The sequence below is a fragment of the Mesorhizobium sp. M0217 genome (assembly GCF_040321955.1).
GTDB lineage: Bacteria > Pseudomonadota > Alphaproteobacteria > Rhizobiales > Rhizobiaceae > Mesorhizobium.
Genome location: NZ_JAMYSN010000020.1, coordinates 1 through 57,671, shown reverse-complemented (window position 1 = coordinate 57,671; position 57,671 = coordinate 1). Strand labels below are relative to the sequence as shown.

Here is a 57,671-nt window from a genome sequence, read left to right as displayed (position 1 = left end):
CGACATCGACAATGCCGTCGAGTGCCTTCGCCTTGGTTGCGTCGAAGCTCTCGATCTCGGCGCCGAACTTCGGCGGATGGATCATAACGGCCGTCTGGAGTCCCTCCATCATGAGGTCGATCGTGTAGGTCTGCGCGCCGTTGGTCTTGCCGGCGGAATCGTAGCGCTTGAGGCTGTCCGATCCGACCTGGGCCCACTTGTCGCGCGGCTTTAGCGGCACGTCGTCGGGAACCGGCATTCCCGCTGCGGCTTCAGCCAGGTCACCGTAGCGCGCCTGCATCCCTGAGGCGTGCGACACGACCCCGGAAGCGACTTTGATCTCGCCGGCTGGCACATCCCACCGCTGCGCCGCGGCCGCCACCAGCAAGGCCCGTGCGGCAGCACCCGCCTTGCGGTAGCGTTCCCACGACGAACTCATCGACGTGGAGCCACCGGTTGCCTGTGCGGCCCCGCCCCAGGCGAGATTGCCGTAGAGCGCGGTATTGCCATATCCGCCGACCACGTCCACCTGCGCCCAGTCGCCGTCGAGCTCTTCCATAACCAGGGTGGCGATGCCGAAATAGGAGCCTTGTCCCATCTCGAACTGCGAGGAGTAGATGATGACTCGGTTCTCCTTTGTGATCTCGACATAGGTCTGGAAGGGGTTCGCCTGAACCTTTGCAGTAGTCGTTTGTGCGATGTCGGACGCCGCCAGCACTAGCCGGTAGCCTACGGCGAGGCCAGCGGTGGTGACGCCCGCGCCGACGAGGAACCGGCGGCGCGTGGGCCGCACGGAGTTATGCTTCGAGAGAAACTGCGACATGCCTCAAGTCTCCAGCCGGTTGGCGGTCTCGTGGATGGCCGCGCGGATGCGATGATAGGTGGCGCAGCGGCAGAGATTGCCGCTCATCGCCGAATCAATATCATCGTCCGACGGCTTAGGCGTTTCTGTAAGCAGGGCCACGGCCGACATGATCTGGCCAGACTGGCAATAGCCGCATTGAGGTACGTCGAACTCGGCCCACACGGCCTGGACCGTTTCGCCTATCTTGCCCGACACACCCTCAATGGTGGTGATCGAGGCTCCTTCGATGTCGCCGACTGCGGTCTGGCACGAGCGCGTCGGCATGCCGTTAACGTGAACCGTGCAAGCGCCGCACTGGGCAAGCCCGCAACCGAATTTCGTTCCCGTGAGTCCGATGACGTCACGGACCGCCCAGAGCAGCGGCATCTCTGGATCGACGTCGAGTGTTCGCGCCTCGCCATTGAGGGTAAAAGCGACCATTGCTTGCTCTCCTTGTCCTGAGCTGGCTATCTCGTTGAGCCTCCGCCCGCCTGGCAACCGAGCTCTTGTTGCTGGGCCTAGCGACCACACCGTAGGAACGCGCAGCTCAAGCAACAAGCCGCTAGTTTGGCGAGTTACGAGATCGTGAAGTGGGTCGTGTCGAAAGGCTGGAGGCAACTGAATGTCATTTTTTGGGCGGACAGGCCGCTTAGGCTGGGTTACACGAGACTGGACATTCGGGTCGTCGCGAACATCGACCGCTGGTCGGCCGCGTCCGGCAGGGCCCTGATTGGCTACACGAAATGAAATGGGACGACTATCGATGGGGGCCTACCTCGACCCGCAACCTCCACGACGGGACCCTCAGGTTTCCGACTATCGTCCCGGGCGGTGGCCGAGCTCGGCGCCTCGGACGCTATAATAGACGGTGAGGCGTTCGTCGTTGACCAGAAGGCTTGTCGCGCATTCCCAGTCTTCAGCGGGCTCTTGGCCGCGGCGGGAGACGTCAGGACCATGCTTGCCGGCTTCGACCTGCTCAAGATCGACGGCGCGGGTCTTCGCGATCGGCCACTCGTTGATCGGCGCAAAGCGCTAGTTAACCTGCTGAAACGCCGCCAAACGGCATCGTTCTGAGCGACGAGATCAGCGGCGGCAGCGACATTCTCGCGCAAGTCTGCCAGTTCGGCCTCGAGGGCACCGTCTCCAAGCTTCGTGTCAGTCCATATCGATCCGGCCGGCGCTAAGAATGGGTGAGACAAAATGCGTGCTGAGTGGTGAGTTCATCGTCATCGGCTGCGAACCCGGCAACAGTTACGGCGGTCGGGAAGCGTGCTCTGGCGAATGTCGAGGACGGAAGTATGGTGTTCGCCGGCGGCATTGGCACTGGCTTCAATGCGCGCACCGGGCCGGAAAGTAAAGCGCCGGCTCGATGCCATCCCAATGGATAAACCACCCATTCCTAGTTTGAAGGCGAACGGTGCGGCATGGGCGGAGTGCCCTGCGCAGTCTGTACCTCCGCAGTCGATTGTTGAGTTCGAAGGGGGGTGTTATTGGCGTCGATACCGCTCAAGCCATGGCTATCAGCACGCCGAGTGCGTTGTTTTCGATCAGTTCTCGAAATGAGCGGGTAAATACCTTTCACTTGCCGAACGGGGTTTGCTGTTCACCGGCTGGCATCCGATGGCAAACCTTTCAACGCGGCGGCGATCTGGCGCTTCGCTGCTGGGGGCAGAGGCAGGATGGGACGCGGGGGTTCGGCACTGCAAACGTCGAGCAATTCAGCGAGTGCATAGACGACGCGAAGGCTCGAGAACTCCTTGAAGAGGCTCCAGATCGGGACCAGCGCGGCATTGATCCGTCGCGCTTCGGCCGCATCGCCCTGTTGCGCCGCTGTGACGATCGTCATGCAGACCTCGGGCAGGATCCCCGCGAGGACGCTGTACCATGTGTCGGCGCCGGCGATCATGGCCTCGGCGGCGTTCCAGTCGCCGCTGTAACCAATCGAGAACCCTTCCGGCAGTGTGCGCCTCTGGGCGGTCAGGTGGTTCTTGATCGCATGGCTTTTGTCTGTCGGATTCTTGATGGCGACAATCCCAGCCACCTTTGCCAGGCGGCTGACAAGGGGTGGACTGAAATGGAAATGCGTCGTTCCTGGATTGTCGTAGACGACGATCGGCAGGCCACTTTCGCGCGCCACAGTGGAGAAATGATCGAACACCTCGTCATCAGTAAGCGGGGTGTAGGATGCGGCGGCAAGCAAACCCGCAGCTGCTCCAAGGGCCTTGGCGTCTTGCGCGAGCCCCACGGCTTCATCGGTGCGCAGCGCGCCCACACCCACCACGACCGGCATTTGCCCCGCCGTTTGGTCCAAGGTCTCGGAGAGCGCCCGCCGCCGTTGCTCGCGCGACAGATAGATGTATGTGCCGGTGCTGCCGAGAAGACCGATGGAATCGACCTGAGCAATGCCAAGCCGAGCAATCAGCCTGCGCAGGGCAACGCTATCGACGCGGCCGTCACGATTGGTCGGGGTGATGGGGAACGCGGAAAGACCGCTCAGGAATGCCATGGCAAGGCTCCAGATCTATGTGTGAGCGCAGAGGTGACCGCACGCCAGGTCATTACAAGACGTCCAAAGCCCGCCGCAGATCGGCGATCAGGTCATCAGCGTCTTCAAGCCCCACCGAGAGACGCATGAGATCCTCGCCGACTCCATCGGCCAAATGGGCATCCTTGCGGATCGGCTGCCGAGCACGGATGAGGCTTGCTGGATGATAGATGAGGCTGTCGGCATCGCCGAGGCTGACGGCGCGAATGATCAGGTTGAGCCGGTCCATCATCCGGCGCGCTCCTTCGTATCCAGCGTGGAGGCCAAAGGCCAACATGCCCGATCCGTTGGACATCTGTTTTCGCGCCGTCACCTGATCAGGGTGCGAGTCCAGGAACGGATAACTCACAAATGCCACCGCCGGGTGCGCTTCCAGCGCCCGAGCCACCGCAAGGGCCGTGGCGCTGTGCCGTTCCATACGCAGCGTCAGCGTCTTGAGACCGCGCAGGATCAGGAAAGCTGACATCGGCGAGAGCGCTGCGCCGGTGATGTAGCGCAGGCCCGTTTCATGCAGCGTACGGAGCGTTTGGGCGTCGCCGAGAAGCGCCCCGCCAAGGGCATCGCCATGACCATTGATGTACTTGGTCAGCGAATGGAGCACGATGTCCGCCCCGTGCTCAAGCGGTCGCTGGAGCGCGGGCGAGGCGAAGGTGCTGTCGACTGCAACCCTTACACCGCGCGCGTGAGCGCGCTCGGCAATTGCCGCTATGTCGAGGATGCGGCTCAGCGGATTCACCGGCGTCTCGAAGAAAACCAGCCGCGTCCGCTCGGTGATCGCAGCATCGAGATTTTGGGGATTTGACAGATCGACCGCGACGACCTTGATGCCGAAGCGGGGGACCGCCTGTTCGACCATGGCAAGCGTGTTCGCATAAAGCGTCTTGTGGACGATGAGTTCATCGCCCTGGGACAGGAGCGACAGGATCAGAGTGCCGAAGGCCGCCATCCCTGAGGCAACAACCAGCCCCGCCTCGGCTCCTTCCAGAATCGCGAGCCGCTGCTCGAGGATCTCGGTCGTGGGATTGTATTCGCGCGCATAGAGCCGTCCACCAAGGGCGGCGGCGGCATCGTTTGCTGCCACGCTTTCGAACCCATAGGTTGACGTCAGGAACACTGGCGGCTGGACGGCATTGGAAAAGCCGGCCGGATCGTAGCCATGATGGATCGCCCGGGTGGCAAATCCGGGGCTGGTGCGGTTGAGCGACCCCGTGGGAGTATCGGTTTCGGATTGAAGGGAGCTGGTCATTCGGCCTCTGCGATCTTTCTTGGGGTTCCGAAAGATTGACGGCAACCTGGCCAATGTGAAATATCCAGTTGGCGATGAAAGAGATGGTCCAGTCTTCAAGTGCCGGGTCTGCAGCGCGCTCGCATGCGATGGGTGCACGCCAGATCTACGAAGCCCTTCGCGAGCAAATCCTCGGCGGCGTCTACGAAACCGGCAGTCAGTTGCCATCCTCCCGGGCCCTGGCAAATGACCTCGGCGTTTCGCGAACCACGGTGACGGTCGCCTATGAGCAACTGGCTGCGGAGGGTTTCATCGAAGCCCGTCAAGGCGCGCGACCTCGCGTTGCGTCTTCGTTGATCGGCCATGAGACGGGCCGCACTCACGCGAAACGGGTCGGCCCAATCCACCTGTCCGCATATGGCGAGCGGCTGCGCGCGACGTCACCCTGGCCAGATTATCTGCCGACTGGGCTGAAGGTCGAGTTCCGCTATGGGGACCTGGCACCGTCGGATTTCCCTTCATTGGTCTGGAAACGCGCGATGAACGAGGCGATGGGGCAGCGCCCGCTGCGTCTTGCCTATGACGATCCTCGCGGCTCGCGCCGGCTTCGCCAGGCGCTTCAGGGCTATCTCTGGCGCGCCCGGACCCTGAGCTGCGACCTCGACCAGATCATAGTTGTGAACGGTTCGCAGCAGGGCCTTGATCTGTGCGCGCGCCTGCTTCTCGATCCCGCCGACCGTTTCGTCATCGAGGATCCGTGCTACAGGATGGCGCGTCAGGTCTTTGCCAGTACGGGTGCCTCACCCATCCCGGTCATCGTCGACGAAGACGGGATGAGGACCGAGTTGCTAGCGGGGATCGGAGCACGACTGGCTTATGTGACGCCATCGCATCAGTTTCCGCTGGGCGGCGTCATGCCGATCGCGCGCCGCCATCAGCTTCTGAAATGGGCGCGGCACAACAACGCCTATGTGATCGAGGACGACTACGACAGCGAATATCGCTACGACATCAATCCGGTCCCTCCGCTGCACAGTCTCGAGGACCACGGGGCTGTCATCTACCTCGGCACGATCTCCAAAACGCTCTCGCCGATGCTGCGCATCGGCTACCTCGTCGTCCCGCCCGAATTGCAGGAGGTCTTCGCAACCGCCAAACAATTCGCAGACCGGCATTCGCCGGTCGCTGAACAGGAAGCGCTGGCATCGTTGATCGAGAGCGGCGGCTACGAAAGCCATGTGCGCCGTGTGCGCAGGCTGAACGGCGAGCGTCGGGAAACGTTGTTGGGTGCCTTGCAGCACAGCTTCGGGGATCGCATCACTGTCCAGGGAGCAGATGCGGGACTGCACGTCGCGGTTTGGTTCAATGACCTGCCACGATCGCGGGAAACGGCCTTGGTCGAATCCGCCCGCGACGCTGGCCTGGGGCTACACCTGATCTCGCCGCTCTACGAACGGCCATCGGACGAAGGCCGCACCGATCGCGTCGGACTTGTCATGGGCTATGCCGCCTTGAGCATTCGGCAGATCGGGAAGGGCGTTGAGGTCCTGCGAGAGGTTGTCAAGCAGGTGCAAGACGCGATGCCGGCGCGGAACAACTGAGCCGGGGCGACGCCGAAAGCTGGCGCTGAAAACGGTCCGAGGGCCCCCCGTATTTCTTTCCAAACAGCCAACTGGACCGGGAAAATGCCATGCAACTGGCGCTGTTGATCGGGCCAGTTTTGCAGCAGGTTTCCACGGACGAATTTCCGAGAGCGATGATGACCTGGCGAGGAAAGCTGCTTCACGTCCATATCGCGCCTGCCGCCTCCTATGAAATGGAGGAGCTGGCGCAGGCGCAGCTTATTGCCGGCCAAGGCGTTGTCGGAGACCGCTACTACCTGGGGACGGGGACCTATTCCGCGCGTCCTGACGTTCGCGAAGTGACGCTGATCGAAGCTGAAGTCTTGGACGCCATCGCCCAGGGCGAACCCAGAATTCCGGGCTTCAAGGCCAAGCTCGCACCCGAAGATCACCGGCGCAATCTGACGACACGAGGCGTTCCGCTTAGCCATCTTGTCGGCAAACGCTTCCGGGTCGGGGAAACGATTCTCAGGGCCGCCCGGATGAATGTGCCGTGCAAGTATATCGAGGAGTTGCTCGGGCTTCCGGGTCTCTACGAGGGGCTTCTGAACCGCTCCGGCCTGAACTGCACAATCGAGGTCGGGGGCGTGATCCGCCCCGGTGATCTGATCTTGCCCATCGACGAGTGAAACGCCATGGCCTCGCCGCGCATCATCATGAAGCTGACCGTGACCGCCGCCCGCAAGGAGCCGGGCGACGTGCTGGTCATCGACCTGAAACACCCACGCAAACCTGTGCTGCCGGCGTTCGAAGCGGGTTCTCACGTCGACGTCCATCTGCCTGAAGGGAAGGTGCGTCAGTATTCACTTTGCGGCGACCCGACCGAGCTTGGCCGCTACACCATCGCGGTGAAGCGCGAGAATGACGGCCGTGGCGGCTCGGCGTGGATCCACGAAACCATTGCCGTCGGCTCCACACTGCCTGTCTCCGCGCCACGCAACCATTTTGCGCTCAAGCCAGGCGAGGGGCCGACTTTGCTGCTGGCAGGGGGAATCGGGATCACCCCGATTCTGGCCATGGCGCGCGCGCTCACCCGGCAGGCCAAGCCCTTTGAGTTGCACTATTTCACCCGCAGCCGGGCGCTCACGCCACTCTTGGCGGCGATCGGGCGCGATCTTCCCGGCGGCAATGTGCGGATCCATTTCGACGACGAGCCTCAGACCCGGCAGGACATCGCCGCGCTGCTGGCGAACCGTTCGGCCGAGGCTCAGGTTTACTATTGCGGGCCGCCTGGCTTCATGGCGGTTGTGGGGCGCGCGGCCGAACACTGGCCCGAGGGTACTGTTCATTTCGAAACTTTCCAGCCTCCCGAGTTTGATGGCGCGCCACCGGAACCATTCGTCATAGAACTGGGTGAGGGCAGGATGGTCGAGGTTTCGGCGCAGACCACGGCGCTCGCGGCCCTGCGCGGGGCCGGTGTGCCGTTGATGGCCTCGTGTGAGAATGGGGTGTGCGGGACCTGCGAATGCGCAATGCTGGCGGGACAGCCGATCCATCGGGATGCCGTCCTGTCCAAGGAGGCACGCGGCCACCGCTTCATCCCCTGCGTGTCGCGCGCGACAGGTTTGTTGAAACTCGATCTTTGACCATTTGGGCGGGGGTCCTGTGAGACCGGCAGCTGATTTGCGGGAAACTGAATGACGAGGAAACTGGAATATCTGAACGAGATCGAGCGCTGCGTCTCCTGGCTCGCAGCCTGGACGATCCACCACGCCAACCACGTCCGCGAGGGCGATGAGATCAAGGTCGGGGGGCATCAGGCCTCGTCCGCGTCGCTGAGCACCATCATGACCGCGCTCTACGGTTCGGTCCTACGCCCGCAGGATCGGGTGGCGGTCAAACCCCATGCGGCGCCGATCTTCCATGCACTTCAGTATCTGGCGGGCAACCAGACTCACGAAAAGCTCATGAACTTCCGCGGCTACAAGGGCGCGCAGAGCTATCCTTCGCGGACGAAGGATGTCGACGATGTCGACTTCTCGACCGGGTCGGTGGGTCTCGGCGTTGCTCAGACGCTGTTCTCGTCACTGGTGCAGGACTACGTCTCGGGTCACGGCTGGATGAAGGAGCGTTCCGAGGGCCGAATGGTCAGCCTGATCGGCGACGCCGAGATGGATGAGGGCAACATCTACGAGGCCCTGATCGAAGGCTGGAAGCACGGGCTCAGGAACTGCTGGTGGGTGGTCGACTACAATCGCCAGTCGCTCGACGCCGTGATCCGGGAGGGCCTCTGGCAGCGGTTCGAGCAGATTTTTCGCAACTTCGGCTGGGACGTGATGGTCCTGCGCCACGGCGCTCTGCAAGAGGCTGCCTTTGCCGAGCCGGGGGGCGAGAAGCTGCTCGAGTGGATAGAGCGCTGTCCGAACCAGCTCTATTCGGCGCTGACCTTCCAAGGGGGTGCTGCCTGGCGCAAGCGGCTGCTCGACGAGATCGGAGACCAAGGGCGGGTAACCACTCTGATAGAACGCCGCTCCGACGACGAGTTGCAGGCGTTGATGACGAACCTTGGCGGGCATGACATGCCGAGCCTCCTCGAAGCCTTCGAGGCGGCGTCCAGGCATGACCGTCCCGTCTGCTTCATCTGTTACACCATCAAGGGCTACGGTCTGCCGCTTGCCGGACACAAGGACAACCACGCGGGGCAGATGACGCCCACGCAGATGGAAGACTACCGCCTGCAGATGGGCGTAAAGCGGGGTGAGGAGTGGGACAAATGGGCGGCCGCCAACTTGCCGGAAGCGGAACTTGACGCCTTCTTCGCAAGGGCGCCGTTCTTCAGTGAGGGCCGTAGGAGGCTGTCTGCGCCGTCGGTGCCGGTGCCCGAAACCCTTCCGTCACCGGGGCAGCCCGGCAAACCGCTCTCGACCCAGATGGGCTTCGGCCAGATCCTGAACGACATCGCACGAGAGCGCAGTCTGCTTGCCGACCGCATTGTCACCACCTCGCCCGATGTGACGGTCTCGACCAATCTCGGTGGCTGGGTTAACCGGCGCGGCCTTTTCGCCCGGGAGACCATGGCGGACACCTTCAAGGCCGAACGCATTCCGTCGACCTTTACCTGGGAATTTGGGCCGAAGGGGCAGCACCTCGAGCTCGGGATCGCCGAGTCGAACCTGATGATCATGCTCGGGGCGCTCGGTCTCTCGCACTCGATTAATGGCGTGCGCCTACTGCCGATCGGGACAGTCTATGATCCCTTCATCTACCGATCGGCCGACCAGCTAAACTACGCCTGCTATCAGGATGCGCGCTTCATGCTGGTCGCAACGCCCTCGGGCGTGACGCTGGCGCCCGAGGGCGGGGCACACCAGTCGATCGGAACCCCATTGATCGGCATGGCGCAGGATGGGCTTTGCGCCTTCGAACCGGCCTTCGTCGACGAACTGTCCGTGATCATGCGCTTTGCCTTCGATTACATGCAACGTAATGGCGAGGGGGATCCGGATGAGATGACGTGGCTGCGTGATCAGACCGGAGGATCGGTCTATCTTCGCCTGTCAACCCGGCCGCTCGAGCAGCCGCTGCGCGACATGAAACCGGCGCTCGCGCGGGACATCGTCAACGGCGCCTATTGGCTGCGTCCGCCTGGGCCCAACGCGAGTGTCGTCATTGCTTACCAAGGCGTTGTCGCGCCGGAGGCGATTGCCGCGACGGGTCTTCTGGCGGAGGACCGGCGCGATGTCGGGCTGCTCGCGATCACCTCCGCGGACCGGCTTAATGCGGGCTGGCAGGCGGCGGAACGAGCCCGGCAGCGTGGCGCGATTGGCGCCCTGAGTCATATCGAGCGGCTGCTCGCGCCGCTATCGCGTGACTGCGGCATCGTCACCGTGATCGACGGCCACCCGGCGACGCTCGCGTGGCTCGGTGGGGTTAACGGGCATCGCGTGAAGGCGCTCGGGGTCGAGCATTTCGGCCAGACGGGGACTATTGCGGACCTCTACCGTCACCACGGCCTGGACACCAACGCCATCGTACATGCGGCACAGGCGGTGAGTGCGGGACCGGCTGTTCGCTACCGGAAGGCGCTGCCTTGACCATGAGCTACCGGACGCTTCGGGCCGGTACGGATCGGCTCACGTCCACCGCCCGGCCATTTCCACGGGCGTTCCGGTTCGCTTCAAAGCGGACAGCTGCCAGGGACACTGTGGACGTTCTGATCGCGCTAGAGTAGCTCGTGCGACCCCCAGGGTCACCTGGAATACGCAGGGAGGCGGCTTTTATTTAGCCTTGCGTCCAATTACGAATTCGATCCAATCCAGTCCGGAGCAAAAGCTCCGCGTCCTCCCGATTTTCGGCTTCGACGTAGCACCGCATTTCCGGGGCATTTCCGGATGGACGCAAATGCAAGACACGCTTATCCGCGAGAGTGATACGAAGCCCGTCAACATCGCTAACCTTGCTTACCACTCCAATCGACCCGACGAAGGCGGCGATGTTAGTTTCCGCTGTACGAAGGTATGTCATGAGGCGAGTGCTGCTTTCGACGGAAAAATTTTCCAAGCGATCCGCAACCGCCGCTGGCAATTGAAAGGAACTGCCAATCTCCGACAGTGGCTGCCCACTTGTATTAACAAGGGAAAGTGCCGCAAGGATGGGGAGAAAACTGTCGCGTGTAGGTAGCGCTGGCAGTTTAGTTCCGTTCGGGTCAAAGTCCGTGCCGGTCAACAAACCACCGTTTGCTTCGAAACCAACCACGCGCTCGTGACCCGACGCAACCAAATCGAGCATGGCAGCAATAACAAATGGCGATCCAACCTTGGTACGCACGACTTTAAAAGAACCTGCGGTCTCGATACCAGAGTTTGATGTGACCGGCGTGACGACTGCCTTCGCTTGCAGGAAGTTCGCCGTAATCAGGCCTAACAAATCACCGCGAAGGGGGTCTCCGTGGTCGTCAGCTACCAGTGGGCGGTCACCATCGCCATCTGCCGAGACGACCGCATCAAGCCGATGCTCTTTGGCCCAGAGCTTGAACTGTTGAGCAGTCTCGTCCGAGACCGCTTCAGTGTCGACAGGAATGAAACCTTCCGAACGTCCCAGGGTTACGACCGTCGCACAGTGATATGAGAGAATGTCAACCAAGAGATCGCGCGCGACTGTGCTGTGCTGATATACGCCCACCGTTAAGCCCTTTAGAGCATTAATCTCCATAAGCTTTCGATTGCGCGCCATGAAAAAGGCCTTGCATTCGGCCTCCCGGTGCTGCCGGCGTGCAACAGCACCTTCAAGGACGTATCCGCGCTTCTCCAACTGCAAGGCGATGCGCGTTATCTCCCGCTCATCACCCTTGTCGATCTCACCGTCGGGTCGATAGAATTTTATTCCATTACGGTCGGCCGGAATGTGCGAGCCTGTGATCATCAAACAACCACTCTTACGCGCCTGAGCATACAGTGCCAGGGCAGGGGTGGGGACGGCGCCGCAATCGACTACGATGAAGCCGAGCGCAGACAGTGCCGCCGCACAGACGGCGGCGATGGCCGGACTCGAGGCGCGAAAGTCGCGCCCTATGAGTATCTCGTCGCCAATTCTGGCCAGGCCGGATTCCAGCAGGAATGTCGCGAATGCCGTTGCATATAGGGCAGAGGCGGCTCCTGCCAATTCTGTCGCCAGGCCCCGTAATCCACTTGTTCCGAATTTCATACCAAATCCGACGTTGCTAACCGGGTTTTGAGGGTAACATGCTCAAACTTTGGCTCGTCCGGAATGCCCATCTACAGATCCCTCGGACGAGAACAAGAAGTACATTCGGTTACCGTAGACGCGCTCGGTTATCGAGGGTTACCCTTGTGAGGATTGACGCAGTCGGCGTCGGCGTGGGCAGCGCACCGTGACCTTCACGGCGACGAGTTGGAGCGGATGGGGTCCGGGCCCGGCAGGGCTCCTCGCGGCTGGCTCACATGAGCGCTATCGCCATCGAGTGATTGTCTCAGTCTACATTAGCTCTGGGTCCCGAAAGCGCGTACAGCAAATCCTCTTATCTATCGCCGTTCGGTGTAGCTCCCGTTCAGAAATGCATGATAGACACTCTCGATGCCTTCCATGAGAGTGATCTTTGCTGCCCATCCCAAAGTGCGCAGCTTCTCGACGCTCATCAGCTTTCGCGGTGTACCGTCAGGTCTAGAGTGATCATGCGCGATCTCCCCAGTAAATCCGACTACACGGCAGATCATTCTGGTCAGCTCTAGGATCGTGATGTCCTGTCCGCAGCCGAGATTGACGTGATCATGGTCAGAGTAGTTCTTCAGAAGGAAGACTAATGCGTCGGCGCAGTCGTCGACGTGCATGAATTCCCGACGTGGTGTGCCCGTGCCCCAGATGGTGATTCGCTTATCACTTATGAGCTTAGCTTCATGCGCTTTCCGGATCAGCGCTGGGATGACGTGGCTTGACTGCAAGTCATAATTGTCGCCTGGCCCGTAGAGATTCGTCGGCATAGCGGAGATGTAGTCGCGGCCATATTGCTGGCGATAGGCTTGAGCCATTTTGATGCCGGTGATCTTGGCGACGGCGTAGCATTCGTTGGTGCGCTCTAGTGGCCCGGTCAAAAGCGCGCTTTCAGGAATGGGCTGTGGTGCCATCTTCGGATAGATGCAAGACGAGCCGAGGAAGAGGACGCGGTCGACATTGTTTTCGTGGGCTGCCGCGAAGATATTGGCCTCGATCATCAGATTGTCGTAAAGAAAGTCGACCGGATAGGTGGCGTTCGCGAGAATACCACCTACCTTTGCCGCCGCCATAATGATAGCGTCCGGTTTCATCACTGCCACGAAGTTTTCAACCTCGGTCTGTCGCTTGAGATCTAGCTCTCCGCGAGGGGCGGCCACAACTTTGCAGTCTTCAGACGCGAGTCGGCGTACAACAGCGCTGCCCACCATACCTTTGTGGCCAGCGACCCACACGGTTTTTCCGTTCAGATCATACATTACGCTTCCTTCATGACTACAGATGTCTGCATGACCTTCAGGTCTTCGCGGACCATTTCCGCAGCAAGGTCGCGCACGGATATCTCATGCACCCAGCCGAGCTTCTCCTTCGCCTTGGTAGCGTCACCCAGGAGAAGATCGACTTCCGTGGGGCGGAAGTAGCGTGGGTCCACTTGGACTAGGCATCTGCCGCTCGCTAGATCATAGCCCTTTTCGTCGACACCCTTGCCCCGCCATTCGATCTCGACGCCGACATCTTCGAAAGCCCACTCGACGAATTGGCGGACAGGAGTCGTTTTGCCCGTAGCCAGCACGTAATCATCCGGTTGATCCTGCTGCATCATCATCCACATACCTCGCACGTACTCACGCGCATGGCCCCAATCGCGTTGAGCATCGAGATTGCCGAGATAAAGCTTGTCCTGCTTGCCCAGGTAAATAGCAGCGGCAGCGCGGGTGATCTTGCGCGTCACAAAAGTTTCGCCACGGAGGGGGCTTTCGTGATTAAAAAGAATGCCGTTGGAAGCGTGCATACCATAGCCCTCACGATAATTGACGACCATCCAGTAGGCGTAGAGCTTGGCGGCGGCGTAAGGGCTGCGCGGATAAAAGGGCGTCGTTTCGTTCTGCGGTACGGACTGCACGAGGCCGTATAGCTCTGACGTCGAGGCTTGATAGAAGCGGGTCTTGTCCGTCAGACCGAGGAGGCGAATCGCCTCAAGAAGTCGCAATGTACCGATACCGTCCGCGTTTGCTGTGTACTCAGGTGTTTCGAACGACACCTGGACATGGCTCTGAGCAGCCAAGTTGTAAATTTCGTCTGGCTGAGATTCCTGAACCACGCGGATGAGGTTAGTCGAATCAGTGAGATCACCGTAATGCAAGATTAAGCGCGGATCGGATTCGTGCGGGTCTTGGTAGAGGTCTTCGATACGACCGGTGTTGAAGGAAGAGGAACGTCGCTTAATCCCATGAACGATGTAGTCTTTTTTGAGAAGAAGACGGGCAAGATAGGCACCATCCTGTCCAGTTATGCCCGTAATAAGAGCAACTTTCCTGCTATCACCCATTCTATTCCTGCTCAATTAAAGTTTAAAGTTTCGGCTCCGGCTCGCCACGCCGACACAATGTGCGGCCCGCCCCGTGCCCCATGGAGCACTTCGACAGATGCGGCGCGAAGATCGTCATTGACTGTCCGCCAGCCGAGCACACCTGCTCTGCTTAGAGTCACGAGCAAAAATAGAGTCGCGCCGCTAACCTGACGGATTCGTACATGCGGTCTGAGTGCCGCTCAGCTCACGCCCTGAGCGACATGTACTCCCAGCACCTTGCAGCTGATTTGCTCTTCTATCAGCGAGTGAGGACGCCTTTCTTTCTTGCTTCAGCGTCTTCTAATGGGAATTGTTTGGATCCGTGAAATCGATTGTTTGGATAAAGTGCATCCACAGAATGGATGGTCTGAGCGAGCAGCGGGGGCGCATCGCCGGCCCGGAGTCGTAGCGCGAGCTTCCGTTCGGGGCGAGGACAAAGTTCGTGGCCGCGAGCGTCACCACAGCATCCGGCACAGGTCGTGCAGAACTTTGGGAGCCGACTGCGGATTCTGTCGATCAGCTGGTTCCAGGCGCGTCGAGCCGTCGACCTCATCTCGCCCGGTACCGGTTGCTGTATGCAGCCTTGCACCCTTGGCGTACGGCGTCGACGGAATGATTTGCTTCGGCAGGCAGTGTCGTAGCGTTTCCGGCTGTTTCGGCTCTATTGACCGGGCCCGCGTCAGCCGAGCCCCTTCATCATGGCATCCAACACATGGATGGCCGGCATCCACTCAATAGATTTTACATATGCGGCGGAGGCCCAGTAGAGAAGGCTGAACCGGAAGCGAGGGCAACCCTAAGCGAGGGCATCGGCTTCAAGCTTTGCGAGCGTCACGGGATTAGTGGGCAGTGCTCTGAGTGAGCTCTTCTGCCCTATGGCCCGGCCTCTGCCAAGGGCCCGGCGTCAGGGTCTACTATGTCGACTAAGGATTCCAAACCGGATGCAACCTCCTCTCCGAAACGAGATTTCCGAAAATGCATGTTAGTGGATTGGAAAAGCGCCGGTTCGTCGTCTCTCGGAGGCGTACGGGGTTCGGTGATTGTCTGTGGTCATTGGCGGCCGCTTGGCGCTACGCGCAGCGGTCGGGACGAACTCTAGTCATCGACTGGCGGGGGGCCTGCTACCTCGACCAACCCTTCACAAATGCGTTTCCGGTGTTCTTCCAGCCGATCAATGACATCGCTGGCGTGCCGGCTATTTCCGACGACCGGATCAACGACGTTTCCTTCCCTGGTCCATTCTTCCCGGAGTGGTGGAACAGGCCGGCGATCGAGTGCCTTTACCGGCCAGATGAGCAGATTTTCCAAGAGCGCGATGAGTTGGGCGAGCTCTTTCAGGCCGAACACGATGTCGAAGCGAACACAGTAGTGTGTGACGCTTGTCTGATGTGGCGGTGCGATGAGGATGCAGAGCGGCAGGTGTTCCAGAGTGTCCAGCCTCGGCCAGAAATTCAAGCCCGCATAGATGCCATTTATCAGGAATGTTTTGAGGGGCACAGCATCATCGGGATTCATGTTCGGCACGGTAACGGTGAAGACATCATGGAGCATGCGCCCTACTGGGCCGATCCGGAGCTCGCCGTTCGGCAAGTGTGCGCTGCAATTGACAAGGCTAAGGCGTTACCGCACCCCAGGCCTGTGCGGCTGTTCTTATGCACGGACAGCGCGCGGATACTGGATCTTCTGTCGGCCAGGTTTCCCGATCTGCTCACTGTCCCGAAGCACTTCGGATCCAATCAAGGTGGCCCCTTACACACTGCAGCACTCGGGATTGACGGCGGAATTTCCGCCCTCGTTGAGATGTATCTTCTCGGGCGCTGCGATACCGTAATTCGGTTTCCCCCGACGAGCGCCTTTACACGATATGCACGCCTTTTCGCACCACGGGTAATTGAATTCGATCTGAAAGAGCCAAGTCGTTTGACTTTGATAGAAGGCAGCCAAGTCTCTGATCTCAGTTAAGACCCGCCACCTGCGCAATTCGGCAGACGCAACCAACAGGCATAGTTGAATGCGCATTTCTCACCGACGCCAGTGGAGGCGTCGTACATTACCGATAGCGTCGTCATCTGACGCCGCCTGCAACGCGCCAGAACTTCGCTGTTACGCGGGGGCCGCAGACAAGCCAGAGCGACGGCGATCGTGACGCTGACGCTCGAAAGAACGCGGGCGATCACTCCAGAGACGAAATTGAGGTTGGTTATGAAAGTCATTCCCGTGATCATCAGCGGCGGAGCCGGATCGCGGCTATGGCCCGCCTCAAGGCAATCGCACCCCAAACCTTTCCTCAAAGTGGCGGATGGATATTCTCTCATTCAGCACACTGTGCTGCGCGCCGCTTCGATAGAAGGTGTCGTGGAACTCGTCGCTGTTACATCCGGGGACCACCTCTTCCTGGCCAAGGACGAATTTGACGAACTGGATTCCGTGGTCCTGCCACGCACCTTTCTGCTCGAGCCCGAAGCTCGGGATACGGCCGCCGCCGTGGCTGCAGCCGCGATCCATGCGAGGGCAACGCAAGGCCCTGACGCGATCCTGTGCGTCTTCCCGGCCGATCACCTGATTAGCAACCTGCCTGCGTTTTTAGACGTGATGGGCCTGGCCATGGAACATGCGAAGCTCGGGCGGATCGCCACATTGGGCATCACCCCAACCAGACCGGACACCGCATTCGGCTACATCGAAGCAGATGGTGAGAACGTCGTCCGTTTCGTTGAAAAACCGGATCTGGAGACAGCCAAAGCCTATGTCGCGTCTCAACGCTTCTTCTGGAACGCCGGCATCTTCTGCTTCAGTGCGCAAACCATGCTCGACGAGATGGCTTTGCATTGTCCCGAGGTGCTCCAGGCCGTCGCCGACAGCTATGAGAACGGCCGCGCCAGTCAATGCCAAGGCTTTGCCAAAATCGAACTCGCGCCTGAGCATTTCGGTTCCGCGCCGCGAATCTCGCTCGACCACGCTGTCATGGAGAAGACTAACAGACTTGCCGTGATTCCCTGCGACATGGATTGGAACGACATCGGATCTTGGAACGCAATGGCCGATTTGATCGCCCCCGACGAAAGCGGGAACAGGATACGCGGCGATGTGCACATGGTCGACACGACCGGCACCTATGTGAGCTCAGACAAGCGCGTCATCGGCACGGTGGGCGTAAGCGATCTGGTGATCGTGGATTCCCCGGACGCTTTGCTTGTCACATCCCGCGACCGCGTTCAGGACGTTAAGAAGCTCTTCGAGGGCCTCAAGGCTTCGGGACATGAAGCTCATCTGGTCCATAGCACGGTACACCGGCCCTGGGGTACCTATACGGTTCTGGAGGAAGGCGAGCGCTTCAAGATCAAACGCATCGAGGTGAAGCCCGGTCGCCAGTTGAGCCTGCAGATGCACTATCATCGTTCGGAGCACTGGGTCGTGGTCAGCGGCTCCGCCAAAATCGTCAATGGCGAGCAGGAGTTGTTCCTGGGGACAAACGAATCTACTTACATCCCCTGCGGCCATAAGCATCGGCTCGAAAACCCAGGCAGAATTGACCTGGTTATCATTGAAGTGCAGAGCGGCGATTATCTCGCCGAGGATGATATCGTTCGCTTCGACGACGAATATGGTCGAACGTAGATAACAGTACAAAAAACGTTAAACGGCGAGCCGTCGCTCAAGGATCTCTGTCGTGGGTTCTGGGCCTGACATTGACAAGCAGCGGGCCGAGCGTGTCATAGTATCCGCCCCGCACTCTCATCAGGCACTCGATCGTGGTCGAAAACATCGGTGAGCGCTTGACAGCGCGCCGTCCGCGGTAACGAAGACTTCAGATCTTTTTGGGCGGACCCGTTGCTCAGCTGTTCAACGGCACAGCCGTATTTCAGCCTGTAGGCGGAAATGAAATCCTCATCGCTGCAGATGCAGCGGCCGCTGGAATCTTTGGCTTTCGGATCATGGAGGTGAGAACCAAGGGGGCGCAGTAGATACACGCGAGTGCTGGTTGTCGGACTATCGGAAAACCCGCACTATGCTTGACCAGGTCTGCGGCAAGCATGATCCCGGCAAGCACTGATTGAAAGGCCATCGCAACCACGGTTCGAACGAGACGACTTCCATCGCTAAGCTGGAACACCAGACCGCCGCAGATAGCCTGCTGATAAAAGGAACGGAGGGGCTGGCCAACAAACGCGGCGAGCGGCTCACCCTCGTCGAGCGACACAGCCGATTCACGATGCTTGTAAAGGTGGCGAGGAGGGACTCGGCCACCGTCGTGGCGGCCCTCGCCCAAACGATCGGCACATTGCCCGAAGAGTTGCGGCGCTCGCTAACGTGGGACCAGGGTAAGGAGATGGCTCGGCACAAGAGCTTCACCGTTGCAACCGATCTACAGGTCTACTTCTGCGATCCGCGAAGTCCTTGGCAGCGCGGCAGCAACGAAAATACCAACGGTCTGCTCAGGCAGTACTTCCCGAGAGACACCAACTCTCCCATGTCTCGCAGGCCCAACTCAACGCCGTCGCCCTGCGGCTCAATCAGCGACCCCCGAAAACCCTGGACTTCGAAACGCCGGCCTATAGGCTACAGAAGGTGTTGCGATGACCGGTTGAACCCACCGCCCCACTCTGGTCGTTCAGCCATAAGCCGCAGGGCGCCAGAAGCGGACTCTATCAACGGCAAGGAGCCCGCAGAATCTGCGCAACTGTTCCTCTCAGAGACATCTCGGAACTTTCGGTTGATTGCGAAGCAAAATTGACCCCTGGCACCGAAGGTGGCGCATGCTTTCTGGGAGATGGCGAATGCGATGTACGTAGCGGGTGTCCGCCAGAAGTCGACAACGTATCTCAGAGGATTAGAGGCAAGCGCGGTTCGAAGACTACCTGCCCTTCTGAACTCGGTCTTTGCCGAGCGCCTTGGTCCACATGTCATGACTACAACATGTCCATCTTTAGGCGGTTTCGGACCTCGGTCGTGCATGCTAGAGGCTGTGATGATTTGGGGGAATCATGGCGGCACCTGCGCACATCGGCTGGCTAAAGAAGACGGCGACCAATGTTGCCACGACCGAAGGCGTCGAGGTCGAGGTCTGGGATCTGGAACACCAGCCAGACGACGCAGTGCTATCGTCGTGGGCCAAGCATTTCAGGCAGCACTACTGCAAGGACGAAGAGTTACCGGACTTTATCGAGGGCACGGGGCACACGCCAGCCACCTATCTCGCGACAGTGAAGTTTCCAGACCCAGTCCATCCTCCTGGACCGGGTACACGCTCGGGTGACTTCGGCGAAATCCTGCTTGCCGACTTCGCGGAGTACATCTTGGGTTATTGGTGCCCCCGGGAGGGTAGATACGAGAACCGCGACAACCGGAACGTTCCGTCGAACGGCTGCGACGTGGTCGCATTTAAGTTCCATGGCGACGATCCTGTTCACCCGAAGGACGAGCTTCTTCTCATTGAGTCGAAGGCGGGCTTAAAGGCAAAGAAACAGAACCGGTTGCAGAACGCGGTTGAGGATTCCATCAAGGACATCACACGCGAGGCGATGTCCCTGAACGCCATCAAACAACGTCTCCTGCGCACCGACCGGCTGGCGGCCAAACGTGTGCAGCGCTTCCAGAACCAAAACGATCGCCCGTTCAAACGCGTGAACGCCGCCGGAGCCGTGCTCGATCAAGACGTATTCGACAGCGTCGATTTCACGACGACGCTCGCCAAGCATCATCCCAACTTCAAAAACCTGAAGCTTCTCATCATCCGGGGCACGTCGATGATGAACCTGGTACATGCCCTTTACGATCGAGCCGCTAATGAGGCCTAAGAACAACTCGATCCAACTGCTGGCTTCCGTCAGGTCCCGGGCCAAGATGCACGAGTTCAGGGCAGCGGAAGCCGACTACAACGAGTTCACGCGCGCGCCGGACTCGCTGGTGGTGCTAGCGATCGGAATATTGGGCGATTCCGCGGCGGCGCTTGCGGACCGGTTCATCACTTCCGACACAGAGAGCGCCATGCCAAGGTCCTGGGATGAACCGGATGGATCGATCCGGGACATGGTTCACTTCTCCGCCCGGTATTTCGACGCCTTCTTGGAATCAAGGCTGGACGAGGATCTGACCAACGAGTTCTCCCTGCTGTGCGCCACCTCCTACTATCTGTCCGACAGTATCGGCAGTGCGGCGGTCGTGATGAAGAGGACAGAATCTCCAGCCCTCGAGTTGGGGCATGGTCTCGCCTTTCTGGCCTATCGGATTCTGAAAGGGCTTTTCGCGCCGGTCGAGGAGTCGTTCGCGCACCGTTTGTTCGCCAATAGAATGTTAGCCGCTCTCCGGGCGTTTTACGCCCTGCAGGGCGGAGCCGAGGAAATTCGTCTCCTCTGCGAGGAACTCAAGGCGCATGCTTATTTGGCCGGGTCGGCCCGGGAGCTGCTCTACGCCGACGTGGTGATAGCGCTTGTCTCCCGCAAACTGGACGGAGCGGCCAGGACGCTTCTGCCCCCGAGTTCGGGCCTTGATTTGGCCGATTGGGCACCGGCCTTGAGGAAAGGATCGTTCCCAACGGAGCTCTGGCCAGCCCAGAGACTGCTTTGCGAACAGGGAATTTTGAGCGGTCGTTCCGCGGTGATCCAGATGCCAACGTCGGCCGGCAAAACCCGCGCCACCGAGTTCTTGATCCGCGCCCATTTCCTAGCACAGCGATCGTCCCTGGTCGTCATTGTGGGTCCATTCAGGTCACTGTGCCACGATATCCGTTCGGATCTGGTGCGCTCATTCGCCGGCGAAGATGTCCTGATTAACGAGATCTCGGATTCGTACCTTTTCGACATCGATCTCGCGGGAGCGCGAAGACAGAATTCGGTGTTCGTGGTGACACCCGAAAAGCTCCTTTACATGCTTCGGCGTAAGCCCGAATTCGCCGAAGAGGTCGGATTGGTCGTTTATGATGAAGGACATCAGTTCGACGGACTGACCCGTGGGCCAACATATGAACTTCTGCTAGCGTCCATGCGCATCTCGCTGCCTACGAACGCCCAGGTCGTATTGATCTCTGCCGTCATCGGGAACGCGGCCGAGATTGCCGGTTGGCTCGTCGGCGACGAGACCGCGGTGGTGTCGGGATCGGGATTGCTGCCGACGGCTAGGAACATCGCCTTCGCCAGCTGGCAGTTCGAGCGGGCCTGGTTGCGCTACGTCAGCCCGGCCGATCCGAACGCGGATGAATTCTTCGTGCCCCGCATCGTTGAGTCCAAAGTACTGGCCAAAAAGGGTCGCGAACTGAAGGTGAAACGTTTCCCCGAACGCGGCACCACCAGAAGCAACACCGACATAGGCCTCTTTCTCGGTCAGCATCTCGCCGCAAACGGCAGCGTGGCCATTTTCTGCGGGAAGAAGGAGAGCGTCGGCACGGTCTGCGACCGCGCCGTCGAAATTGCAGGGCGCGGCTTGGAGCTCGATTGGCCGGCGGCTTGCTCCGACGAAAACGAGATCCGCAAGATTGCCGATCTATGCCAAACTCACCTCGGAGATGGTCGAGTATCCAAAGCTGCGAAGCTCGGGATCCTGTCGCACCACGCCAACACGCCGCCGGGCCTGCGGCTGTCGATCGAACATGCTATGAAGGCGGGTCTGGCTCGTATGGTAGTCTGCACCTCCACCTTAGCGCAGGGCGTAAATTTCCCGATCCGCTACTTGGTGGTGACGTCCACCCAGCAGGGCAAAGAAGAGATAGCGGTGCGCGACTTCCACAACCTGATGGGTCGTGCGGGCCGGGCAGGCATGTATACCGAAGGCAACGTGATCTTTTCCGCGCCATCGCTCTACGACGATAAAAAGAAAGACGGCCGATGGCGTTGGTCGAAGACCACCAGGCTGCTGGATGCGGATAATTCGGAACCGTCGGCGAGCAGCATTCTCAAGCTTTTCGTCAGCTTCGAGCAGAAGGTAAAAGGAAAGCCGACCATCACATTGGATCTGCCGACGGAATGGCTCGATCTCACATTCGCTACCAAGCAGACCATCGCGGCGTATACCGCCGCCGCGGTGAGCGAGCGCCCCGGGCTAATAGGGAAGGACTTCAGCAGGTTTCTTTCCGACCGGGCGCGCGCGGTGCAAAGCATAGCATCGTATCTACTGTCCTACGTTGATTTCGAGAGTGACCTTGCCGAGGAGCGTGTGGAGGAACTGGCGCGGAGCACCCTAGCATATCATCTCTCCGACGACGATCTGAGGGTCAAGGTCCTGGCCGTTTTTCAGGCGGCCGCCAAAGCCGTCCAACAAGGGACGGACCTCAGCCTGATCAAACTGGTCCGAAAGTCGCCACTACCGCCGGCGGACGTCAAGGCTTTGGCGCAATGGATCGACATGCATCTGGACCGGCTCGCGGCAATCGAAACCGAGGAAGAGCTGTTGACCGCGATTATGGAAAAGGCGGCACGGCACGCCCACGCACCGGTCTTGGCGGCGGTACCCGAGGCAATGCGGCCGGATTGCCTTGCCGACTGGATCGCCGGCAGGACCTACTACGAAATCCGAGCGCGGCTGACAGCCGCCCATGTCAAGTTCGGTAACGCGAGAGCGACTTCGGAGCACGTCGTCCACCTGTGCGAAAGCGGTTACGCGTACGACCTGTCGATGGTCGTTGCTGCATTGGCCGATCTCGTTGAGGAGCGATCCGAAGATCTGCATGCGCGGCTGGTGACCGTCCAGAAAAAGATCAAGTACGGTCTGTCCAGTGACGCGGCTATTGCGTTCCAAGAGGCTGGATTCGCCGACAGAGTGGTGGCCCAGGCCCTTGGCGACGCGTTCCCGGTCATCGATGGCTATCGCGACGTGGTCACAGCATGTCGGACGCAGCGAGAATTGGTACTGGCCACTATTGAACCGTTCCCAAGATACTTCGAGGAGGTCGCGCTCGAGCTCTCGTCCGGCTATGACTGAAACAGGCCTGCCAATCTACGGGATTGCGAGGAAAGTACCTCGAACAGCGGCAATGGGGTCGGTGGCCGAATGGCAGCTATCCGCTCGACGCGTATCAAGACCGGACAGTCCGGTCACGGCCCCAAAGCTGCCAGGCGGGAACGCGCCTGACTTCGGCCGTTGAGCCGGCCTTAAGGTTTGTCCCAAAGCCGCCGTTGAAGCTGATATTTTCGCTAGCGGTCGCTCCTGTTCGTCTGAACAAACCAAACCGTTGCCACCAGCGATCGAGGTGTGTCCCGATGAGTGGGACACTAGGTGGTAGCCGCAGTATAATATGCCTCGTCTTTTCCCGGTGGATGGTTTGCCACTGCTAGTGTCGCATTACGGCGCGTTCCCGTAGGATCGGTACATGTCCGCGAAACCTGAAGACGCCGAAATCACGTTGCCGCCGCAAACCGCACCGGCGGACCTTTCGTTCGCGATGCGGGCGTTCGCTGACATAGAGGACGCCAACCGCATCGCCCACAACCTCGCGAGCTACATCCGCTTCATAAGCTCGGTAATCAATTTAGAGCGGCTTGACGGCGTGACTGTCGCTTATGATTACGATGCCGCGCTCGCCGAACTCGACCGAGGCGTCGAAGGCTTACGAACGCTCGCCCGGTCTAACGATGACCAGCTTGTCGGCGTCGCAATGTCGCCGGCCGTCCTGCGCGACGGCAAGGTCAAGGTTCACCTCGTTTTCAGCGGCGCGTACATCGAGAGTATCGGTGCGACCCCCGAACAGGACGACGCGCGAGCTCAGTCGGGTATGCAACAGGCCATCTATCTGATCGCCCACGAATGCGCGCACGTGCAAGTGACGACCGAGAAGGATAAAGCATTTCCCGGCAATATCCTCCAGAAGCAGGTCAGCTCCTACGAGGAGCAGATATTCACCCAGATCAACGAGGCCTGCTGGGACGAATATGCGGCCTGCCGCTTGAGCGCGCCGTTCGGCTCGGGGCACCTGGCTTATTACGAAGAAGGGTTGCGCGGCGTGGCAGGCGTCGCTCGACAGAAGGCCGCTGCCGCGCGCGACGGTTTCTGGAAACATCGTGATCTCAACCGGATCGTCGGAGAACTTGGAGCGCCGATTTCGGAGCCTCTCCGAATGGCGGCCTACACGTTTGGGCATATTGACGGCAGCAATGGCGAGGCGGAGATCAGCGAGGAGACCCGACAGGCGATCGATGAGGCCGGCTACACCGAGGCAATCGAGGAACTGGTCGCTCAGCTCCGGAAACTCTGGAATGAGCGCGGCGAATGGATGTTTCCGAGCGAGTTCGACGTACTCGGCGATGTCGCCCGCGGCCTATTCTACGAGGAAGGACTCCTGATCACCCCGAACGGCGAGGGGGCAAACATTCAGGTGTGGGACCCTGCGATGTACGACGGTCCCGTCGCAGCCTAACGACCGGAGAAATTCCGCTCGCCTCCGGCGAGGGAGAAACTTGTTCCTCGTTTGCTCGTCATGGCTCCATCCTATTTGGAAGTTGGAGCCTCCGGCAAACCCGGCGCGGTCTACTAAGCCCTGCTCGACCGCCTTAACGTGGTGGGCAGCATGTCGTCGATTTCCTTGTCGGAGAACATGAGCTCCTCGTTATCCTTCAAGGAATCCTGTGCCTTCTTGTAGGCCTTCCCGTCCGTGAAGGGTGCCGCCCGATAGATTTCATGAAGGTTGGCCTGCAGCTCGTCGCGCTGCGTCCGAAGGCCGTCAATTGGCACTGCCGAATTGAGCGCGTCGGTTATCAGGCTGAGGTAAGATTCTCGTACATTCCATATGTCGGACGCAGTTTCCCTGTGTCGCTGCGCGAGAGCACCGGGGTCTAGGTCTTTCTGATAGGCGTTATAGATCAGGCTGAGAATGGCAAGAACGACGGTCGCGTATTCCGCATATTGCAAAAGCCCCGTCTCCGCCCTGAATACGGTCGTCACCGCGCCGCCGGCGATGAGCGCGGACAGGATGATGTTGAACCACTTCGCATACCATTGATGGTCGGCAAGCCGCTCCGCCATCTTCTCGTGAATCTTATGGGTGTAGGCGCAACGGCCGTAACACTCGCGCACTTGGCTCTCGATTTGGTACCGCGGGTCAGATTGGGAAGGTTGTGCCAAAGACGGTCCTCCATTTCGCGCGGCGCTGTGCGGCCTTGTCGTCGGTCTGCATGTTGCAGGCTTCGACGGCGATATTGTAATCCGTGAGCGCCTTCAACCAGAACACCCCCGTCTTATAGACGTAGGAACCGCTCCCCGGCATACGCCAGTAAGTTTTCTCTCGGTCGAGGTCGTAGAGATACTTTAGGAAATCCCGCGCCATGTAGTCATGATAGCCGTAGGATTTATCCCGATACTCCCACGTCTCGATGAACTGGTAGGCGAGCGCGTCGATGAGGGCTCCGGTCATCGGAACGCTATTTTGGTCTTTCCACACCCTCATCATGCGGCAGAGGGCTTTGAGGTTGCCATTAACGGCCGTATTGCGGGTCTGGACGGCAGTCATCTCTGCCCGGGGATTGCACCGCGGCCAGGTACCTCCCCCGTTAGAATCGGCAAAAGTCCAGGAACCGTCCGTGTTGTTGAAATAGGGAAGGATTTCGAACGTGATCCCGTCCGTGAAGGAGATGACGACAACCTGGCCGTCGCTGCCGACCTTGCTGGAGCCGTAGGTTTTGAGGAGGGAGTTTTTCACGGCCTGAAGAAGCGCGGACTGACCGTTGCCGTGATACGCGCTGTATTTGACGTATTCCGCATAGGGGAGCTGGAAGCCGATATCTAGGTCGCTGATTCCGCGCGCGGCTGTGTCGCGACCGTAAGAGCCAACATAGAGACTGTGGGCGGAGCTGGAATCGGTGTTCCAGAAGTCTGTATTAAGGCGCGTGGTGATACGCCTGTACCGTTGTCCAATCGAGCTGATCAGGTCGGTGCCGATATTATAGTTATTCCGGAAGTTGTAGAACTCGTCTGATACGCCCATCCCCATCCACCTAGCTGTAGCTTCGTCGGTAGATGGCAATTTTATGCTTTCAGCGCAATAGCGTCGGTGTGCGTTCAACGGGAATATTAAGCGGCTGACATGACCCTATGCTCGCGGGCTGCGGCGAGAGTTGATCTCATTTGCTGCCTTTGGGAAACCCATCACCTGGGACGCCGCCGAATTGTTTGGGTTTAGTTCAACGAAAAGGGCAATGTTTTCCAGCTGAAAACCGGCGAGCCTCGCTGGACGCTCGATCTTGTCCGCCAGTTGCCCCTTCAACACCCGCTTGCCGTCCAATGCCGGAACGAGCGCGGCATCAACATCCGCGATGATCGAGGAGATATTTCGGTGAACTCAGAAATACCGAGCTTCAACTTCGCCTGTGCGTTGGCTTTTAGACCGGCGACGCCGCCGAGGTTTGGTAAGTGATGTCAATTTTTTCATTATTGCTACCGACAATTGCCTGGATCTGTTTTGCCGTTGTGAGCGTCCGGCTTCGAGTTCGGCGAGAACCTCATCCACGTGCTCTGGGGAACTAGCCAAGTGGCCCATGGCGGTGGCGGACATGCGCGCTTCTACAAGCCGCGTCTTATGGTCCTTGAGAACGGTCGCTATCTTCATCAGGCTGAAAAGGTGCTGACGACTGTATCGCGACACCGAGATGGCCCATTTTCCGAACATTCGGTCGGGGATAAGAGCTGCAGCGATGTTCAGTTGATCGCCGAGATCGAAGGTTTCTTCCGTCGTTCTTCGGCCTAGCAGCATGATCTCGGCCTCACACTTTCTTATGGCTCTGAGCTCGGCAGACCCCAGCCCGAGTTCGGAATGGTCGAATGTCGGTACGTTCTTTCGCGGCGCTTTCTTCATCGTTGAACCTTCAGGCTTCGTCGAGCACCTCATGGCTAGCTTGCGGCCACAATCCTCATGCCGCCGGCTAGTTGCCGTGCGCTATGGCTATGGCGCCGCAACGGCGACGTCAAGCCGGCGCATGTAGCTAAGTCATTGTCAACAATATGCATTCTTCAGGTCCATCTGCTTGGACAATGTCAGGCTCTTCAGCAGCCGACTGTTGACACAGGATTCGAATCCTTGAGAGCCCCCGCCGCGTCAGGCTTCATAGGATTGGTCCGCGCGGGGGTGCCGGCGCAATACGCCGACGGATTCTTTGCCAATCGCGCACTTGAAGCCTATGCTCGCTGAATCGGCCGCCCCCTTCGGACGCAGCCGACAGTAAGAGGTACGTGCTCTTGCCCGTCAGGGAGAGAGCCATGCCCAAATCCCTTCTTCGCAACCATGTATTGAAAACCCTCTCCTCAGAGGATTTCGCGCGATTGCAGCCATCAATGCATCACGTCGAACTGGGCATCAAAGCCCAGCTTGAGGTCTCATATCAGCCGATCGAGCGTGTGTATTTCCCAGAGACGGGCATCGCGTCGGTGGTCGCCACGATGACCGGTGGTCGGCAAAGCGAAGCCGGCATCGTCGGCCGCGACGGCATGACAGGGGTTGCCGTCCTGCTCGGCCAGGACAAGTCTCCCAATGAAACCTATATCCAGGTTGCAGGTAATGGCTGGATCCTCCCGGTTGAAGCTCTTCGCTCGGCGATTGCGGCAAGCCAGTCCCTTCGCGAGTCACTGCTTCGCTATGCCCACGCGTTCCTTATCCACTCGTCCCGGACGGCACTGGTCAACGGCCATTCGAAAATCGAGGAGCGGTTGGCCCGCTGGTTGTTGATGGTGCAAGACCGTGTCGAAGGGAATAGGATTTACCTGACGCATGAATTCCCGGCCACCATGCTTGGCGCCCGACGTCCCGGTGTCACCACCGCCCTGCAAATGCTTGAATATCGAGGGCTGGTTCACGCCAGGCGCGGCGAGATCACAATTGTCGACCGCGTTGGAATGAAGCAACTCACCCATGGTGCTTACGGCGAGGAGGAGCAAAGTCATTTCGGTCTGGCATCCGCCTGATTGTCCGGGATCGGACAAACCCTTGAAGGCCACCGAATTCCTGCTGTAAATCGTGTTGGTCAGGATTTCAGGGAGGAATTCTCGGTGACCAACACTTTCCACACCGTTACGGTTGAAAGGGCCGCCGAAGCCTATGTTCTGTCCAGAGGCAGGTCCAACTTCCTCTCGATCGCACAGGCAATCCGCGCCATCCGAACACTCATGCCAGCATGCAGGGCTACCGACCGCGAGTTGGAGGAGTTGCTGGCAGCGGCATCCATCATTCACGGTGTGCCCGTAGCTTTCGATGCAAAAACAGCCGATGGCGTAGAACCACGGCTCCATTCGTAGGCCACATATGCCCGCGCTCGCGCTGGGGCCTACCTTGTCGGACGTTCGCCAAAGCGATTGTCCGGCACTTGATCGGCAATGTCGGCAGGCCGTGCATTTCGATATCCGAGGTTAGCCACGCTGTAAGGGGAACATTTCCGCTTTGCGAACTCACGGATTGGGAACTTGGCGATCTCATTGCGCGAAGCGCGATCGACGCGGGATTTGCGATTGAGTTCGATGCGGCGGATCCCTAGGACGCCTGTCGAGGCTCAATAGCGGAACAGCCACTTTAGCCATGTGGCTCCCAATCACGGACGGTCAGGTTGCAGTCCGATGATGCCCGTCAGCAATGCGCCAAACCGAAGACTCGGCTTATGCCTACTCTCCGCGTCGTAGAGGTGAAAGCCCTCTACCTCTATTAGCACATCGTCCGATTGACTCGCCTGCGCGATATAAGTGGGCGTAAATCTTGTGACCACCGGCTTCGACGAGGAAATCGCTAGGTTGCTGATCTCTACGTTGAGGTCCTGGACTGTCTGCAGGCCTTCCTGAACATCGCCGTAAATCCATCGCTGGTTCTGGTTCACTAGGACACGCAGATCATCAAAGGCTTTCCGTTGCTGCGCGTCGAGCTGACCAAACGTCTTGTCGAGAGAATCGGCGAATTGAGCGACAAGGTCGCTGATTAGGGCCTGGGAAGAGAGGCGCGGGCCGTCTCTCCTCGGCAAGCCGCCGCAGGCGGGTTCCCTCATTCTTTGCTTTGCTTTGCTTTGTGTTGGTCGCCGCCGAATGGGCACTAGTGACCCCTGGGCCTCAACTTGGCAGGGTGTGGTTCTCAATCAGCAGCTAGAATAATTTTGTCTCACCAATATTATCTGTGGAAAGTCTAGTTGTACCATTTCATCTTCGTAGTAGGCGTGATCCCTGTGGAGGTGGGAAGATGGGGGAAATCATGAAAGTTTTCGTTCGGGGCTCGCTAGGAGTTTGCGTTGCTCTTTCGAGTTGCGCCAGCGTTCCGAAGTTGCCAACCGAAGTCGGTCTACTTCGCATCTCAGACATTGTCGACAACATCCGGTGCGACCTGAAAGACGGACGCGACGGGCGGCCCAAGGCAAAGCCTCCAATCGGGCCTGCTACCTTCCTGACCGACAAGGGAAAGTGGAATGCGGCAGTTGAACTGTCGCTGAATGTCGTAGCGACGGGCGGCGGAGACGGCAGTGCCGGAAACGAGGTACCCTACATTCCGCAGACAGGCACGTTTGCATTGGCGACAAACGCCACCGGAACCGCAGACAGGATGGTGGGCTACAAGTTCACGATAGGCTTGGGTCAAAAGGACGATATCAAGTGCGACACACCAACCGTCAACGAAAGGCGCGCGCACGGTTCTCGGCTTACCGGAAACCTGGGAATCGCGAACTGGCTTGCACAGGTCCAGGATTCTTACGCGGATACAAAGACGCCGCCAGATTCAGTTTCGTACGTGATGGGTTTTACGCTGGACGAAGGCGCGTCGGCGAGCGTGAAGATCATCACGATACCATTCGACACAGGGCAGGCCAGCCTGGGCATCGGCTGGAAAACTACGTGGAAGGACGTCAATAAAATCTCTATCGTGTTCGCTCCCAAGCCCGAAGAGAAGCCTAAAGCCGCGCCGGCGCCCGCGCGCGCGACCAAGCTGCCTGAAGGCCAGCACGAGAAGAATCCTCCTGCTCCGCCGCCGGTCGATCCTGCTGCCAAGGAGAAACTGCTAAACGATCTGAACTTGCTTCTGCTCCAGAAAAGCTTGGGTCAATAGGTGGGGCATTCGGGCTGAGGAACTGCAAAATTTACCCTCTAAGCTGCCGGTCCGCCGATTTGGGCACCGACCGGTGTCGGGCCGGCGTCCCACATTGGGCCGCATGGCTCGCAGTATCTGCAATAAGCCAAAGGATGAGAAACCCTCAGGTAGTTCCTATATCGGGATCACGAAGCGGTGCAGTCAGCGAGCAGGGGAAGGCGGCAATTCGTGCTTCTGCGGCGGTATGTTTCAAGGTAAGTAACGCTTGTACCTCAATTCCTTAGGGGGCGGGTTCTCGCGATCACACGCACATTTGCAGAGGAAACGATGGCTAAAGACGATCATCCGAAATTTTCCATCAATATCGATGGCGTACATTTTGAGGCGGCCAGTGAAAGCATGACCGGGGCTGAACTGAAACAGCTTGCCGGAAAAGATCAGCAATATCAGTTGTTCCTTGAGGGGCACGGCCATGACGCCGACCGGCAGATCGGCGACGGCGAGGGAGTCGCGCTGAAGAACGGCATGCACTTCTATACGGTTCCGCCTGCGACGTTTGGCTGATGTCCATCCTCGCCCGTCATTTCGAAGACTTCAATAAAAGATACCCCAATGCGACCCTTGAGGAGCAAGCGGGTGGGACGGCGGTCGTCAGTTTGCCGGCGGTGCGCCTTCCACCGGGGTGGAACAAGGCCGCGGTCGATGTGAAGTTCGTGGTTCCCGGCGGATATCCGCAGGCGGCACCTGACTGTTTTTGGACGGAGCCGGCTCTCGCGCTCGCTCACGGTGGAGCTCCGCAAAATACCGGCCAGCAGGCTACTCCAGGAATACCGTCAGAGTGGCTCTGGTTTTCCTGGCATCCTTCCACGTGGCAACCCAACAGCGATAACCTGCACACCTATTTGAACGTGATCCGGCGGCGACTCGGCGAGGCCAAATGAATCGGCTGGTCTTTGCCGCAGGCGGGTGGTCGGCGCTTCGCGACGACCTTCTTGCGCATTCCCCGATTGAGACAGCGGCTGCGCTGATCGTCGCGGGTGGCCGCTTCGATGGCGGCATGCGACTGGTTGTCCGGGACGTCATCCTCCCCGGCCCGGACGACTATATCACCCGTAGTTCGGTCGAGGCGACTTTGACGCCCGCGTTTCTTGCCAGTGTGCTCAAACGGGGGCGCCAGGACCGTGTCGGCGTTATTCTGGCTCATTCGCATCCGATGCAAGAGGAACTCGCCTTCTCGCGGGTCGACGATGCGTCGCAGAAGATTTTGGCGCCCGTCCAGCATTTTCGATGCCCATCCGGGCCGCATGGTTTCCTCGTCGCCGGGCCGACAGGGTTCCGGGGAAGATTATTTGATGCCGAGGGGGAAACCCTATTTACGATCGACCGCATCCAAGAAGTCGACCGCGATGTCCGCACATACGAAAGGGAATCCGGTATTCGCAATCAGGCGCCCCTGTCGGACGTGTTCGACCGCAATGTTCGGGCCTTCGGCCTTGAGGGTCAACGGATACTCAACGGCCTTACTGTCGCCATCGTCGGCGTCGGCGGCACCGGATCCGTGGTGGTTGAAGAACTCGCGCGGCTGGGTGTTGGCCGCTTCCTCCTGATAGACCCGGAGGAGGTGGAACCGACCAATCTCAACCGTCTGCTCGGAGCCACGCCGGGCGATGTTGGCCAGCCAAAGGTCTTGATAGCGCGCGCTGCCGTGCAACGTGCGCAAGGCGAGATGGCCGTTGAGGCGATCGCAGATACGGTCATAGATGAACCCGTAGCAAGAGCTTTGCTCGATAGCGATTTCGTGATGTGCTGCACAGACTCCCATGGCAGCCGGGCTGTCCTGAACCAAATGGCCTACCAGTATCGCCTTCCTATGATCGATGTCGGCGTACGTATCGACGCCCGCGATGAGATCGTCACGGCAATGTCGACTCGCGTGCAGATGCTCGCCGAGCCGCTCGCCTGCCTCAACTGCCATCCTCTTCTCAATCCCGTTTCCGTGCGCCGCGACCTTCTGACTGACGTTCGGTCTGATCCGTATTTTGTCGGCCATTTTGAACCGCAACCGGCCGTAATCTCTCTCAATGCCGCAACGTCTTCGATGGCTGTCTCAATGTTCCTATCGGCGGTCACCGGCTTTCCTGGCTCGGCACGCCACCTAGTCGGACGACCCATCGATGGGTCGGTGCGGCCCGTCAGTTCGGTACCGGACCCGAACTGCATCGTTTGTTCCCGGGGCAACGCGCTGGCCAAAGGAGATGGTTGGCCCATGATCTGGCGTCGTCATGAAGGCTGAGGAGCGCACAATGGTCCTGGTCGATGGCGGAACGGTCGACAGGCGGCCCTTTGACAGCCGACAACTCGCGCTCAAGAAGCTACAATCGCCCGCGGATCTTACCGACGGCAGCGCCCGTGCATTAATCGTGCTCGCCGGTGCGTTATCGTCGCAGACGGATCGACAAGATCTTGTTAAGCGCTTGCGTCTTCTCGCCGCTCCTGCCGCAGCGCGGGGCGTTTTCATCGTTGTCGTGGCGAAGTCGGGCGACGAGGCGAGCGCAATGGCTGTCGCGAGGTCAGGTGCAGGTCAGCTGGCGCAGTGGGCCCAGCCTCCCGGAGTCGTGTTGCAGCAACTGGTCGTGCTTGCGGATTCTCATGGGGATCGGATCGCGGAACTCTGTGCTCGCTGCCGTTGCGGGCCGTCGAGCAATGACAGTCTTGCGATCCGCAGCAAGAACGGTGCCCCGCTACTAGAACCATTGTCGCTCGAGCTCGAGTTGCTATTCCGACGTGCTTTTCACGACTACCCGGCGATACACATTTCTAAGGAGAATGGCGGCAAATCCTCAGCGTCCGTGTGGAAGGTCGAAACACAGGGTCTGGAGCAGCACACGCCATTCATCGTCAAATCGGGCGGCGCAGCGGAGATGGAGGAGCATATCAAGACCTACAGGGATGTCGTCGCCGACCGAATTCCGTTTCGAGGATGCGCCCCTTTATGCCTGGAGCGATGCGTGTTGGGGGCCAGTTCACAGTTGGCTGTGTCCCGCTTCGTCGAACACGCTGTGCGCCTAGACTATGTCGTGCCGGAAAGGGACGTCAACGCCGTCGTCCAGGCAATCTATCAAACAGTGTTGGGCCGGTGGCGAGACCGGCCCGAAAAGAAGAAGCTCGATTTGCTTCCGGAGTTCCTGCCCGTGATAAGGCAGGAGCAATACCTGAAGGGGCTCGAACGCACCTACAAAGACCTCAGCCATGCCGGTTACGGAGGCCCTTCGCCGCATGATTTGTTTGACCGCCTCGCCAACTTGCCGGTAGAGGACCACTTGATGTGCCGGGCCCATGACGATCTCAATCTGCGCAACGTGTTCGTATGCGGCCAGGACGCCGAGGCGGTTCTGATCGATTTCACACGAGCGGCCAAGCGCCCGCTTTCGCACGACGTTGCGCGCTTGGAGTTGGGCCTTGGCTTCGATCCCGACCTGCAGGCAACTCAACGGATTCCGACCGATGTGCTCGAAGATTTCTATAGCGGTAACCTGTTCGCTGTCTCGCTCGAACATCTTCTCAAGGGCAAGGCCGCATCCCATCGGCTCAATGCGATCACGGCCTTGCGCTCGACAATCCTCGATGAGGGGCAGGTCCACTCCGTCGACCTGCGACGGGAATATACAATAGCGATCTGCGTAGGGCTGCTTTATTATGCGAAAGCCAAGAACGGGGACGCCAGCACTGCCTACCAGTGCGCCGGCAACCTTCTCGAACGTGTAACAAACCCCTCGCTTTGGTAAGGGTCTGGAGTTCCATTGTTGCTCAGGAAATCGTACGCGGTCCATTTCAAAGGCTCGGTTGAACGCCAGTCTGAGGCCATCAACTTGGTCGAACGGCCGGGCGACGTCGTGCTGGTGGAACGTGGCGTCCCGCGTGCCTTCGTAATGAAGTGCCCTGATGGTTGCGGAGACGTGTTAACAGTCAATCTCGATCGTCGTGCCGGGCCTGCTTGGCGTTTCTACCGGCGCGAAGATGGCTTGACTTTGTTCCCCTCGGTCTGGAGGGACACCGGCTGCGGCGCCCATTTCATCGTCTGGGACGACACTATACACTGGACCAACGACAAATGGTCTCTTCGGCGCAATCCATCCCTTGAAGCCGTCGTGGAAGCTGTCCTGACCAACGAGTTGGTGAGCTTCGTCGACATAGCTGCAGTGCTCGACGAAGTGCCTTGGTCGGTTCTTGATGCGTGCCGGTCGCTTGTGGATGCTGGCAAAGCGATCGAAGAAACCAAGCAGAGGCAGGCAAGCTTCCGGCGGGCACCCGCGACGGCAGGCTGACGGACCATGGCCGACCAAGAGCCGACTGCTGTCGAAGATAAAAAGCCTGTGCAGGTGGCGCCCAAGCGCCGGGAAGCCGCTGAGACCGAGAGCAACGGCCACGCGGAGAGCACTGTATCAGAAGGGTTCATCACGGTCGCCGACCTGGCGCGCGGCCTCTACGAACATGAGGGGCACGAATCCTTGCGAGACCGTGGGCGGCGGCGGTATCACCCGTTTGCCTATGATTTCGACTCCACTCCGTTGAGTCTCGACGATCCGAGCGAGCACTGGGAGGAGAAAGTGAAGGCGCTCCATATCGAGAACCGCAACAAGGCGATTAAGAGGCTCAAGGCTGAGTACGGCGAACGCCGCCATGCGCAAGTGATCCAGGACACTAAGGACCTTGGCGCAAAGGCGTTCTCCATCGTCAGTTATCATAACCTGATGCATGAACAGGCGCGCCGCGCCTTTGTATCAGGGCTCTACTTCCCAGCCTTGGTCGCTGCGTGCGCCCTCGGCGAGCGCATCCTGAACCACCTCATCCTGGACCTTCGGGATTACTACAAAGCGTCGCCGCACTACCGCGGTGTCTATCGCAGCGAGTCTTTCGATGACTGGCGGTTCGCCGTACGCGTGCTGGAAGACTGGGGCGTGCTCTTGCCTGATGTGGGGATAGCTTTCATGGAGCTCGCGACGCTGCGCAACCGCTCGGTCCACTTTAATCCCGCGACCTACTCCACAATGCGGGAGGACGCTCTATCGGCATTGATAACGCTCGGCCGCATCATCCAACTGCAGTTTGGCGGGTTCGGCCGGCAACCATGGTTTATCGAAAACACGCCCGGCGCGCAGTTCATCAAGCGGACATACGAGGACGTTCCCTTCGTAAGGAGTTATATCGTGCCCTTGAGCGGATTTGTCGGCGTAGAGTACGGCATGGACCTCACGGAACAGGGTTGGCGTCATCTCGACTACCATGACTATGGCCCGGGTGATGTCGACGACTCCGAGTATGCGTGTCTCTACCGTGAGCGGGATCACAACAAAGTGGTTACGCGCGAGATGGTGGAGCGCGCTGCACGGGCGCAGACAACGGCCGCGGCCGAGGAAGGGGCGTAAAGCGCTCGTCCCGAAGGCTGCCGCGCCCGAGGTATAATCTCCACAGTGTCGGTTCCGCCGCGATTTGGCGCCTCGGAGTGGAGCCCGAAATCGCTGCGAATGCGCAGCGAAGCGAATTGATATTATTATGGGCAATGACCATTATCGGGGTTTCGCTATTTACGAGCGGCCGAAAGGGCGTCGGTTCCTTATAGGCAGCTTTCTATCCAATCGCGGCCGAAACCGGACGGACCGCAGTCGGCCTAATACAAGTCATTCGCTCGTGCCTCCGCGATGACATTTCTTGGCGCCCCCAATCTTCTAAGCCTGCAACGTTCACTGCATCGCACGGGCGCGTATATTGGGTATCTTCAATATTCTGAAACGTCACGCCATCCTGCTTCCGTTTAACAAAACTCGGAGGCTGCGCCCATGACACCGACGAAGCTCCTTGTCGGTCAGATAGTCGTTGTGTTCGCCATCGTCATTCTCGGCGTATGGACAGCGACTCAATGGTGCGCCCAAACTTTAGATTATCAGCCGCAACTCGGACCCCCATGGTTTGTCGCAGCCGGATGGCCGATCTACAAGCCGTGGCAACTGTTCGAGTGGTGGTTCCATTTCGACGCATACGCGCCCGAGGTCTTCGACACGGCCGGGATGCTCGCGGCCACCACAGGCTTCATGGGCTGCGCGGCCGCCATCGCTGGCTCCCTCTGGCGTGCGCGGCAGAGGGGGCTGGTCACCACCTATGGTTCCTCACGATGGGCCGCGGTTCGGGAAATCGAGAAGGCAGGCCTGTTTCAGCCGACCGGCGTTTTCCTTGGCAAACTGAAGGATCACTATCTGCGCCATGACGGGCCGGAACACGTCATGGCCTTTGCGCCGACACGTTCGGGCAAGGGCGTCGGATTGGTCGTTCCAACTCTTCTTTCCTGGACCGGCTCGGCCGTCATTCACGACATCAAGGGCGAGAACTGGCAGCTGACCTCCGGCTGGCGGTCGATGTTCTCGTACTCCCTTTTGTTCAACCCGACTGATCCAAGGTCGGCGCGGTACAACCCGCTGCTGGAAGTGCGCAGGGGCTCAGATGAGGTCCGCGACGTTCAGAACATCGCCGACATTCTCGTCGATCCGGAAGGCGCGCTGGAGCGGCGGAATCATTGGGAGAAGACTAGTCATTCACTCTTGGTCGGGGCCATCTTGCACGTGCTCTACGCCGAAGAAGAAAAGACGCTCGCCCGCGTCGCCACTTTCCTGTCGGATCCGCAACGCTCGTTTGCCACGACACTGCTGCGGATGATGACCACCAACCACCTCGGCACGGCGGACAAACCTCGGGTCCATCCCGTCGTGGCCTCGGCGGCTCGCGAGGTGCTTAACAAATCAGAGAACGAGCGCTCAGGCGTTCTCTCGACCGCCATGTCGTTTCTCGGTCTCTATCGTGATCCGACCGTGGCCGCGGCAACATCGGCCTGCGACTGGCGCATTGCCGACCTCATGGATGCGGAACGACCGATGTCGCTCTATCTAGTGGTGCCGCCATCGGATATCTCGCGCACCAAGCCACTGGTGCGACTGGTGCTCAATCAGATCGGCAGGCGACTGACGGAGCGGCTGGAAGGTGACCCGAAGAAGAGCCGCAAGTACCAACTGCTAATGATGCTGGACGAATTTCCGGCTCTTGGCCGCCTCGACTTCTTCGAGACCGCGCTCGCCTTCATGGCGGGTTACGGCATCCGCGCCTATCTGATCGCGCAATCCTTGAACCAGATCTCCAAAGCCTATGGCGAGAACAACGCCATTCTCGACAATTGCCATGTGCGCATTGCCTTTTCCTCCAACGACGAGCGCACGGCCAAACGCATCTCGGATGCGCTCGGTACGGCGACGGAACTCAGGTCCATGCGCAACTACGCCGGCCACCGGCTGGCGCCCTGGCTCTCGCACGTCATGGTCAGTCGCCAGGAGACCGCTCGCCCGCTGCTGACGCCTGGCGAGGTGCTGCAGTTGCCGCAAGCTGACGAATTAATCCTTGTTTCGGGGTTGCCGCCGATCCGCGCCCAGAAGTTGCGTTATTATCAGGATCCGAATTTCACCGAACGGGTGCTGCCGGCGCCGGTGTTGCGCGACGGTCTGTACGCGGACTGTCCTGCGTCGCGCCCCGACGATTGGAGCGGACTAGTCCGCAGTGTTGACCGCCGTCTCGCTGCCGATGACGAAAACGCCGGCGAGGCAATCGAAGAAGAGGGCGGCGTGCAACAGCAGCGTCATCCAGGCCTGCCTGAAGAACACGTCGTCGTCTCTCAGGAGCCTGATCAAGACGACCTCTTCAATCTGGCGGACGATGACGCCGAGGCACTCGCAGACAAGCGCGTCATGGACCGGGTTTCCACCGCAGCCAGCGCCTACGGTATCAACGAGGGAAGGGGCGACGACAAGGACATCATCCCCGGCTTCTAAGCGCTTTCGCAGCTCAGGCGTAGCTCAGCGTAGATAACGCCCATAAGCGATTTTGCGGATCTCGACGATGTTCGTTGCCGCCGCCGGCGCATCAGGCCGGCCAGTCGGAACGAGCCCCATGAAGCCGCATCGCATTCGCCACCAGTTTCTGCTCGAACCCGCGTTAAGCGCGAAGCTGGAAACCCTCAGTAGCAACCCGTCGACCACAAAATCGGCGATCGTCGCGAAAGCGGTCGAGGCCTTCATCGAACGGCGTGGTGAAAACGAGCTCGACCAGCGCTACGGCAAGCGGCTGGACCGTCTTTCCCGCGATCTCGACCATGTCAGGCGCGACGCCGAAATAACTCTGGAGAGCCTGGCGCTCTTAATCCGCTTTTCAATCACGCTTCATGCGCACACGCCAATTCCGGATCGGGCGACACAGGCGATCGCCCAAGAGCGCTTTGACAAATTCGTCGAGCAGGTCGGTCGCCAGATAGCCTCCGGGAAGCGCTCGCTTGGTTACGGCAATGGCAACGGAGGCGAAGGATGAACTCTCATCCCGCAGCGGACCACCGCCGCCGAGCCATGCTGCGCACAGCCATGGGCGCCGCGATCACCGAGGCCCTTGCCGATCCGACCGTCATCGAGGTGATGGTCAACCCCGACGGCGCGCTGAGGCTCGACCGGTTGGGAGAAGGCCGGGTCGATACAGGCGTGCATATGCATCCTGCCGAGGCGGAACGCATCATCCGGCTCGTCGCCTCCCATGTACGCGCCGAGGCGCATGCAGATAGTCCGATTGTCAGTGCCGAATTGCCATCAGGCGAGCGCTTCGAGGGTCTGCTACCGCCGGTCGTGCTGGCGCCATGCTTCGCCATCCGCAAACCGGCGGCAAAACTCTACACGCTGGCCAACTACGTCGCCGATCGCGTCATGCTCCCGCTGCAGGCTGATGCCCTGAGGAAGGCAGTGCGCGAGCGGCGCAACATCCTGGTCGCCGGCGGCACATCGTCGGGCAAAACGACACTTACCAATGCTCTACTGGCAGAAGTCGCCGAATGCGATGAGCGGGTGATCCTGATTGAGGACACCCGCGAGCTGCAATGCGCGGCCAAGGACTGCGTTGCCATGAGGACGAGGCGGGGCTCCATCACACTCGCCGATCTCGTACGCTCGACCTTACGGCTGAGGCCCGACCGCATCATCGTCGGCGAAGTCAGAGGCGCGGAAGCGCTCGATTTGCTGAAGGCATGGAACACCGGACATCCCGGCGGCATTGCCACGGTTCACGCCAATTCGGCACGCTCCGCACTCTATCGTATTGAGCAGCTCGCCCAGGAAGCCGTTGTCACCGTTCCCCGCCGGCTGATCGCCGATGCCGTCGACTTGGTCATCTTTGTTGCCGGAAGAGGACCCGCGCGCCGCGTTGACGCGATCGCCGAGGTCACGGGTCTCGACGGCAGCGGCGATTACGCCGTCACCCCGCTCACACTTCCGCAACTCCAGCAGCTCTGAAAGGTCACCTCATGCGCAAGAAGCTTCGCTTTCTTTCGTTCGCCGCCGTCGCGCTTCTTCTCACGGCCCAGGCCCACGCTGCCGGCTCCGGCATGCCGTGGGAACAGCCGCTGCAGCAGATTCTGGAATCGGTGCAGGGGCCGGTCGCCAAGATCCTCGCGGTGATCATCATCATCACCACCGGTCTGACCCTTGCCTTCGGCGACACGGCGGGCGGTTTCCGCCGGCTGATCCAGATCGTCTTCGGCCTGTCGATCGCCTTCGCGGCCTCGAGCTTCTTTCTTTCCTTCTTCTCCTTTGGCGGCGGGGCAGTCGTCTGATGAGCACCGAAGAGCAGCATATCGAAGGCTTCGAGGTTCTGGTCCATCGGGCGCTCACCGAGCCGATCCTGCTCGGCGGCGCGCCGCGGGCGGTGGCGATCCTCAATGGCACGGTGGCCGCGGCCATCGGCCTAGGCCTGCAGCAGTGGATTGCCGGTCTGATCCTCTGGATCGCCGGCCACACGCTCGCGGTCTTTGCCGCACGGCGTGATCCGGATTTTGCCAGCGTGCTTGTCCGTCATCTTCGTCAAAAGGGCTGGCTTGCATGCTGAAGCTTTCCGAATACCGCGGCAAAGCCGACCGGCTTGCCGACCATCTGCCCTGGGCAGCACTCGTCGCGCCCGGCATCGTGCTCAACAAGGATGGCAGCTTCCAACGGACATTGCGGTTTCGTGGCCCCGACCTTGAAAGCGCGACGGAGGCCGAACTCATCGGCATATGCGCGCGGGCAAACAATGCGCTGAGAAGGCTCGGCTCTGGCTGGGCATTATTCTTCGAGGCCGAGCGCATCGAAGCGCTGGGCTATGCGAGCTCGGCCCTTCCCGATGCTGCCTCATGGCTGATCGATGAGGAACGGCGCGCGGCCTTCGAGGGCAAGGTCGCGCATTTCGAGAGCATCTATCATCTGACCTTGGTCTTCATGCCTGGGCCCGATGGCCAAGCGCGCGCGGAAAGTGCTCTCGTCGACTCGCATGACTTGGGAGGGGAAAGAGACTGGCGCCAGGAGCTTGCCCGGTTCCGAGACGAGACTGACCGCGTTCTCGATCTTCTTTCGGGCTTCGTGCCCGAGGTGCGCGCGCTCGACGATGCCGAGACCCTGACGTACCTGCACGGCACGATCTCGACACGCCGTCATCCGGTCGCCGTGCCGGAAACGCCAATGTATCTCGACGGCGTCCTGGTTGACGCGCCGCTGACCGGCGGCCTAGAGCCGATGCTGGGCGAGCAGCATCTGCGCACGCTCACAGTTCTCGGCTTTCCGAACGTCACCCGGCCAGGAATCCTTGATGCGCTCAATAACCAGGATTTCGCCTATCGCTGGGTGACGCGCTTCATTCCACTCGACAAGGCGGAAGCCACGAAGACGCTGACTCGGCTCCGGCGGCAGTGGTTTGCCAAGCGCAAATCGATCGCGGCTATTCTGCGCGAGGTGGTGACCAACGAACCGGTGCCTCTCGTCGACAGCGACGCCGACAACAAGGCGCTCGATGCCGATGCAGCACTGCAGGCATTGGGCGGCGATCATGTCGGCTTCGGCTATCTCACCACAACGGTGACGGTGTGGGATCAGAACCGTAAAGCCGCCGCGGAAAAGCTTCGCGCCGTCGAGCGGATCGTCAACGGGCTCGGCTTCACCACCATTCGCGAAAGCATCAATGCCGTCGAAGCGTGGCTTGGTTCATTGCCGGGTCATGTCTACGCCAACGTTCGCCAGCCGCTCGTTCACACGCTTAACCTTGCCCATCTCGTGCCGCTGTCGTCCGTGTGGGCAGGTCCAGCGGAGAACGAGCACCTTGCCGAGGTCACCGGCGATCACGCTCCGCCGCTTCTTTTCGCCGAAACCAGCGGCTCGACGCCGTTTCGGCTTTCGACCCATATCGGCGATGTCGGCCACATGCTGATTGTCGGGCCGACCGGTGCCGGCAAGTCGGTTCTGCTTGCCCTGATCGCTTTGCAGTTCCGGCGCTACGCTGGCGCGCAAATCTATGTCTTCGACAAAGGCAATTCGGCCCGCGCCGCCGCGCTTGCCATGGGCGGCGACCACCATGCGTTGGGTGCGAATGGTGCGCTTGGTTTCCAGCCGCTGCGCCACATCGACGACCCGGCCACACAGAGCTGGGCGGCCGAATGGATCGCCGGCCTCATTGCCCACGAGAATGTCACCGTCACCCCGGAGGTGAAGGAGGCAATCTGGTCGGCGCTCACCAGCCTCGCCACCGCGCCGGCGCAGGAACGCACGCTGACTGGCCTGTCGGTCCTGCTTCAGTCCAATGCGCTCAAATCGGCATTGATGCCCTACACGCTCGACGGACCATTCGGCCGACTGCTCGATGCCGATGACGACCGGCTGGCCATCTCGGATGTGCAGTGTTTCGAAACCCAGGAGCTGATGCACAGCCAAGGCGCTGTGCTGCCTGTGCTCACCTATCTGTTCCATCGTCTTGAGGACCGGTTTGACGGGCGGCCGACGCTGCTCATGCTCGACGAGGCCTGGGTCTATCTCGACAACCCGCTCTTTGCCGCCCGCATCCGCGAATGGCTTAAGGTGCTGCGTAAGAAAAACGTCTCCGTCATCTTCGCGACGCAGTCGCTTGCCGACATCGCCGGCTCTTCTATCGCACCCGCAATCATCGAGAGCTGCCCGCAGCGCATTTTTCTCCCCAATGATCGTGCGGTGGAGCCGCAGGCACGGGCAGCCTATGAGCGCTTCGGTCTTAATGAGCGACAGATCGAATTGGTCGCCCGCGCCACGCCGAAGCGCCACTACTATCTGCAGTCGCGCCGCGGCAATCGCCTCTTCGAGCTCGGGCTAGGCCCGATCGCTCTTGCGCTTTGCGGCGCCTCCGACCCGGCCGCGCAGACCCTGATCGACAATATTCTTTCCGAAGAAGGGCAGGGCAGCTTTGCCGCCCGTTTCTTCAGTGCGCGCGGCCTGGATTGGGCTGCCGAGCTTCTCCAGCAATTTCCTCAACCTAACAAGGAGCAATCGTCATGATCGGACGCCGCCTTTTTACTAGCCTGGTCACCGTTTCCCTGATTGCCAAACCGATGGCTGACTACGTCCAGCCGGCCTATGCGCTCATCGTGTTTGACCCGTCCAACTATACGCAGAATGTGCTGTCGGCAGCACGCGCATTGGAGCAGATCAACAACCAAATCCAGTCGCTTCAGAACCAGGCGACCATGCTGCAGAACATGGCGCGCAACCTTCAGCGCCTGGATTTCTCTTCCGTGGGCCAGCTTACCGGCTCGCTCCAACGGATTGACGGTCTGATGACCCAGGCGAGCGGCCTGAGCTTCGATCTCGACAAGCTGCAGGACCAGTGGCGCCAGCAATATCCGGAAAGCTACGACGCCACCATCAAGGTCAGCGATGTGGCGAGCGCCGCGCGCGAGCGCTGGCAGAGCGCCATGCAGGCGTTCCGCCAGACCATGAGCGCGCAGTCGCAGATCGTCGAGAACGTGCAGGCCGATGGCGACCTGCTTACCGATCTCGTCAATCACAGTCAGGGCGCGGCAGGTGCCCTCGAGGCAAGCCAGGCTACCAATCAGCTGATCGCGCTTTCGACCAAGCAGCAGATGCAGATCCAGACGCTGCTTGCGACCCAGTTCCGGGCCGAAGCCGAGGATGCGGCGCGCAAAGCGCAGTCTGAGGAAGCCGCTCGCGAGACGACGAAGCGTTTCCTGGGCACCGGCACGGCTTATCCCGGCAACTGAGCGGCAGTTCTTCAAGACAACGAGGAAGGCGGCGACATGAACGACCTCGGAGTCATCGATCGCTTCATGGAGACCTTTACCCGCTACATTGACAGTGGGTTCGGTCTGCTTTCGGGCGACGTCGCCTTTCTCACCACCATTCTGATCGGCATTGACATCACGCTCGCGGGCTTGGTCTGGGCGTTCGGCGGCGAGCCCAACATTCTCGGCCGGCTTGTTCGCAAAGTGCTCTATGTCGGCGCCTTCGCCTTCGTCCTGAACAATTTCAAGAACCTCGCCGACATAATTTACCGCTCCTTTGCCGGTCTCGGCATCAACGCATCGGCCGGCAACCTGTCCGCCGACAGTCTCCTGCGGCCAGGCCGCATTGCCGCGGCCGGCTTCGAGGGCGCCTGGCCGCTCCTCAATCAAGCGAGCCAGCTAGTAGGCTTCCCCGAGATCTTCGGTAACGCGCTCACCATCTTCGTGCTGCTTCTGGCCTGGTTCCTGGTCCTCATCGCCTTCTTCATTCTTTCCATCCAGCTCTTCATCACCATCCTCGAGTTCAAGCTCACCACGCTGGCCGGCTTCGTCCTGGTGCCCTTCGCGCTCTGGAACCGTTCGGCGTTTCTGGCCGAGCGCGTGCTCGGCAATGTGATTTCGTCGGGCATCAAGGTGATGGTGCTTGCCGTCATCGTCGGCATCGGCTCCACGCTCTTTGGCGAGTTCGCTTCCGCCCTGCAGGGCCAGGAGCCGGACCTGGCGGCGGCCATGTCTCAGGTGCTGGGTGCGCTGGCGCTGCTTGGGCTCGGCATTTTCGGCCCCGGGATTGCCTCGGGTCTCGTTTCCGGCGCGCCGCAGCTTGGCGCCGGCGCGGCACTTGGAACAACGGCGGCCGCAGCTGGATCAACGCTCGTTGCCGGAGGCGCTGCGTTTGCCGGCGCGCGCATGGCAACAGGCGGCGGCCTCGCCGCAGTCCGTGCCGGCGCCGCCATGGGGTCCGCTGCCACCGTCGCCTGGCAAACGGGGCGCGCGACATCGCCCGAGTCCGGGCTGTCCGGGGTAGCTGCTGGGCTGCAGGGGGTTGCGAGTGCCGCTAGCGGCGCCGCGATGCGGGGAATGCGATCCGCAGCAGAACCATTCCGCCGTAGTGCCGACGCCGGTCGCGATGCCGGCTGGATGACCGGCGGCATGCCGACCAGCTCGATGAGCGGAAGCTCTCCAGTTGTAGCTCCCGCGGCCGCGCCTGCCTGGGCAAGGCGTCTGCGTTCCGAACAGACCGCACGCGCCCATCGCAATGCTGCCACGCAGGCGGTGCGCGATGGAGATCGGGGCGGAAGCGGCGCCAATCCCTCCCTCAATGACAAGGAAGACTAGATGCTCTTCAAGCGACCCGTTCAGCGTTATGGAAAGACGCCCGAACCCGTAACACCCTACCAGAAGGCCAGCCAACTCTGGGATGAGCGCATCGGCACGGCGCGCGTCCAGGCCAAGAACTGGCGCTTCATGGCCTTTGGCTGCCTGGCTCTGACGACGGGGCTTTCCGGTGGGCTTCTGTGGCAGTCGATGCAGGGCCGCGTCGTGCCTTATGTCGTCGAGGTCGACCGCTTTGGCGAGGCGCACGCGGTCGGGCCGGCAGTCCAAAACTACCAGCCCGACGATGCCCAGATCGCCTGGCATCTCAGCCGCTTCATCCAGAATGTTCGTTCGGTTTCCACCGATGCGGTTCTGGTGCGGCAGAATTGGCTGTCGGCCTACGACTTTGCCACCGACCGAGCGGCGCTCTTCCTCAACGAATATGCCAAGGCGAACGACCCTTTCGGCCAAATCGGCACGCGCAGCGTGTCAGTACAGGTGACCAGCGTGGTCAGGGCTTCCGACAGCTCGTTCCAGGTCAAATGGACCGAGCAGGTGTTCGAGCGCGGCAGCCTCGCCAGCACGACGCGCTGGATCGGGATCCTCACCATCCTCATCCGCCCGCCTAGGACAACCGAGCAGCTGCGCAAGAACCCGCTCGGCGTCTTCATCAACGCCATCGACTGGTCGCGCGAGCTCGACAGCGCCGCGCCAACCCCCGTTTCCCCTAAGGAGCCCGCCAATGACAAATAGAGCCCCATTGCTTCGTGCTGCCTTGATCCTGTCGGCGTCTGTTGCGGTTCTTTCGGCCTGTGCCTCGAAGCCAGTGCCGCCGCCTCAGATTTCCTATGACCACGAGGACTTCAAACCAGCCGCGATCGAGAAGGCGCCGGAGAAGCCGGTCAAGGTCGTGGAAGTGCCGAAACCGTTACCGTTGCCTGGTCAGTTGATGCCCGCACCCGGCAAGCCCGCCCCAGATAAGCGCTCGCCGGAAGAACAGGTCGCCGATGCCAACAAGGCGGCGACGCAACAACCCACCAAGTTTGGCTATGTCAATGCGGTGCAGGTTTACCCCTTTGCCGACGGCGCGCTCTACCAGCTCTACGCCGCGCCGGAGCGCGTCACCGATATCTCATTGCAGCGGGGCGAGAAGCTGACCTCGGTCTCAGCCGGCGATACGGTCCGTTGGGTGATCGGTGACACCGTTAGTGGCTCAGGCGATGACCAGCGCACTCATGTGCTGGTGAAGCCATTCGCGCCGGGGCTTGCCACCAATCTGGTCATCACGACGGACAGGCGATCCTATCACCTGCAGCTTCAAAGCACTGAGAAAACTGCCATGGCGGCGCTCTCCTGGATTTACAGCGAAGACCAACTCGTGGCGCTTCGGCGGCGCAACGCTCAGGCAGAGGCTGAAATGCCCGCGGCCTCGAACGTAGCACTCGAAAACATCCGCTTCCGCTATTCGATCACCGGCGACACGCCGCCGTGGAGACCGACGCGCGCCTTCGATGATGGCAGCAAGGTCTACATAGAGTTCCCGAAGCGCATTGATCAGGGCGAGGCGCCACCGCTCTTCATCGTCGGTGCTGACGGGGACAACCAGCTCGTCAACTATCGGATGCACGGCAACTACTACATCGTCGAGCGCCTCTTTGCCGCGGCTGAACTCCGTCTCGGCGCCAAGCAGCAGCAGGTGGTGCGCATCACCAGGACCGACGGACGGCAACTGCCGCGGCGGATATCGCTCTTTTCGCGTTTTGGCAGGTGAGGGGAGGCTCATGACCGACACGTCCCGCCCCAATGTTCCGCCCAAACTCGATCCCGAACAGCTGCAGCTGCGGGCCTCACCGCGCCGGGCCGTGCGCTTCAAGCGCGGCATAATCGTCGCGATCGCAGCTGTTGGCTCCGCCACCATCTTTGGCGTCACGATGATGGCGCTGCAGGGGCCGGCACTGCGCCTGAAGCAGCAGGCTGAAGAGCTTTACAGCACCGACCGCAACCCGACCGCCGAGGGACTTGAATCGCTGCCCAAGGACTATTCCGGGAGCAAGCCGAAGGCTCCGGTGCTTGGACCGCCGCTGCCCGGGGATCTCGGCCGTCCTATTCTCGAGCACCAGCGCCAGCTTGGCATCGCACCTGGGCAAGACGTTTCCGCCGAGGCGCAGCGGCTTGCACAACAAGCGATTGAGGCGCGCGAGTCGCAAGTCCTCTTCCGCATCGAAAACCGGCCCCAGCAGACGGAAGCTTTTGGCAATGGGCAGGGCGGACGTTCGCCTTTCGAGACGGCGTCTCCGCAGCCAGATACCGAAGGCCAGCGAGCTTCCGTCGCGCCGGCCGAGGGCGACCAGAACAATCAACAGCGCAAGCTCGATTTCATCGATCAACGGAACACCGGCGGGATCTACAACCCGCATGCACTGCAGACGCCGGCTTCGCCCTATCAGATCATGGCCGGTAGCGTGATCGCTGCAAGCCTGATCACCGGCATCAATTCCGATCTGCCCGGCCTTGTCGTCGCCCAGATCACCGAGAATGTGCACGACAGCGTCACCGGCAGCATCCTGCTCATCCCGCAGGGCTCACGGCTGATCGGCACCTACGACAGCGTTGTAGCCTTTGGGCAAAGGCGCGCTCTGTTGGTGTGGCAACGCATCGTGATGCCGGACGGCTCCTCTACCGAAATCGACAATCTGCCCGTGACCGACGCGGCCGGCTATGCCGGGCTCGAGGACAAGGTGGATTTCCATACTTGGCAGTTGATCAAGGGCGTCGCGGTAGCCACATTGCTGGGGGTTGGTACCGAGTTGAGCTTTGGGGAAAATGAAAGCGACTTGGTCAAGGCAATTCGTGAATCCACCCAGCAGAACGTCAGTCAAGCGGGCCAACGGATCACTGAAAAGAACCTGAACGTCCAACCCACGATCACCGTGCGCCCTGGTTGGCCGTTGCGCGTCATCGTGCACAAGGACCTCGTGTTGCGGCCATACACGGGGTGAACAGGAGGACTTCATGGCTAACCTGAAACTCGGAAAACTTCCGGACCGGACACCTTCGAAGATCACCATCACCGTTGGCGCCGATTTGAGCCAAGCACTCAACGACTATGCCGCACTTTACCGTGAGACCTATGGCGAGTCCGAAACGGTGGCGGAACTGATCCCCTTTATGCTGGTCGGGTTCCTGGAAGGCGACCGGGCGTTTGCCAAGGCCAGAAAGGAAGGTCTGCCGGGCGCCGGCGCGTCGGAGAAACCACGAAGGCAATCATCTTCCACACTGGACAACGGTTAGCGCTTGGTGTCGTTTTGGAGCACGCTAGGTTCTTGATCCTGACCGCGTTGCCGCCGGTCCCAGCGAGCGTTTCGCACAATTTGAGTCAGGCTTTCGCTTTACGCTTTAGGAAGGTTTCTTGGCCGGAGCAGCCTTCCTTCCCAAACCTAACGATTTTGCCAGCGCTGATCGGGCGGCCGAATAGTTCGGAGCGACCATGGGATAGACCTTCGCCAGGCACCTTATCTCGGTGTCCACGAAACCGGCAGCAGGCCAGTTCAACCATTGCGCATGGAGAGGGGGTCGTGATTTTCCCCTGGGTCGGAACCAGGAAGCTGCAGACCCTAACCCTGGCATTGCTGGCCCGCGAGTTCAAAGCATCGCATTGCGGGCATGCCATTGAGCTTCAGGAATGCGAGGCAGCGAAGGTTATGGAAGCACTGCAGGATATAGCTGGCTCGCCGGCACCAGACGGGCAAGAACTTGCTGCACGACTAGCACAGCCCGCATTGGCCAAGTTCGACACGTTCCTGAGCGATCACTTGATGACATTGGTCACAATGGTGGAAAGAATCAGCGCCAAGGACTTGCCCCTTGATCGCGGCCAACGCGCTGGGAAATCATACGACGCATGAAGTCGCATGACCGCGGGGACCGGTTGCCCGCACTCGCCTCTGGCAGCCTTTCGCACATGTCCGAGCCTGTTATAACGGGCACGTCGACTCGCACCTGCGCTCACCAGACTTGATCAAATGAAAACCAGCATCGATCATTTGCCGGAGCACAAGCAGGAGCAACTGGCCGTTTGGTCGAAAGGAGGTTCTCGTCTGGTCGTCCGAGCGCATGGTCCATCCGCTCTCGCCAGTCAGCGGCTCGACACCAGGCGCGAACCCGTTCGCGCCCATTCCGTTGTAATTTCTAGTTCTTAGGCTTATCCGGTTTCGCCTTGGTGATGATCGCTTTGGCGCGCTCGACAAGCTGCCCCAGCTTTTCGATGGTCGGAGGAGCTTCTGTGCCGGCCTCCGTATGGCTATGGCCTTCCATCATGGCCGAACACATCTCGAATACTTCGAAGATTTCTTCGATCAGGATCTGATCCCACATGACGCGACGAAGTGCTATCACCATGATGCGGTCGTCCCAACGTCTCACAACTTGCTTGAGCAACAGGTGCGGCACCACTTCCTCGATTGTGCGCCGTAGCTGCCCGGCGCCCTTGCGCACCAGATCTACCCGAGCCGAGCCGAGGAGCTGTTGCGCTTGGGCCAACGTTTCTTCCGCCAGCTTGGTTTTGAGATACTGGGGCGTGGAAATTGGGGCGTCGTTAAGGCTGACGAATCCAGGTTTATCGTTGGCGCCTCTTTGAACCCAGTGCATCATTGGTTCGATCTGGGCTCTTTCCGCTGCGCCGCAAACCTTGGTGAAAAATAAGAGATCGTGTGTGAATATTATGACCTGCCGGCTCTTTGCCTCCTCAACCAGCCGGCCAGCGATACGTTTCTTGCGCTGATGGTCCTGGGAATTTACCGGATCATCAAAAATTAGCCCGGCATTGAGCTCATTGAGAGCGGCCTCAGTCAGAAAGTCCGCCAAGGCAACGGCCCTTTGCTCACCCTCACTCAGGATTTGATCCAAAGCGAATTCCTTGATGGCAAGCGAGCGGATCGTTTGCCCCTTTTGGCCCTTGGTGCGAAACTCAACCGGGATGGCACATTCGAGTCCGGAGCACTCTTGTCCGAGTCGCGATCTGTAGGTTTCTGCAATGACCCTTGAAAACAGTTCCCCCTCTTTGTCGGTGAGGCGGCGGGGGCTCAAAGCCGGCTTGGCCTTAGATTCAGCGACCTCACACCCTATTTTTCGATGTCATCGAGATTCTTGCTTAGAACTTCGCGATGACGAAGCTCCACCCTCTCTGCGTCGAGCTTGGCGATGGCATCCGCGACACTGAGAAGCTTCAAATCTGCTATATCCGCGTCAATCTTTGTAATCACAGCCTCAAATGCTGGCGTCAAATCCATGGTGCCGTCGCCTGGAAATGTCTCTCCTGCCTTTTGCAAGGCTACAACGATGGCATCCCGGTCAAGCTTGAGGATGGCAAGGAGCTGAAGAATCTGCTCATCGAGCGAGGGATGCGCAGCCTTGAGATATGTTCGCGCAACCGTGTCTTCGCCGAAAACATCGAGGGTTAGGCTCTCGAAACCTTTGATCTTGGCCTTGATCTGGGTGTCCAAGGCCATCAGCGCCGTTCGGTCCGTACTGGTGAGGAATTCCCAATATCGCCCGAAGAGTTCAACGGCCTGGTCGCCTAACGGCTGCTGGCAAAGCAAACAACTGTCACCGTCGTTTGGATAATGATCGTGTTCAACGGCAGCCGACTTGTAAGCGGCTGTAATGAGTTTTTCCCATTCCGGCCCACCGGCACCCTTCAGCTTTTCCGACTTGAACGATGCCGTACCGGTTGCCGCTACTTTCTTGGCAGTGTCGTTGAATTCCCTAAGTAGGCTTTTTGCCCCATCCCGCTCAGTCTGCGAAAGACCTGCGCGTACCTGCCTTAACGTGTCACGCAGAACCTCGACCGGCATACGCGCTTCCGTGAGCCGTCGAATGCTCTCCTCCGGCGAGGTGGACTGCAATTCCAACGTCAAACGCTGGATTTCCTCAAGTCGGGCATCTTCGTCCTTGCCGTACTCGGCTAGCTTCCGTAGAGCCACCAGGTCGGTCTTTGGCCCCAGTGCAGCAACCGCCGCCGAAGCGGCCGTTACGTTTCCGATGAAAGCATTTACGAAGCGATTTTGCTTTGGTCGCACATCGATGGCGGCGGCCAGCTTCTGAGCCAACAGACCATACACCCTCGCCATCTCGGGAAATACGTCAAAACCTGCCGGCTTGAAGCCAAGAGGTCCTGAGTCCGACAAATGCTTTCCCGCCACCGAACTGTCGAAAACTGCAAAAGACCTCTTCAGCTCGGCATGCTCCGTCGTTCCATCGAAGACGAGTGGGATTTCGTTGCCAGCGTGATCGACCAAGACAATGGTGGCCGAGGCTTTTCTTGGAGCGGTGTCGTCATAAATGTCGGGAATGATCGCGTGCCGAGTTCTGCTGAAACACACATTCGTCAGGATGCGCGCAAAGCCGCTTTTTCCAGCACCATTTCCACCATAGATGAGCGTCAGTTGGGGCGAAAAAGCCAGCTCGGCAGATGGGGTCAGCGCATTTACGCCGCTGACGTCATGAATTCGCAAGAGCCGGGGTTTTTGGGAGGCGAGCCCGCTCGCTTTGCCGGTTATTGTTGCCGGAATCTCGAGCTTTGGACTTGGTTCGTCCGCCAGTCCGAATCCATGCAGGAAGACACTATAGACCTGCCCGATCTGCTCAGCAGTAAGAACGCCATAGCGCACCGCCCAAGCAAGTGTCAGCTTTTGCCAGGGCGAGAAATCCTTCGCCCAAATCTCCAGCTCATCCCAAACCGTCACCTGAGAGGGCGGGGCCGCCTGCACGTCCTGAACTGTCAATTTGTCTCCCCCGATCAGCCGTCACTCCGATAAGTAATCGGGCATAAAGTCAATATCCAACCGGATCAGGCGCTACTATTTCTTGTATCCAACACTTGAACGTCCAGTACATGCCGACTGTGGTTTTTGTGACGCATGAACCTAAGCCTCAGGTTTCTCCCCTTGGCACATCGTGCTCGAACTGGCGTCGCTCGCAGGCATGCAAGAACGGCTTCGGTCGAGCGGTCGAAAGCATGACTGACCATCAACGAAAGCCGAGCGGCGTGAACCCACGCTCGGCAATGATGTGGTGGAGCAGGCAACGATACCGTCACCCGTTGTGGCCGGACGCCAAGCTCGGCCAGTTTCAACTCCATCCAGCGCGATAGAAAGCCAATACAGCGTACCTTGAAATTCTTCTATCGGACCACGATCGAACATCGGTATGTTTCTGATCGGAGACCGCGCAATGGCATTTCGATTCGTACACACGGCCGACATTCATCTCGACTCGCCGCTGCGTTCGCTGGCGATGCGAAACACCGACCTTGCCGAACTCGTCGGAGACGCCAGCCGTCAGGCGTTTGTCTCGATCGTGGATCTCTGCCTTGCGGAATTTGTCGATACCCTGGTCATTGCCGGCGATCTCTATGACGGCGATCAGACCTCGATGAAAACGGCGCGGTTCCTAGCGTCACAGATGACACGACTTCACCAGGCCGGCATCAAGGTTTTCAAGATCCGTGGCAATCATGACGCCATGTCGCGGATATCGAAGCAGTTGGTGTTCCCGGACACGGTCACGATCTTCGGCGGCCGTCCCCAGTCAGTGCTGCAGACAGCCGGCGGGCTCGACATTGCGTCCATGGCTTGAGCTTTGCCAGCCCCAAGGCGCCGGACAGTCTGCTTCCCAAGTATTCAGCTCCGCGTGAAGGTACGGTCAATGTCGGCATCATGCATACGAGCCTGGCCGGATCGCCGGGCCACGACGTCTACGCTCCCTGCAGCGTCGCTGACCTTCATGGCCATGGCTTCGACTACTGGGCGCTTGGGCACATCCATGTCCGCCAAGTCCACGCCGGGGCGAGCACCGTGGTGATGCCAGGAATTCCACAGGGCAGGGACATCAACGAGGCCGGCGAGAAATCCGTCACCCTGGTGACGATACGAGACGATCGCACCGTCGAGATCGAGGAAAGGCTGACCAGTATCGCGCAGTTCGAGCGGTTGAGCGTCGACCTGACCGGAACGGTGGAATGGTCCGAAGTCGTCGGGCGGCTGCGCTCCGCGCTCGAAGATGTGCGTGCCTCCGTCAGATCCCGTCATCTTGTGGTCCGTCTCGGTTTGACCGGGGCGTCACCCTTATCCTGGGCGCTGATACGTGACCGCGACCTGCTGCTCGCAGAAGCCGAGCAGGTCGCGGAACACACGGGGGACACCTGGGTGGAGAAGCTCGAGCTCAATGTCTCTCCATCCGCGGGCGAAACATCGGAGGGCGTCGCTGATCCGATTTTCGAACTCGCTCAATCCATGCGCGCCGATGCCAGCTCAGAAGCTTTCCGTGCCGAGGCGAGGGCGTTGGTCCAGAAGGTGATCGCGGATCTTCCGCCCGACGGGCGAGATTTCGCCGGAAAGGATGAGGCTGGGCTGGAGTTGTTCCTCGATAGGATGCTTGCCAACGGCGCCGACCTGGTCACCGCCCGCCTCAAGGCCGGTGGATCACAATGAGGCTCCGGCGACTTGATCTCATCCGTTACGGCAAGTTCACCGACAGGACGATCGACTTCGGGCAAAAACCGGAATCCGGACCCGACCTGCATATTGTCTTCGGCCTGAACGAGGCCGGCAAATCGACGGCGCTTTCCGGGTATCTCGACCTGCTGTTCGGAATCGAGGAACGCAGCCGCTACAATTTCCTGCACGAGTACAGCGCAATGCGCATCGGCGGTGTGGTCGAACTCGGCGGCGCGGAGCACTCGTTCACACGCACGAAACAGCGCACCAACTCATTGCTGAACGAGACGGGCCAACCGGTCAGCGAAATGGCGATATCAGCACATCTCGCGGGGCTGTCTCGCGACGCATACGAGACCATGTTCTCGCTGGACGACGAAACGCTGGAAGCAGGTGGAAAATCAATCCTGGAATCCCGCGGCGACCTGGGCAAGCTGCTGTTTACGGCCAGCGCCGGCCTCGGGCACGCAAGTGATACATTGAGCGTACTCGAGGCCGAAGCGGACAGGCTCTATCGCAAGCAGGCACACGGGACCGAGCTTGCGCTGCTCAAGAAGCGGCTTGCGGAACTGAAGGCCGGTAAGGACGCGATCGACACCTTGGCGTCGACTTATGAGAGCCTTGAAGCCGAGCGTCTCGACGCGACAGAAAAATACGACCGCAGCATCGCCGAACGGTCGGTGCTGTCGGCTCGGCTCGATACCATCGCGAAGTATCTACGCGCGATCCCGATCCTTGCCGATATCCGACGTAAGGAAGCCCAACTGGCTGACTTGCCTGAGATCGCTTCACCGTCACGAACCTGGACGGGCAGCGTCGCCGACATGATCGAGACCGACGCCAGTCTGAGAACACGGCTATCTGCGAGTGTGGACGAGCTCGAGCGGGTGACGACCAAAATCGCCTCGGTCGATGTGGACGCGGTGATCCTGGCGATTTCCGAACGGGTTCGCGGTCTGGCCGACCGCAAGGTGCGCTACGTCTCGGCCGGTCTGGACCTGCCAAGTCGCAGGACCGAGCTGCAGATCCTCAACAATGCCGTGACGAGCTGCCTTGCTACCCTCGGACGATCCTGCGAGCCAGAACCTGCCAGACTGCTCTTGCCTGCTGCAACCATCGGGGCTGTCCGCACCATGGTCGAGCAGCGATCCGGGATCGTTACTAGCGTGCGCGTCGCGCGCGACGAGGCTGCGGCAGCCGCTGATGCGCTTCAGGCGGCACGCGAGCGGGTTGGCGAAGAACGGGCCGTGCCCGAGCCTGCCAGGGCAAGACTGGCCTCGGCTGTGTCAACGGCAAGGGCGAGTGGGCACTTGAGGGAAATCAAGGCGGCACGCGAGGCCGTGGATGCCGGCGCAATCCGATGGGAGGCCGCGATCGCGCGCTTGCATCCCTGGTCGGGAGATGCTCAGGCATTGGCCAGGGTCGCCATTCCGAATGCTGGACAGCTTGGCGCATGGAAGGCGCTTGCAGCAGAGCTCGGAAAGAGCAGGGGCGTCGTTTCCGAACGTCTTGCCGAGCACCAGGACAATCACGACTTGCTTTCGGTGCGGCTGGATGCCCTTCGCTCCTCGGTCGATGTCAGCGACGATGAATCCGCCGCCGTCATTCGTCGCGCCCGGGAAGAGGCCTGGGCACGGCATCGCGATGACCTCACTGGGGACACGGCGGACGAGTTCGCGGCAGCACTGGCTCGAGATGACAGTGTCGGAGCAGGCCGTCTGGCCAACGCACGGGAGCTCGTTGAGATTCGCACGGCAAGCCGCAGCCTCGCTGAAACCGCTGCCACCATCGCGCATGCGCGCGACCAACTTGAACGCAACGGCTCAGATCGGAACGCGGTGCTCTTGGAAATGCGCACAGCCGCAAGAGACCTGCTTGGAGTAATCCCGGAAACATCCCCCGAACGGCTGATCGAACTGATCGAGGATCGGATTGCTGCTCGCCTCGATGCGCTCGCGGCCTGGGAGGAGATCGAGCTTTCGCGCAAGAAGGCCGAGCGGGCAGTTGATGAGGAAGGGCGAATACGGCTGGAGTTGAGCGGTGCGCTGGCGAGCGTCGGCGTCGGTTCGAATCCTGGTGACAGCCTTGAGACGGTCATGGCCGTGGCAGAATTGTTCCTTGACAGGCAATTCAAGGTGGACGCCGAGCATACCGAGACGCTCAAAACGGTTAGCACACGGCACGAGGATCTGGCCGCCAGGCGGCGAGCCGTCGACGTTTCAGAGCGACGTGAGGACGAATGGCTGGCCGGCGTTGCCGAAGCGCTCAAGGGCACCTGGCTCGAGAGCGGCATATCGGCGGCCGGCGTCGGCAGCGTCCTCGATCAATTGGCTGAACTGTCCAAGAGTCTTCAAGACCGGCACGCCATGCAGCTCCGCATCGAGAAGATGGAGGCGGACAGAGAAAATTTCCTGGTCGAGGTCAATGCCGTTGCAGCCGAGGCGGGCGACGTGGTGGACAACGAAGAACCGGAACAGCTAGCGATCCGGCTTGCCGAGCGCCTGGAGCGTGCCGATCGTACGCGCGAGGCGAAGGCAAATCTCGTCAACGACCTGCAGCGCCTGCAGGAAGCGCGTGAGATCCTCGATGGGGAGATTTCGGCACATGAGCGCCGCAAGAGCGAGGTTCTGAGCGTCTTTGGCGTGGCCACGCTGGCGGACGTCGTGCAACGCGACGAAGTCCTGCGCAACAGGGATCGCGTGCGCACAGCCGTCGCCGAACTTGAGGAGCAGGTATCGTCCGAACTCGCGGTGGAAGGGTTCGAGCAGGCGCGTTCGATATTGGATGCTGTCGATCTCGACAGTCTCGCAATCGAGAAGGCTGAGGCCGAGCAACGGCTTCGGGATCTTGACGAAGCGATACAGCAACAACTCATTCGGCAGACGCGAGCGGCCGACAAGCTGGATGATATCGGCGGCGACAGCGCTGTTGCCCGCATAGATGCCGAACGACGCACCGTCCTTCTGGAGATCCAAGAAAAGGCCATCCGCTACATCGAGCTGAAATTGGGCGTCATGGCCGCCGGGAACGCTTTGCGCGTCTATCGGGAGCGCCATCGATCCGGAATGATGGCGCGGGCATCCGACGCTTTCGCGCTTATGACGCGCGGCCAGTACTCAGGCCTGACAACCCAACCGGTCAAGGGTGGCGAAGTGCTCATCGCATTACAGCGCGACGGGCAGTCCAAGGTCGCGGACGCGCTGTCGAAGGGCGCGCGTTTTCAGCTTTATCTGGCCCTGCGGCTTGCAGGCTATTACGAGTTCGCTCAGTTTCGGCCCTCCGTGCCCTTCATTGCCGACGACATCATGGAAACCTTCGACCATTTCCGGTCAGAGGAGGTTTTCCGGTTGTTTGGAGAGATGGCGAGTGCCGGTCAGGTAATCTACCTCACGCATCATCAGCACCTGTGCGAGATCGCCAAGACTGTTGTGCCTGGCGTAGCGATTCATAATCTCGGATGAGATTGGACTTTATTTGATGCGTTGCTGACATACCGTGCCGTTCGATGTTTTACCTTAGCTAGTCTAATCGACATTCCAAGCGCCGGCCTTCGCGTCCGCTTCGCGCCCAATGCACGAACCCGCTGCGCGGGAGGGCCGCCTCCTTCTGAGATGGCCGCTACAAGGACTACCGGTCGCGACGGCGTCGACCGGCAGCAGGTTATGACGCTTGCGACGGACGAGTTCATCCGCCGCTTCCTGCTCCATGTCCTGCCGCGTGGGTTCCACCGCATCCGTCACTACGGCCTGCTCGCCGGCTCCGCCCGCAAGGATAGCCTCGCCCGCGCCGCGAACTCCTGGACGTCGCCGCGCCGCCTGACCTTGGCGATTCCGACGAACCGGACGACTTCCGTCCGTCATGCCCGTGCTGCGGCGGACGCATGATCGTCGTCGAGGTGTTCGAACGCTGGAGACAGCCACGCGGTCCGCCGGACGCAACCGCGACGAACCGGGAGACCGCTCCATGACCCGCATGGCATGGTCCAGACTTCAGTCGCAGGCCCTCAGCCTCCGGCAACGGATCGACGCGGGTGATTATCGACTCCGACAGAGCCGCGCCCAGCCGCCCACCGTCCCGACAATACCGCGCGGAGGCGCAACGAAGCGGCTGTCCGCATTCACCCCAGAGCTTCCCGACGGCGGTCGCGCCATCGCCGACATCAGCTGCAAATCGAAATCCCCATAGACGTCGACTGTGGCGCGCGGGTTCCTGCATGAGAGGCTTTCGTACGCCCGACGGCACCCGAAACCCTTCCCATTATCGGTCGTTCGGGTCAGCATGGCGGTCTCCCGAAAGCAGTCATTGGTTCGAAGCCGTCAGCGGTGGTCGTCATTGGGTGGCTTCAGGTAGTTTTCTGTATCAAGTGCCGGTGTACTCCCCAATATTCAAGGCAAGCAGTTCAAACGTTGCGCTACCTCACCCTAGGTGTTTAGTCCCAAGGTTTGATGGGTTGGATCGAGCCTGAATCGTTCGGGCTCTTTTGTCCAGATTTTGCAGATGTATTCAAAGGGCGTGA

At 60.1% G+C, this 57,671-nt stretch carries 45 protein-coding genes and 4 pseudogenes (1 of these 49 running past the window's edge); 35 read left to right on the top strand and 14 right to left on the bottom strand.

Annotated elements, in window-relative coordinates; genetic code table 11:
• The 4 genes from NKJ18_RS25085 to NKJ18_RS25070 form a co-directional block, all read right to left on the bottom strand.
• Positions 1–802, bottom strand: the beginning of a protein-coding gene (locus NKJ18_RS25085) for a xanthine dehydrogenase family protein molybdopterin-binding subunit (protein WP_352760133.1). The gene continues 1,409 nt to the left of window position 1, outside the view; only the first 802 of its 2,211 coding nucleotides appear in the window; its start codon is at positions 800–802; the stop codon falls past the left edge of the window.
• Between the two features lie 3 nt (positions 803–805).
• Complete coding sequence (locus NKJ18_RS25080) at positions 806–1,264, bottom strand: (2Fe-2S)-binding protein (protein WP_023708041.1); 459 nt, start codon at positions 1,262–1,264, stop codon at positions 806–808.
• A gap of 1,162 nt (positions 1,265–2,426) precedes the next feature.
• The gene (locus NKJ18_RS25075; protein WP_352760131.1) at positions 2,427–3,329 is read right to left on the bottom strand and encodes a dihydrodipicolinate synthase family protein; all 903 of its coding nucleotides are present in this window, start codon (positions 3,327–3,329) and stop codon (positions 2,427–2,429) included.
• A 52-nt stretch (positions 3,330–3,381) separates the two neighbouring features.
• Positions 3,382–4,614: a trans-sulfuration enzyme family protein gene (locus NKJ18_RS25070; RefSeq protein WP_352760128.1), complete on the bottom strand. Its 1,233-nt coding sequence runs from the start codon at positions 4,612–4,614 to the stop codon at positions 3,382–3,384.
• A gap of 74 nt (positions 4,615–4,688) precedes the next feature.
• Between NKJ18_RS25070 and pdxR the strand changes: the two genes are divergently transcribed.
• The 4 genes from pdxR to NKJ18_RS25050 all read left to right on the top strand — a co-directional run bounded on the left by pdxR (position 4,689) and on the right by NKJ18_RS25050 (position 10,249).
• On the top strand, positions 4,689–6,194 hold the full coding sequence (gene pdxR, locus NKJ18_RS25065; RefSeq protein ID WP_031245458.1) for a MocR-like pyridoxine biosynthesis transcription factor PdxR: 1,506 nt from the start codon (positions 4,689–4,691) through the stop codon (positions 6,192–6,194).
• Positions 6,195–6,352: 158 nt separating this feature from the next.
• Complete coding sequence (locus NKJ18_RS25060) at positions 6,353–6,844, top strand: MOSC domain-containing protein (RefSeq protein WP_023704114.1); 492 nt, start codon at positions 6,353–6,355, stop codon at positions 6,842–6,844.
• Between the two features lie 6 nt (positions 6,845–6,850).
• Positions 6,851–7,801, top strand: coding sequence for a PDR/VanB family oxidoreductase (locus NKJ18_RS25055; RefSeq protein WP_023750582.1), 951 nt, complete (start codon positions 6,851–6,853; stop codon positions 7,799–7,801).
• A gap of 51 nt (positions 7,802–7,852) precedes the next feature.
• Entirely contained in the window at positions 7,853–10,249 is a 2,397-nt protein-coding gene (locus NKJ18_RS25050) for a transketolase (RefSeq protein ID WP_023672394.1), read from the top strand.
• A 187-nt stretch (positions 10,250–10,436) separates the two neighbouring features.
• On the opposite strand, the gene NKJ18_RS25045 is transcribed toward NKJ18_RS25050, so the two are convergent.
• The 3 genes from NKJ18_RS25045 to gmd form a co-directional block, all read right to left on the bottom strand.
• Positions 10,437–11,858: a phosphomannomutase gene (locus NKJ18_RS25045; RefSeq protein ID WP_023746211.1), complete on the bottom strand. Its 1,422-nt coding sequence runs from the start codon at positions 11,856–11,858 to the stop codon at positions 10,437–10,439.
• Between the two features lie 338 nt (positions 11,859–12,196).
• Complete coding sequence (gene fcl / locus NKJ18_RS25040) at positions 12,197–13,141, bottom strand: GDP-L-fucose synthase (protein WP_352760124.1); 945 nt, start codon at positions 13,139–13,141, stop codon at positions 12,197–12,199.
• Complete coding sequence (gmd, locus tag NKJ18_RS25035) at positions 13,141–14,211, bottom strand: GDP-mannose 4,6-dehydratase (RefSeq protein ID WP_023672397.1); 1,071 nt, start codon at positions 14,209–14,211, stop codon at positions 13,141–13,143. Before gmd ends, fcl begins: the two co-directional genes overlap by 1 nt.
• Positions 14,212–15,207: 996 nt before the next feature.
• Here gmd and NKJ18_RS25030 point away from each other — a divergent pair.
• The 6 genes and pseudogenes from NKJ18_RS25030 (at position 15,208) to NKJ18_RS25005 (ending at position 24,577) form a co-directional block, all read left to right on the top strand.
• Positions 15,208–16,194, top strand: coding sequence for a nodulation protein NodZ (locus NKJ18_RS25030; protein WP_023711832.1), 987 nt, complete (start codon positions 15,208–15,210; stop codon positions 16,192–16,194).
• A 240-nt stretch (positions 16,195–16,434) separates the two neighbouring features.
• On the top strand, positions 16,435–17,850 hold the full coding sequence (locus tag NKJ18_RS25025) for a mannose-1-phosphate guanylyltransferase/mannose-6-phosphate isomerase (RefSeq protein ID WP_023750584.1): 1,416 nt from the start codon (positions 16,435–16,437) through the stop codon (positions 17,848–17,850).
• Between the two features lie 565 nt (positions 17,851–18,415).
• Positions 18,416–18,813 (top strand): annotated as a pseudogene (locus NKJ18_RS25020) (IS30 family transposase); the annotation flags it as partial.
• A gap of 404 nt (positions 18,814–19,217) precedes the next feature.
• Positions 19,218–20,030, top strand: a complete 813-nt coding sequence (locus tag NKJ18_RS25015; protein ID WP_031245459.1) for a Hachiman antiphage defense system protein HamA — start codon at positions 19,218–19,220, stop codon at positions 20,028–20,030.
• Positions 19,996–23,145, top strand: a complete 3,150-nt coding sequence (locus NKJ18_RS25010; protein ID WP_156936515.1) for a DEAD/DEAH box helicase — start codon at positions 19,996–19,998, stop codon at positions 23,143–23,145. Before NKJ18_RS25015 ends, NKJ18_RS25010 begins: the two co-directional genes overlap by 35 nt.
• Positions 23,146–23,533: 388 nt before the next feature.
• Positions 23,534–24,577, top strand: coding sequence for a hypothetical protein (locus NKJ18_RS25005; protein ID WP_023750588.1), 1,044 nt, complete (start codon positions 23,534–23,536; stop codon positions 24,575–24,577).
• Between the two features lie 113 nt (positions 24,578–24,690).
• Here the strand turns inward: NKJ18_RS25005 and NKJ18_RS25000 are convergent, their stop codons facing one another.
• The 3 genes from NKJ18_RS25000 to NKJ18_RS24990 all read right to left on the bottom strand — a co-directional run bounded on the left by NKJ18_RS25000 (position 24,691) and on the right by NKJ18_RS24990 (position 27,007).
• A complete protein-coding gene (locus tag NKJ18_RS25000; RefSeq protein ID WP_280940649.1) occupies positions 24,691–25,233 on the bottom strand; it encodes an SLATT domain-containing protein in 543 nt (180 codons plus the stop codon).
• A 25-nt stretch (positions 25,234–25,258) separates the two neighbouring features.
• Positions 25,259–26,140 (bottom strand): SMODS domain-containing nucleotidyltransferase, encoded by an 882-nt coding sequence (locus NKJ18_RS24995; RefSeq protein ID WP_023750590.1) that lies wholly within the window; start codon positions 26,138–26,140, stop codon positions 25,259–25,261.
• Positions 26,141–26,494: 354 nt separating this feature from the next.
• Entirely contained in the window at positions 26,495–27,007 is a 513-nt protein-coding gene (locus NKJ18_RS24990; protein WP_031245463.1) for a hypothetical protein, read from the bottom strand.
• Positions 27,008–27,408: 401 nt separating this feature from the next.
• On the opposite strand from NKJ18_RS24990, the gene NKJ18_RS24985 reads away from it, so the two are divergent.
• A complete protein-coding gene (locus NKJ18_RS24985) occupies positions 27,409–28,110 on the top strand; it encodes a Crp/Fnr family transcriptional regulator (protein ID WP_023750592.1) in 702 nt (233 codons plus the stop codon).
• Positions 28,111–28,194: 84 nt separating this feature from the next.
• Positions 28,195–28,440, top strand: a complete 246-nt coding sequence (locus tag NKJ18_RS24980; RefSeq protein ID WP_023750593.1) for a hypothetical protein — start codon at positions 28,195–28,197, stop codon at positions 28,438–28,440.
• 290 nt (positions 28,441–28,730) lie between these two features.
• On the opposite strand, the gene NKJ18_RS24975 is transcribed toward NKJ18_RS24980, so the two are convergent.
• Positions 28,731–29,174 (bottom strand): hypothetical protein, encoded by a 444-nt coding sequence (locus NKJ18_RS24975; RefSeq protein WP_023750594.1) that lies wholly within the window; start codon positions 29,172–29,174, stop codon positions 28,731–28,733.
• A 188-nt stretch (positions 29,175–29,362) separates the two neighbouring features.
• Between NKJ18_RS24975 and NKJ18_RS24970 the strand changes: the two genes are divergently transcribed.
• From NKJ18_RS24970 to NKJ18_RS24880, 19 genes are all read left to right on the top strand, one after another.
• Positions 29,363–30,220, top strand: a complete 858-nt coding sequence (locus NKJ18_RS24970) for a hypothetical protein (protein ID WP_023750595.1) — start codon at positions 29,363–29,365, stop codon at positions 30,218–30,220.
• Positions 30,221–30,529: 309 nt separating this feature from the next.
• Positions 30,530–30,766 carry a multiubiquitin domain-containing protein gene (locus NKJ18_RS24965; RefSeq protein WP_023750596.1) on the top strand — a complete coding sequence of 79 codons (237 nt, stop codon included), beginning with the start codon at positions 30,530–30,532 and terminating at the stop codon, positions 30,764–30,766.
• Entirely contained in the window at positions 30,766–31,143 is a 378-nt protein-coding gene (locus NKJ18_RS24960) for an E2/UBC family protein (protein WP_031245464.1), read from the top strand. The genes NKJ18_RS24965 and NKJ18_RS24960 overlap by 1 nt, the downstream gene beginning before the upstream one ends.
• Entirely contained in the window at positions 31,140–32,495 is a 1,356-nt protein-coding gene (locus NKJ18_RS24955) for a ThiF family adenylyltransferase (RefSeq protein WP_352760120.1), read from the top strand. Before NKJ18_RS24960 ends, NKJ18_RS24955 begins: the two co-directional genes overlap by 4 nt.
• Positions 32,496–32,505: 10 nt before the next feature.
• Complete coding sequence (locus NKJ18_RS24950; protein WP_156936516.1) at positions 32,506–33,987, top strand: phosphotransferase; 1,482 nt, start codon at positions 32,506–32,508, stop codon at positions 33,985–33,987.
• Positions 33,988–34,005: 18 nt separating this feature from the next.
• Entirely contained in the window at positions 34,006–34,527 is a 522-nt protein-coding gene (locus tag NKJ18_RS24945) for a ubiquitination-like system serine protease family protein (RefSeq protein ID WP_156936517.1), read from the top strand.
• A 6-nt stretch (positions 34,528–34,533) separates the two neighbouring features.
• Positions 34,534–35,628 (top strand): hypothetical protein, encoded by a 1,095-nt coding sequence (locus NKJ18_RS24940; protein WP_023750601.1) that lies wholly within the window; start codon positions 34,534–34,536, stop codon positions 35,626–35,628.
• A 411-nt stretch (positions 35,629–36,039) separates the two neighbouring features.
• The gene (locus tag NKJ18_RS24935) at positions 36,040–38,070 is read left to right on the top strand and encodes a conjugal transfer protein TraG (RefSeq protein ID WP_023750602.1); all 2,031 of its coding nucleotides are present in this window, start codon (positions 36,040–36,042) and stop codon (positions 38,068–38,070) included.
• 118 nt (positions 38,071–38,188) lie between these two features.
• Positions 38,189–38,602 (top strand): hypothetical protein, encoded by a 414-nt coding sequence (locus NKJ18_RS24930; protein WP_023750603.1) that lies wholly within the window; start codon positions 38,189–38,191, stop codon positions 38,600–38,602.
• Positions 38,599–39,567: a P-type conjugative transfer ATPase TrbB gene (gene trbB, locus NKJ18_RS24925; protein WP_023750604.1), complete on the top strand. Its 969-nt coding sequence runs from the start codon at positions 38,599–38,601 to the stop codon at positions 39,565–39,567. The genes NKJ18_RS24930 and trbB overlap by 4 nt, the downstream gene beginning before the upstream one ends.
• Positions 39,568–39,578: 11 nt before the next feature.
• Positions 39,579–39,887 (top strand): TrbC/VirB2 family type IV secretion system protein, encoded by a 309-nt coding sequence (locus NKJ18_RS24920; protein ID WP_023669260.1) that lies wholly within the window; start codon positions 39,579–39,581, stop codon positions 39,885–39,887.
• The gene (locus NKJ18_RS24915) at positions 39,887–40,159 is read left to right on the top strand and encodes a VirB3 family type IV secretion system protein (RefSeq protein ID WP_023685500.1); all 273 of its coding nucleotides are present in this window, start codon (positions 39,887–39,889) and stop codon (positions 40,157–40,159) included. The genes NKJ18_RS24920 and NKJ18_RS24915 overlap by 1 nt, the downstream gene beginning before the upstream one ends.
• Complete coding sequence (gene trbE / locus NKJ18_RS24910) at positions 40,153–42,603, top strand: conjugal transfer protein TrbE (RefSeq protein ID WP_023685499.1); 2,451 nt, start codon at positions 40,153–40,155, stop codon at positions 42,601–42,603. The genes NKJ18_RS24915 and trbE overlap by 7 nt, the downstream gene beginning before the upstream one ends.
• The gene (trbJ, locus tag NKJ18_RS24905; RefSeq protein ID WP_352760115.1) at positions 42,600–43,325 is read left to right on the top strand and encodes a P-type conjugative transfer protein TrbJ; all 726 of its coding nucleotides are present in this window, start codon (positions 42,600–42,602) and stop codon (positions 43,323–43,325) included. Before trbE ends, trbJ begins: the two co-directional genes overlap by 4 nt.
• A 36-nt stretch (positions 43,326–43,361) precedes the next feature.
• Positions 43,362–44,681 (top strand): P-type conjugative transfer protein TrbL, encoded by a 1,320-nt coding sequence (gene trbL / locus NKJ18_RS24900; protein ID WP_023689359.1) that lies wholly within the window; start codon positions 43,362–43,364, stop codon positions 44,679–44,681.
• Positions 44,682–45,413 carry a conjugal transfer protein TrbF gene (gene trbF, locus NKJ18_RS24895; RefSeq protein ID WP_023685994.1) on the top strand — a complete coding sequence of 244 codons (732 nt, stop codon included), beginning with the start codon at positions 44,682–44,684 and terminating at the stop codon, positions 45,411–45,413.
• Entirely contained in the window at positions 45,403–46,431 is a 1,029-nt protein-coding gene (gene trbG / locus NKJ18_RS24890) for a P-type conjugative transfer protein TrbG (RefSeq protein WP_031245469.1), read from the top strand. The genes trbF and trbG overlap by 11 nt, the downstream gene beginning before the upstream one ends.
• Positions 46,432–46,441: 10 nt before the next feature.
• Complete coding sequence (locus tag NKJ18_RS24885; protein WP_023729046.1) at positions 46,442–47,659, top strand: TraB/TrbI/VirB10 family type IV secretion system protein; 1,218 nt, start codon at positions 46,442–46,444, stop codon at positions 47,657–47,659.
• A 13-nt stretch (positions 47,660–47,672) separates the two neighbouring features.
• Positions 47,673–47,951 carry a DUF2274 domain-containing protein gene (locus tag NKJ18_RS24880; RefSeq protein ID WP_023689356.1) on the top strand — a complete coding sequence of 93 codons (279 nt, stop codon included), beginning with the start codon at positions 47,673–47,675 and terminating at the stop codon, positions 47,949–47,951.
• 105 nt (positions 47,952–48,056) lie between these two features.
• On the opposite strand, the pseudogene NKJ18_RS24875 reads toward NKJ18_RS24880, so the two are convergent.
• Positions 48,057–48,155: pseudogene (locus tag NKJ18_RS24875) on the bottom strand (MucR family transcriptional regulator); the annotation flags it as partial.
• Positions 48,156–48,235: 80 nt separating this feature from the next.
• Between NKJ18_RS24875 and NKJ18_RS24870 the strand changes: the two are divergent.
• On the top strand, positions 48,236–48,565 hold the full coding sequence (locus tag NKJ18_RS24870) for a hypothetical protein (protein ID WP_023750607.1): 330 nt from the start codon (positions 48,236–48,238) through the stop codon (positions 48,563–48,565).
• Positions 48,566–48,848: 283 nt separating this feature from the next.
• Here the strand turns inward: NKJ18_RS24870 and NKJ18_RS24865 are convergent, their stop codons facing one another.
• Positions 48,849–49,745 (bottom strand): hypothetical protein, encoded by an 897-nt coding sequence (locus tag NKJ18_RS24865; protein ID WP_023750609.1) that lies wholly within the window; start codon positions 49,743–49,745, stop codon positions 48,849–48,851.
• A 35-nt stretch (positions 49,746–49,780) separates the two neighbouring features.
• A complete protein-coding gene (locus tag NKJ18_RS24860) occupies positions 49,781–51,442 on the bottom strand; it encodes an AAA family ATPase (RefSeq protein WP_031245470.1) in 1,662 nt (553 codons plus the stop codon).
• Positions 51,443–51,890: 448 nt separating this feature from the next.
• Here NKJ18_RS24860 and NKJ18_RS24855 point away from each other — a divergent pair.
• The 3 genes and pseudogenes from NKJ18_RS24855 to NKJ18_RS24845 all read left to right on the top strand — a co-directional run.
• Positions 51,891–53,149: pseudogene (locus NKJ18_RS24855) on the top strand (metallophosphoesterase family protein).
• Positions 53,146–56,616: an ATP-binding protein gene (locus tag NKJ18_RS24850; protein ID WP_352760110.1), complete on the top strand. Its 3,471-nt coding sequence runs from the start codon at positions 53,146–53,148 to the stop codon at positions 56,614–56,616. Before NKJ18_RS24855 ends, NKJ18_RS24850 begins: the two are co-directional and overlap by 4 nt.
• A gap of 155 nt (positions 56,617–56,771) precedes the next feature.
• Positions 56,772–57,122, top strand: a pseudogene (locus tag NKJ18_RS24845) (transposase); the annotation flags it as partial.
• Between the last annotated feature and the right edge of the window lie 549 nt (positions 57,123–57,671).

What these genes read in the sequence shown, in the direction of transcription:
- NKJ18_RS25080 (WP_023708041.1), bottom strand. Translation starts at nt 1,264, where the DNA reads ATGGTCGCTTTTACCCTCAATGGCGAGGCGCGAACACTCGACGTCGAT.
- NKJ18_RS25075 (WP_352760131.1), bottom strand. Translation starts at nt 3,329, where the DNA reads ATGGCATTCCTGAGCGGTCTTTCCGCGTTCCCCATCACCCCGACCAAT.
- NKJ18_RS25070 (WP_352760128.1), bottom strand. Translation starts at nt 4,614, where the DNA reads ATGACCAGCTCCCTTCAATCCGAAACCGATACTCCCACGGGGTCGCTC.
- pdxR (WP_031245458.1), top strand. Translation starts at nt 4,689, where the DNA reads ATGAAAGAGATGGTCCAGTCTTCAAGTGCCGGGTCTGCAGCGCGCTCG.
- NKJ18_RS25060 (WP_023704114.1), top strand. Translation starts at nt 6,353, where the DNA reads ATGACCTGGCGAGGAAAGCTGCTTCACGTCCATATCGCGCCTGCCGCC.
- NKJ18_RS25055 (WP_023750582.1), top strand. Translation starts at nt 6,851, where the DNA reads ATGGCCTCGCCGCGCATCATCATGAAGCTGACCGTGACCGCCGCCCGC.
- NKJ18_RS25050 (WP_023672394.1), top strand. Translation starts at nt 7,853, where the DNA reads ATGACGAGGAAACTGGAATATCTGAACGAGATCGAGCGCTGCGTCTCC.
- NKJ18_RS25045 (WP_023746211.1), bottom strand. Translation starts at nt 11,858, where the DNA reads ATGAAATTCGGAACAAGTGGATTACGGGGCCTGGCGACAGAATTGGCA.
- fcl (WP_352760124.1), bottom strand. Translation starts at nt 13,141, where the DNA reads ATGTATGATCTGAACGGAAAAACCGTGTGGGTCGCTGGCCACAAAGGT.
- gmd (WP_023672397.1), bottom strand. Translation starts at nt 14,211, where the DNA reads ATGGGTGATAGCAGGAAAGTTGCTCTTATTACGGGCATAACTGGACAG.
- NKJ18_RS25030 (WP_023711832.1), top strand. Translation starts at nt 15,208, where the DNA reads ATGCATGTTAGTGGATTGGAAAAGCGCCGGTTCGTCGTCTCTCGGAGG.
- NKJ18_RS25025 (WP_023750584.1), top strand. Translation starts at nt 16,435, where the DNA reads ATGAAAGTCATTCCCGTGATCATCAGCGGCGGAGCCGGATCGCGGCTA.
- NKJ18_RS25015 (WP_031245459.1), top strand. Translation starts at nt 19,218, where the DNA reads ATGGCGGCACCTGCGCACATCGGCTGGCTAAAGAAGACGGCGACCAAT.
- NKJ18_RS25010 (WP_156936515.1), top strand. Translation starts at nt 19,996, where the DNA reads ATGCCCTTTACGATCGAGCCGCTAATGAGGCCTAAGAACAACTCGATC.
- NKJ18_RS25005 (WP_023750588.1), top strand. Translation starts at nt 23,534, where the DNA reads ATGTCCGCGAAACCTGAAGACGCCGAAATCACGTTGCCGCCGCAAACC.
- NKJ18_RS24995 (WP_023750590.1), bottom strand. Translation starts at nt 26,140, where the DNA reads ATGGGCGTATCAGACGAGTTCTACAACTTCCGGAATAACTATAATATC.
- NKJ18_RS24990 (WP_031245463.1), bottom strand. Translation starts at nt 27,007, where the DNA reads ATGAAGAAAGCGCCGCGAAAGAACGTACCGACATTCGACCATTCCGAA.
- NKJ18_RS24985 (WP_023750592.1), top strand. Translation starts at nt 27,409, where the DNA reads ATGCCCAAATCCCTTCTTCGCAACCATGTATTGAAAACCCTCTCCTCA.
- NKJ18_RS24975 (WP_023750594.1), bottom strand. Translation starts at nt 29,174, where the DNA reads ATGAGGGAACCCGCCTGCGGCGGCTTGCCGAGGAGAGACGGCCCGCGC.
- NKJ18_RS24970 (WP_023750595.1), top strand. Translation starts at nt 29,363, where the DNA reads ATGGGGGAAATCATGAAAGTTTTCGTTCGGGGCTCGCTAGGAGTTTGC.
- NKJ18_RS24965 (WP_023750596.1), top strand. Translation starts at nt 30,530, where the DNA reads ATGGCTAAAGACGATCATCCGAAATTTTCCATCAATATCGATGGCGTA.
- NKJ18_RS24960 (WP_031245464.1), top strand. Translation starts at nt 30,766, where the DNA reads ATGTCCATCCTCGCCCGTCATTTCGAAGACTTCAATAAAAGATACCCC.
- NKJ18_RS24955 (WP_352760120.1), top strand. Translation starts at nt 31,140, where the DNA reads ATGAATCGGCTGGTCTTTGCCGCAGGCGGGTGGTCGGCGCTTCGCGAC.
- NKJ18_RS24950 (WP_156936516.1), top strand. Translation starts at nt 32,506, where the DNA reads ATGGTCCTGGTCGATGGCGGAACGGTCGACAGGCGGCCCTTTGACAGC.
- NKJ18_RS24940 (WP_023750601.1), top strand. Translation starts at nt 34,534, where the DNA reads ATGGCCGACCAAGAGCCGACTGCTGTCGAAGATAAAAAGCCTGTGCAG.
- NKJ18_RS24935 (WP_023750602.1), top strand. Translation starts at nt 36,040, where the DNA reads ATGACACCGACGAAGCTCCTTGTCGGTCAGATAGTCGTTGTGTTCGCC.
- NKJ18_RS24930 (WP_023750603.1), top strand. Translation starts at nt 38,189, where the DNA reads ATGAAGCCGCATCGCATTCGCCACCAGTTTCTGCTCGAACCCGCGTTA.
- trbB (WP_023750604.1), top strand. Translation starts at nt 38,599, where the DNA reads ATGAACTCTCATCCCGCAGCGGACCACCGCCGCCGAGCCATGCTGCGC.
- NKJ18_RS24920 (WP_023669260.1), top strand. Translation starts at nt 39,579, where the DNA reads ATGCGCAAGAAGCTTCGCTTTCTTTCGTTCGCCGCCGTCGCGCTTCTT.
- NKJ18_RS24915 (WP_023685500.1), top strand. Translation starts at nt 39,887, where the DNA reads ATGAGCACCGAAGAGCAGCATATCGAAGGCTTCGAGGTTCTGGTCCAT.
- trbE (WP_023685499.1), top strand. Translation starts at nt 40,153, where the DNA reads ATGCTGAAGCTTTCCGAATACCGCGGCAAAGCCGACCGGCTTGCCGAC.
- trbJ (WP_352760115.1), top strand. Translation starts at nt 42,600, where the DNA reads ATGATCGGACGCCGCCTTTTTACTAGCCTGGTCACCGTTTCCCTGATT.
- trbL (WP_023689359.1), top strand. Translation starts at nt 43,362, where the DNA reads ATGAACGACCTCGGAGTCATCGATCGCTTCATGGAGACCTTTACCCGC.
- trbF (WP_023685994.1), top strand. Translation starts at nt 44,682, where the DNA reads ATGCTCTTCAAGCGACCCGTTCAGCGTTATGGAAAGACGCCCGAACCC.
- trbG (WP_031245469.1), top strand. Translation starts at nt 45,403, where the DNA reads ATGACAAATAGAGCCCCATTGCTTCGTGCTGCCTTGATCCTGTCGGCG.
- NKJ18_RS24885 (WP_023729046.1), top strand. Translation starts at nt 46,442, where the DNA reads ATGACCGACACGTCCCGCCCCAATGTTCCGCCCAAACTCGATCCCGAA.
- NKJ18_RS24880 (WP_023689356.1), top strand. Translation starts at nt 47,673, where the DNA reads ATGGCTAACCTGAAACTCGGAAAACTTCCGGACCGGACACCTTCGAAG.
- NKJ18_RS24850 (WP_352760110.1), top strand. Translation starts at nt 53,146, where the DNA reads ATGAGGCTCCGGCGACTTGATCTCATCCGTTACGGCAAGTTCACCGAC.